The organism is Acidimicrobiia bacterium (assembly GCA_036271555.1).
GTDB lineage: Bacteria > Actinomycetota > Acidimicrobiia > IMCC26256 > PALSA-610 > DATBAK01.
Genome location: DATBAK010000093.1, coordinates 1 through 56,067, shown reverse-complemented (window position 1 = coordinate 56,067; position 56,067 = coordinate 1). Strand labels below are relative to the sequence as shown.

The window sequence follows — 56,067 nt, the reverse complement described above, 5'->3', positions numbered from 1 at the left end:
CGGTCGTGATCTCGGGCGTGATCGGAGCGCGCGTCTATCACCTGTTCACGGGCTACAACTGGGACCAGGGCGGCATCGCGGGCACGTTGAAGATCTGGCAGGGCGGGCTGTCGATCTGGGGCGCGGTCGGCGGCGGTGTGATCGCGCTGCTCGTCGAGGCGCACCGCAAGCATCTGGCGAAGGGCATGCTGCTCGACGCGGTTGCGCCCGGCGTCGTGCTCGCGCAGGCGATCGGACGTTGGGGCAACTATTTCAATCAGGAGCTGTTCGGCCGCCCCACGAAGCTCCCGTGGGGACTCGAGATCGACGTCGCGCATCGTCCCGCGCAATACCTCGCGTACAAGACATTTCAGCCGACGTTCTTGTACGAGTCGCTCTGGTGTCTCGCGGTGTTCGGCGTGCTCATGTGGCTCGAACACCGTTTCCGGACGCGACCCGGTCAGACGTTTGCGTTGTATGTCGCCCTGTACACGTTCGGGCGATTCTTCTTCGAGTTGATGCGCAGTGATCCGGCAACGCGCGTTCTCGGTGTTCGGTTCAACGCGCTGCTGAGCGCCGCGCTCTGCGTGATCGCAACGGTGTGGTTCGTGGCGCTCGCGCGCCGTGCGACATCCGTGGAACCGTCGATTGCGATGAGTGACGAAGATCACACCGTCGACGAGCCCGATCTCGGTGCACCGGCGTCGTAACCTCGTTGCGCGCGCTTCCCCGGGCGCACGAGACTCGTTTCCACTACTTCCCCCACCGCACGAGAGTTGATTCATGTCTGCGACGACTCAACCGGTTCCTGCTCCGCCCCCGCCCGCTTCCGCTGCCGCGCTTGCCGCGCGCGCGGCGGACGCGTCGAAGGTGTATGGCGAAGGCGAGGCCGAGGTGCGCGCGCTCGACCACATCACCGTCGACTTCGCGAGCCACCAATTCACCGCGATCATGGGTCCGTCGGGTTCGGGCAAGAGCACGTTGCTGCACTGCCTCGCGGGTCTCGATCGATTGACGACCGGTCAGGTCTATCTCGGTGAGCTCGACATCACGCATCTCGGTGAGAAGGACCTGACGCGCGTTCGTCGCGATCGGTTGGGCTTCGTCTTCCAGACGTTCAACCTCATCCCGACGCTCACCGCGATCGAGAACATCGTCCTGCCGATGTCGCTCGCGGGAACCGATCCCGACGAAGCGTGGGTCGATCACGTCATCGACATCGTCGGCTTGCGCTCGCGGCTCTCGCACCGGCCGTCGGAGCTGTCGGGTGGTCAGCAGCAGCGCGTCGCCGTCGCACGCGCGCTTGCGAGCCGTCCGCAGATCGTGTTCGCCGACGAGCCGACCGGCAACGTCGACTCGCGCGCGGGAGCGGAGATCCTCGGCTTCATGCGCGATGTCGTACGCGATCACGGTCAGACGATCGTGATGGTGACGCACGATCCCGTCGCCGCGGGCTACGCGGGACGCGTCGTGTTCCTCGCCGACGGCAAAATCGTCGACGAGCTGAGCGCGCCGACATCCGACGGCGTGATCGACATGATGCGCAAGCTCGGCGGCTGATCGATGCTGAAGGTCGCGATCCGCGGAATCCTTGCGAAGAAGCTGCGCGTCGTCCTGACGTCGATCGCGATCGTGCTCGGCGTCGCGTTCATGGCGGGGACGCTCGTGCTCTCCGACACGATCACGCACACCTTCGACACGCTCGCGGTGCAGGTCAACACGGGCTTGTCGGCGACGGTGCGTGCGAAGGCCGCGTTCAAGTCCGAGGGTCAGCAGCAACGCAACTGGATCGACGCGAGCCTGCTCGACACGGTCAAGAACGTGCCCGGAGTGCAGGCCGCGAGCCTCGACGTGCAGGGCCTCGCGTTCGTCGTCGGGCGCGACGGCAAGGCGATCACGAAGACGAGCGGCGCGCCCGGTCTCGGCTTCGCGTGGGATCCGAACTCCACGTTGCGCGCGGTGCACCTCATCTCGGGCAAGCCGCCCGAGCAACCGAACGACATCGTCATCGACAAGCATTCCGCCGACCAGGGCCACTTCAAGATCGGCGACCAGGTCCGCATCGTCGTCAGCTCGGCGAACGGTGGATCGAACCTCTATCGCCTCACCGGCATCGTGAAGTTCGGGTCCGTCGACAGCCCGCTCGGCGCGACGCTCACGTTCTTCACCCAGCCGACCGCGGAGCGGCTGCTCACCGCGCCGGGCAAGGTCACGTCGATCGACGTCGCGGCGTCGTCGGGCACGAGCCAGACGGTGCTCGCGCAGCGACTGCGGCAGGCACTGACCGGTCAGAAGGGGATCGAGGTCATCACCGGCCAGGCCGCGGTGAAGGAGCAGCAGGACAACTTCCAGACCTTCATCAAGTTCATCAAGACGTTCCTGCTCGTCTTCGCGATCATCGCCCTGCTCGTCGGTTCGTTCGTGATCTACAACACGTTCTCGATCACGATCGCGCAACGCACGCGCGAGATGGCGCTGCTCCGATCGATCGGCGCGGGTCGCGGACAGATCCTCGGCAGCGTGTTCCTCGAAGCGCTCGCGACCGGTCTCGTCGCGTCGATCGTCGGCGTCGTCGGGGGAATCGGGTTGGCGGTCGGGCTCAAGGCCTTGCTATCGGGCATCGGGTTCGACATTCCGGCCACGAGCCCGGTCGTCACGGTCGGCACGATCCTCACCGCGGGACTCACCGGCGTGATCGTCACGCTGCTCGCGGCGATGTGGCCGGCGGTGCGCGCCTCGCGCGTCCCGCCGATCGCCGCGCTCCGCGACGTCGCGGTCGAGTCCACCAAGCTCAGCAAGCGCCGGCTCGTGATCGGCCTCATCGTCACGCTGTTGGGTGTGGTGAGCCTGCTGCAGGGGCTCTTCGGCGGCGGCTCGAACGCGTTGCCGAAGGTCGGTGGCGGCGCGCTGCTCGTGTTCATCGGCGTCACGATCCTCGGCCCGGTCTTCGCGCGGCCCGCGGCGCGCATCATCGGCGCGCCGTTGCCGAAGCTGCGCGGCATCACCGGGCGGCTCGCGCGCGAGAACGCGATGCGCAACCCGAAGCGAACGTCGGCGACCGCGGCCGCGCTGATGATCGGCGTCGGTCTCGTCGGTTTCGTCACCGTGTTCGCGGCATCGGCGACCGCGTCCGTCAACCACGCGATCGACCAGTCGATGAAGGCCGACTACATCGTCAACGTCGGCGGCTTCGGTACCACGCTGCCGCCGTCGATCGAGACGCAGCTCGGCGCGGTGCCCGGCATCGAGCGCGCGACCGGTCTGAAGATCGGACCCGCGAAGGTCGACGGTTCGGTGCAGCAGCTCCAGGCGACCGACCTGAAGATCGTGAACTCGTTGTTCGACCTCCAGGTGAAGGACGGCAGCCTCGCGTCGATGGGCGACCACGGTCTCGCGGTCGACAAGAAGGTCGCGAAGGACAAGGGCTGGAAGCTCGGGTCGAAGGTTCCGGTGCAGTTCACGCTCACGGGCCACACGACCTTCACGATCCAGGCGATCTACAGCCAGCCCGCGTTCGGGAGCTACGTGATCTCGCTCCCCGCGTACCAGCAGAACTTCGCCGACCAGTCCGACGTGTCCGTCTTCGTGAAGGCGAAGCCGGGGGTTTCGGCGGCGAGCGTGCGCCCCGCGCTCGAGAAGGTGATGGACAAGTTTCCGCAGGGCAAGCTCGAGAACCGCCAGGAGTTCAAGAACGATCAGAAGAAGCAGATCACGCAGCTGCTGACGCTGATCTACGCGCTGCTCCTGATGGCGATCATCATCGCCCTGTTCGGTATCGGCGTGACCCTCGCGCTCTCGATCTACGAGCGCACGCGTGAGATCGGGCTGCTCCGCGCGGTTGGCATGAGCCGTGCCCAGGTGCGGTCGACCGTGCGGTGGGAGTCGGTGATCATCGCGTTGTTCGGCACGGTGCTCGGCCTCATCATCGGTGTGTTCTTCGGATGGGCACTCGTGCACGCGCTCGCGGATCAAGGCCTCAACCGGCTCGCGCTCCCGCCGGGTCAGCTGATCATCCTGCTCGTCCTCGGCGCGCTCGTCGGATCGCTCGCGGCGTGGTCGCCGGCGCGGCGGGCCGCGAAGCTCGACATCCTCCAGGCGATCGTCACCGAGTAACGGCGCGCGTCGAGCGTCAGCCGGGTTGGATGCCCGCGTCCTTCTCGCGCACGATTTGCACGAGCTCGGCGCGGTAGGAGTCGAGCCGCGCGCGCAACTCGGTGTCGCTCGTCGCGAGGATGCGCAGCGCGAGCAGCCCCGCGTTCCGCGCGTTGCCGACGCCGACGGTCGCGACGGGAATCCCCGCCGGCATCTGCACGATCGACAGCAACGAGTCCATGCCGTCGAGGTGCTTCAGTGGCACCGGCACACCGATGACGGGCAGCGACGTGACCGACGCGGTCATGCCCGGCAGCGCGGCCGCGCCGCCCGCGCCGGCGATGATCACGCGCAGCCCGTGACCCGCGGCGTCGCGCCCGTAGTCGATCATCTCCTGCGGCGTGCGGTGCGCGGAGACCACGTGCACCTCGTAGCGCACACCGAACTCCGTGAGCGCGTCGAGCGCGCCCTGCATCACCGGCAGGTCGGAGTCGCTCCCCATGATCACGCCCACGAGCGGCCCGTCCACGGAGCCGACGCTACCCTGCCCGCCGGCGACCGAGGAGCGTGCACTGATGCGGACGAGGTTGACGGATCTGCTCCAGATCGAGCATCCGGTGATGCTCGCGGGCATGGGCGGTGTGTCGTACCACCGGCTCGTCGCCGCGGTGAGCAACGCGGGCGGCATCGGCACGCTCGGCGCGGCCGCGATGGAGTCACCGCAGATGGTGCGCGAGATCGCGCAGACGCGCGAGCTCACCGACAAACCGTTCGGTGTCGACCTGCTCGCGGCGATGCCGGAGCGGATGATCGCCGACGTCGTGGCCATCGTCGCGGGCGGCGCGTCGTTGTTCGTCGCCGGGCTCGGCGTACCGCGCGATGTCGTCGCACGCTGTCACGACGGCGGAGTGATCGTCGCGAGCATGTGCGGCAAGGTGCGCCACGCGACGGCCGCGGTGGAAGCGGGTTGCGACCTCGTCATCGCGCAGGGGACCGAGGCGGGCGGCCACACCGGCACGGTCGCGACGATGCCGCTCGTCCCGCAGATCGTCGACGCGGTCGGCGCGCGCGTGCCGGTCGTCGCGGCCGGCGGCATCTTCGACGGGCGCGGGCTCGCAGCCGCGCTTGCGCTCGGCGCCGACGGCGTGTGGCTCGGTACTCGTTTCATCGCGACGCCCGAGGCGCGCGCGGTGACGGGCTACAAGGACGCGCTCCTCCGCACCGAGGAAGACGGCACGGTCATCAGCCGCGGGTTCACGGGCAAGACGCTGCGGGCGGTGCGCAACGATTGGACGCAGTACGTCGAGGAGCACCCGGAGGTGCTCAAGAAGTTCCCCGAACAGATGGGCGTCGCCTTCGAGAACAACGCGCTGCACCTCGGCGGCGACGAGGACACGCCCGTCGACCCCGACCGCGAGTGCTACCCGTCGGGCCAGGGCGTCGGGGCGATCCACTCGCTCGAGCCCGCGGCCGACATCGTGCACCGCATCGTGGCCGAGGCCGAAGCGGTCCTGGCGCGGAACGCCACGCTCGTCACAAGCGCGTGAGGCACCGGCGCGATCCGCTCCCATCCCGCGTGCGGAGCGGCGAGCGAGTGCGACGATGAAACCGCGGTTGCTCGTCGTCGGAGCCGATGCGGGAGGGATGAGCGCGGCCGCGCAGGCGCGTCGACGCGCGCAGCCCGACCAGCTCGAGATCGTCGCCTTCGACAGCGGGCCCGACACGTCGTGGTCGGCGTGCGGCATCCCGTACTTCGTCGGCGACCTTATCCACGACGCCGACGACCTCATCGTGCGTACGGTCGCCGAGCACCGCGCCCAAGGGATCGAGGTCGAGCTCGAAACCGAGGTCGTGGCGATCGATACCGACGCGCGTCGCATCCGTGTGCGCAACGCCGGTGGCGAGCGCGACGAGTCGTTCGACCAGCTCGTGATCGCGACGGGCTCGGCGCCCGCGCGACCCGACATCGCTGGTGCGCGCGCGGCCGGCGTCTTCGGCGTGCAGACGCTGCGCGACGGCATCGCCGTGCGTGCCGCGGTCGACGGCGGCGCGCAGCGCGCGGTCGTCGTCGGTGGGGGCTATGTCGGTCTCGAGATGGCGGAGTCGTTGCACCGGCGCGGCCTGGAGGTGTGCGTCGTCGACCGTGCCGAGCAGCCGATGCACTCGTTCGACCCCGACATGGGCGCGCTCGTCGCCGACGCGATCCGCGCGCTCGGCATCGAGGTGCACCTCGGTGTGACGGTCGACGCGTTCGACACCGACGACACCGGTCACGTGCGCGCGGTGCGCACGAGCGCGGGCACGTTTCCGACCGATCTCGTCGTGCTCGGCCTCGGTGTCCGGCCCAATTCCCGGCTCGCGGTCGACGCGGGACTGAAGGTCGGCGAGCGCGACGGCATCCGCACCGACGCCCGCATGGAGACGAGCGTCGAGGGGATCTGGGCCGCGGGCGACTGCGTCGAGGTGCTGCACCGCATCACCGGTAAGCACGTCGCGATCGCGCTCGGCACGCACGCGAACAAACAGGGTCGCGTCGTCGGTGTGAACGCCACCGGCGGCGCGCTCACGTTCCCCGGCGTGATCGGCACCGCGGTGACGAAGATCTGCGAGTACGAGATGGGGCGCACCGGACTCAGCGAGCGCGAGGCGCACGCTGCGGGCTTCACCGCGATCGCGGCGCGGATCGAGGCGACGACGCGCGCGGGCTACTACCCGGGCAGCGGTCCGATCACGGTGAAGCTCGTCGCCGAGTCGCCGACGGGCCGGTTGCTCGGCGCGCAGGTCATCGGACACGAAGGCGCGGCGAAGCGCATCGACGTGCTCGCGACCGCGATCTGGAACGAGATGACCGCCGACGACTTCTCGCAGCTCGACCTCGGCTACGCACCGCCGTTCGCGCCGGTGTGGGACCCCGTCCTCGTCGCCGCCCGCAAAGTCGCTTCCGAGCTCCCAGCCGCCTAGTGGTACTGCGTTACCCGGCTATACGCCGGTAACGCAGTACCACTCACCACGGCGCGCGCGTCAACCGCGCTTGACGGCGGCGCTCTCCTCGGCGAGGTCGGCCTCGTACATCATCTTCACGAGCTGCTCGAAGCTGACCCGCGGCTCCCAGCCCAGCTTCTCCTTCGCCTTGCTCGCGTCGCCGATGAGCAGGTCGACCTCCGACGGGCGCTCGAAGCGCGTGTCGTGGCGCACGTACTCCTCCCACGACTCGTAGCCCGCGAGGTGGAACGCGACGTCGAGGAACTCACGCACGCTGTGCGTCTCGCCCGTCGCGATCACGTAGTCGTCGGGTTCTTCCTGCTGCAGCATCAGCCACATCGCCTCGACGTAGTCGCCGGCGTAGCCCCAGTCGCGTCGCGAGTCGATGTTGCCGAGCGAGATGCTGTCCTGGAGCCCGAGCTTGATGCGCGCGAGAGCGCTCGTGATCTTGCGGGTCACGAACTCCTGGCCGCGCCGCGGCGACTCGTGGTTGAAGAGGATGCCCGAGCTCGCGTGGATGCCGTAGGCCTCGCGGTAGTTCACCGCGATGTGGTGACCGAACACCTTCGCGACGCCGTACGGTGAGCGCGGGTGGAACGCAGTGCGCTCGGTCTGTGGCACCTCGCGCACCTTGCCGAACATCTCCGACGACGACGCCTGGTACAAGCGGATCGGGTTGTTCTGCGGACCGCCGACGATGCGCACCGCTTCGAGCATGCGCAGCACACCGAGCCCCGTGATCTCCGCGGTGAGCTCGGCCTGGCGGAACGACAGCTGCACGAAGCTGATCGCGCCGAGGTTGTAGACCTCGTCGGGCTGGACCTGCTCGACGACACCGATGAGCGACGACAGGTCGCGCAGGTCGCCCTCGATGAGCTCGATGCGCGGGTTCTCACCTTGGACGAGCGCGCTCTTCGGGTTGTTCTGACCGCGGAGCAGGCCGAACACCTGGTAACCCTTGTCGGCGAGGAACTCCGACAGGTAGCGCCCGTCCTGACCGGTGATGCCGGTGATCAGCGCTCGTTTCAACACGTGCCTCCCGCAGAGGGGTCGCCGGGGCCGGAACCCCTCGAAACTACCCGCTCCTCCGGTGAAACTCGGGGTCCAGCTGGCGCAGGAACTCGGCGCAGCGCTGTTCTTCGGCGGTCTCGCCGATCGCCGCCGCGGCCTGCCGCAGCCCCTCCAGCGAGCGCAGGAAACCGCGGTTCGTCTCGTGCGTCCAGCGCACGTAGCCGCTGCCGCGCCAACCCGACTGGCGTAGCCGGTCGAGCCCGCGGTGATAGCCGACGCGGAAGCACGCGTACGCCTCGACGTCGTCGCGCGCGAGCTCACCGAGGTGCGACCACGCGTCGAGCGACGCGGGCCAGCGTTCGACGACGTCGGACACCGCGGCCCGCCGGTGTTCGATGGGTTCCGCGAGGGCCCGCTCGAGCGCGGCGCGCACCTCGTCGGATTCGGGAGGGAGCACGGTCTCGGGCGGTCCGCCCGCGGTCAGCGGCACGTCCGTCATGGCCGCGGATAGTACGACAACGCGTTGGTGTGACGACCACCCACGTGCGACGCGACCCCGTGTGAGCGGCGGAAACGGGCACCGGTACCATTTGCACGATGACCTCCGCCCCCCTCGACGACACGCCCGCGGACGCGAACGACGAGCCGAAGCCGAACCACGCGCCGACGCGCGTCGTGCTCGTGCGTCACGGTGTCACCGCGCAGACGGGACCGCTGCTGTCGGGCCGCAAGCCCGGCATTCCGCTGTCGGACGAGGGCATCGCACAGGCGGAAGCCGCGGCGACGCGACTCTCGAAGCTCGCGATCGCAGCCGTGTACGCGAGTCCGATCGAGCGCACGACGCAGACCGCGCAGCACATCGCGACCGTTCTCGATCTTGCGGTCGTGCCGCTCGAAGGCGCGCTCGAAGCCGACTACGGCGACTGGACCGGCGCCAAGATCGTCGACCTCGCGAAGACCGACGAGTGGAAGGTCGTGCAGGTCGCGCCGTCGCGCGCGCGCTTTCCCGGTGGCGAGTCGATCCGCGAGATGCAGGCGCGCATCGTGAGCGCGATCGACGCGCTCGTCGCGCAGCACTCGCACGAGACCGTCGTCGTCGTCAGCCACGCGGATCCGATCAAGTCCGCGATCGCGCACTACACCGGCATGCACCTCGACATGTTCCAGCGGGTGTTCGTATCGCCCGCGTCGGTGTCGGTGCTCGAGTTCCATGCGTTCGGCGTGATGCTCGTGAAGTGCAACGACACGGGCGGTCTCGACGATCTCGCGCCGGCACCCGCGTCCGCCGACGCCACCACCGACGCCACCACCGACGCCAAAACCGACGACGAGCCCGCGGCGGAGGCGTCGTGATGGCCGAGATCATCGAGTTCGATCCGGTCGATACGTTGAGCGCGGGCTCGTTCGGCATGCCGGGCGATCGCACGTTCCTCATCCAGGCGCGCAAGGGATCCGCGGTGCTCAGCGTGCTCGTCGAGAAGGAGCAGGTCGCGCTGCTCGCGGCCGAAGCCGAGCAGTTCCTCTCGCGTCTCGACGACGAGTACCCGGAGACGGTGCCGCCGGTGTCGCCGCTCGAGGAGCCGGTCGCGGAAGCGGTTCCGTTGTTCCGCGCGCGCTTGATCGGTCTCGGCTTCGATCCCGAGCGCGAGCTCGTACTGCTCGAGCTGCGCGAGACCGCGGTCGAGGAAGAGGGCGAGCAGCCGCCCGCGCTCGAGGAGAGCGAGGGCCACGTCGCGCGGCTCTACGCCTCGCGTTCGCAGCTGCGCGCGATGGCGCGCATCGGCGCCGAGGCCGTCTCGGGCGGCCGTCCCGCGTGCCCGCTCTGCGACCGGCCGATGGATCCGTCCGGGCACGTCTGCCCGCGCTGGAACTAAGTGACGGAGGCCGCGGAGACCTCCGGTTGGCCGCGCCGGCCGGCCGTGCCGGACGCCGTCGCGCGCAGCCTGCTGCGCGACGCGGAGCTCGAGCTGATCGGGCGCATGCCGTGGTCGTCGAACGGCACGTTCCTCGCGAGCCTCGCCGACGAGCGCGGTGAGCTGCTCGCGATCTACAAGCCGCGGCAGGGCGAGCGGCCGTTGTGGGACTTCCGCACCGGCACGCTGTGCCAACGCGAGGTCGCGGCGTTCGCGGTGTCGCAGGCGATCGGGTGGAAGATCGTCCCCGACACGGTGCTGCGCGACGGCCCGCTCGGTGTCGGGTCGGTGCAGCGCTTCGTCGACCACGATCCCGAAGAGCACTACTTCACCTTGTTGCCCGACCACGAGCCCGAGCTGCGGCGGTTCTGCGCGTTCGACATCGTCGCGAACAACACCGACCGCAAGGGCGGTCACTGCCTGCTCGGCGAGGACGGCCACGTCTGGGGGATCGATCACGGCGTCACGTTCCACGAGCACTGGAAGCTGCGCACCGTCATCTGGGACTTCGCGGGGAGCAAGCTCGATGCGTCCGAGCGCGCCGGCATCGAGTGCCTGCTGCATTCGCTCGACGGCGCGCTCGGCGACGAGCTCGCGGAGCTGCTGTCACCGGCGGAGGTCGTGGCGACGCAGGCGCGGGCCGAGCACCTCCTCGAACGCGGCCGCTTCCCCGTCGCCGACGACGACTATCGAAATTTCCCCTGGCCGCTGGTCTGATGGTCGTGCTCGCCGCGGGCCGGATACCGGCCGGCGGGCGCTCGCCGCTCCGTGGCGCGGGATGGGAGTGAGCGAGGTCGCCTGCTCGCTTCGCGCGCGGCTCTGCCGCTAGCGTCGCCCGACACACGGGCGAAGGGTGGGCACGTGAAACGACGGTGGGCGATCACGATTGTCGCGGGCGCGCTCGCGTTCGCGGCGATGCCGCATGCAAGCGCCGCGCCGCGCGCGCCGCGCTGGGTCCGCGAGGTGGGGACCCACTACTGGCAGAACGGTTACGACGTCGCGCTCGACGACGCGGGCAACTCATGGGTCGTCGGCTCGTCGATCGGCAAGTTTCCGAAGTCGGGCGCGTCCGTCTCGCACCGTGCGACGACCGGGTTCCTCGCGGAGTTCAATCACCGCGGCGCGCTCGTGTCGGCGACGCAGTTCGGCACCGCGCGCACCGGCGCGACCGGTATCGCGCGCGACCCCGGCGGCAACCTCGACGTCGTCGGCTGGACGTACGGACCCGGTGAGTTCCCCGGCACGATCGACGCCAACGCCGGCAAGTCGGACGCGTTCGTCCGTCAGTACGACGCCGACGGCAACCACGTGTGGACGCACCTGTTGGGATCGTCCGAAGCCGACGAGGCCCTCGGAGTCGCGACCGACGCCGACGGCAACCTCTACGTCGTCGGCAACACGGCGGGCTCGATGCCCGGCGCGCCCGAAGCCGCGGGCTTCGACGGCGACGGTTGGATCGCGAAGTACGCGTCCGACGGCACGCTCGCGTGGGTGCACCAGCTCGTGACGAATCGCGAGGACGACATCACGGGCGTGACCGCCGCGCCGGGCGGCGGCGTCGACGTCGTGGGCACGACGGAAGGCGCGCTCAAGGGCGACGCATCGAATCCGTTCTACGCCGACGTCGTCGTTGCGCACTACGGCGCCGACGGCACGCGCACCTGGCTGAAGCAGATCGGGTCCGACGAGCCTGATCTCGGGCAGGGCATCGCGACCGACGCGACCGGGCACGTGTTCGTCGTCGGCACGACCCCGGGTCAGCTGCCGGGATGGACGAAGAAGGTCGAGTTCTACGGCGACACGTTCCTGCTGGAGCTCGACGCGTCGGGCAATCAGCTCGCGGTCACACAGTTCGGCGGTGAGGGCTACGACTTCGGATACGACGTCGGCACCGACGCACTCGGCGACGTGTTCGTGACCGGCACCACGGAGCACCATCTGGCCCGCGCGCCGGAGACGAACCCGTACGGCACCGACGCGTTCGTCGCGCGCTTCACGACGGCCGCGCACCACGACGGCTTCCGCATGGCGTGGGTCCACCAGATCGGCGCCGGCACCATCGCGAATGGCCGTGGTATCGCGGTGACACCCGACGGCACCGTGACGATGGCGGGCTGGGCCGCCGGGCCGATCGCGGACGCCGGGAACTACGGCGGCAACACCGACGCGCTCGTCGCGCGCTTCGGCCGCGTCAGCTGACCGTTCCCGCGGTGTCCAACTCGGCGTCGAGGTAGCGGGTGCGGCAGAGCGCGCGTTGCAACTTGCCGGACGACGTCTTGGGCAAGGAGCCCGGGCGCACGAGCACGACGTCCTCGGGTGGAATGCCGACCGCGTCGTAGACCGCGCTCTTCACTGCGGCGCGGATGCGGTCGAGCTCGTAGCTCTTGCTCTCGGCGACGACGACGAGCGACTCGCGGCCGCGCCGGCCTTCGGTACCGAACGCGATGACGTTGCCCGCGCGCACGCCTTCGATGTGGTTCACCGCGCGCTCGACGTCCTGCGGGTAGACGTTGCGCCCGCCGAGGATGATCACGTCCTTGATGCGACCGCACACCACGAGCTCGCCGGCGGTCATGTAGCCCAGGTCGCCGGTGCGCAACCAACCGTCGTGGAGTGCGTTCGCGGTCGCCTCGGGATGCCGGTAGTAGCCGGGCGTGACCGACCCGCCCCGGATCTCGATCTCGCCGACCTCGCGATCGCGCATCGCCGTGCCGCGCGTGCGATCGCAGACGCGAACGTGCAAGCCGGGCACCGGCCGGCCCAGCATCGCGAGCCGGCGCGCTTCGGGGTGATCGGGCGCGCACGGCGAGGCGTACTGGTCGGACTCGAGCACGCGCCGGTCGACGGCGTCGACGACGAGGCCGCGGCCCTTCGGCGGGAACGTCACCGCGAGCGTGGCCTCGGCCATGCCGAACGCGGGGAACACCGCGCCGGGTGCGAGGCCGTGCGGCGCGCCGGCCGCCGTGAATGCCTCGACCGAGGCGGGGTCGACCGGCTCCGCACCATTGAGGGCCAGTGACCACCGCCTCAGGTCGAGTCCCTGGAGCCGCCGCAACGCGCGGCCCGCGAGCACGTAGGAGAAGTTCGGTCCCGCCGTCGCGGTCCCGCCGAACGCATCCATCCATTCCATCCAGCGCGCCGGCGCCGCGAGGAAGTCCTGCGGCGCGGCGAGCGCGAGGTTCATGCCGACCGTCATCGGCGTCGCGAGCAGACCGATGAGGCCCATGTCGTGATAGAGCGGCAGCCACGACACGCCGACGTCGTCCGCGTCGAGCGCGCCGGCGGCGACGATGCCGTCGAGGTTCGCGGTGACGCAGCGGTGCGGCAGCATCACGCCCTTCGGATCGGACGTCGAGCCGCTCGTGTACTGCAGGATCGCGAGCGCGTCAGGATCGTCGGCCGGTCGCACGTACGCGTCGGCGCGCAGACGACCGGGACCCGCGGTCAGCTCGTCGAGACCGATCACGGAGGGATCGCCGGGCTCGGGCGCGATGAACGGCGCGAGCTGCGGATCGATGACGAGCAGCACCGCGTCCGACGCGCGCAGTCGTGCGCGCGTCTGGTGCACGAAGTCGTCGATCGACGCGAGCCGCATCGGCAGCGGCAACATCACCGCGGCTGCGCCCGCGATCCACGTCGCCTCGATCGCGGTCACGAGCGCGCGCGTCGTCGGGCCGAGGATCGCGACGTGCGAGCCGGGCGCGACACCCCGTGCCTGCAGGCTCGCGGCCATCGCGCGGGCGTCGTCGTAGAGCTCGGCCCAGGAGACCCGTTCGCCGCCTGGGTCCCCCGAACCCGCCGATTCGAGGAAGGTGATCCACCCCGAGGAGTCGGCGGCCCGTTCGATGCGGGGAAGCAGTGAGCTCATTGTCGATTTCGACCCCGTGCCGCCCATGCGGGTTACTCCGTCGGCCGCCCCGGCGCCGGGCTTACGGTTCTCGCCAGAATGAGCGGGGCGGGGCGCGGCCCTCCCGAGGCCGCAGGCTGCGGCGTCAGGAGCGGCGGGCGCAGCGAGCGCGACCAGAAATTACGGGCCACCCAGCGCAGCCGTGGGGTCTCTGAAGAACCGGGATCGGGGCCACACGAGGTCGGCGCCGGCCGCTCGCGCCGCGGCGGCTGCGTTCTCGTCGACATGAGGTCCGAACGCCACGATGCGCGCACCCGGCACCGCCGCGCGGAGGTTGCCCACCGCGCCTGCGAACTTCGCGAGGTCGACGACGACGACGTCGGCGCCGCGGCACTCGTCCGCATCACGCGCGAACGCGATCTTTGGGAACGCCGCGCTCAACTTCGAGCGATCCATGAGATCGCTCGACAGCGCGACGATGCACACACGGTCGCCTGCTCCCTCGTCGCGGCACGGAGCTTCGACGTCGTTCGTCGGTGACCGCTCGCCGGCTCCGGTCACGGAGTCGGGTCCGGCTTCGGCGCGGGCGGCGGCAGGACGCGCGGTTCCGCGATCGCGAACTCGGGCCAACGCTTGCGGCTGCGCGCGGAGAGCTTGTGCATCAACGCGATCGCGCCGGGATCGTCGTCGCCCGGTCGGACCTCGATCACACCGTCGCGCTGCATCGCGTCCATGAGCTCGCGGCCGGCGTCGGTGCGCACGATGGTGAGCGTCCAGTCGTTGAACGCGCCGATCCCGCCGGTGGAGATGTCGGCGTGCTCGGCTGCGAAGTCGGGACACATCTTGCAGCCTTCACGCGTCCACTGGTGACACTCCTTGAGCGGCACCTCGTGGTACGAGCCGTCCTTCATCCAGATCTGGAAGACGCCCTTGATGTTCATCTTCCGCATGTCGGCCTTCTTGAGGCCGTACTTTGCTTCGAAGAGCTCTTCGAAGATCGCGTCGTCGAACGTCTTCGAGCACAGCAAGCCGATGTTGAGGCTGAACCGGCGCGCGACCTTGCCCGCCTTGCGCTGCTTCATCGCGGGTGGCGACGACGACTGGCACGACATGCCGACGAGCGCGATGCGCTCCTCTTCCTTGGCGAGATCCTTGTACGCCATCGTGTTCGCGGAGTACGTGTAGCGGCTGCCGGCCGACGCGACGACTTCCTCGCGCGTGCGCGCCACGCCGGGGATCGCCTTCCACGTGGTGCCGTCGCCTTCGAGGTAGGAGACGAGCGCGGCGTCGATGATGTCGTGCTCGAGCGCGTACACGAGGATCGCCGACACGAGTCCGCCGTCCTGCCCGACCTCGTGCAGCTCGGGATCCGTCGCCCGTGCAAGCACGATGTCCTTGCTGACTCCCGAAACCTCCTCGACCGTGCGGGCGCGACCGAAGAGGAACTCGTCGATCTCGGGTTCCCACGCGCGGAAACGTGGGCACGCGCGCGTGCACGACGTGCAGGCCTTGTCGCCATGGCTGCAGTCGCCCGGACCGCCGTAGTCGAGCTCGTTCTGCACCGGCTTGTAGACGCCGAGGAGGTCGTCGTAGTCGAGGACGTCGTGGGGGCACGCGATCACGCATCCCGCGCAACCCGTGCAGAGACCGGTGGTGACGACCTCGTCGTACAGGTGCTTCCAGGAGAAGCTCCACCGCTCTTTCTTGGCGACCGGCTCGGTCGTCGTCATCCGACCCTCCACGTGGCCCACCGCATGACGGGGCAGTCTGCCATGCGTTGCCGGAGTGGCATCCGGTCGAGGTCTAGGACTCTGCGGGCAGGTCGGCCGGGCCGCGCCGGCGAGGCGCGCCGATGAACGCGGTGCCCATCAGCACCATTCCGATGCCGATGAACGTGAGGCCGAGCACGTCGCCGCCCGTGAACGGCAGCCCGTTCGAATGGTGTGCCGAGGTCGTCGGGTCGCCCGACGCGGGTCCGACGGACGCGGGCGGCGAGGTGGGCGTCGTGTGCCCGTTGCCGTACGCGCTGCTCGCGTCGCGCGCGACCGCGACGGCCCGTGTCTTCGCGCTCGCGTCGACGACGCGGCCGTGAAGCGGGACGGTCGTGGAGGCCGCCGCCGCGCCGATCGCGGCGGTCCATACGATCGGAACGGCCATCACGGCCGCGATCGCGCCGAGCATCCACCGCCTCGAGCCTCGCACTCGCACCCCCGCCTTCCCGTGGCGTCGTGGAGGCTACCGGCCACTCCTCGTGGCGACAAAGCGGCGGCCGGTACGATCTCGCCGGTGAAGATCCGAGAGATCCTCGGCACGGGGCCGAGCTACTCGTTCGAGTTCGGGCCGCCGCGCACGCCCGAGGCCGAGGCGCAGCTCGAGCGTGCGCTGATCGAGCTCGAGCCGTTGCACCCGTCGTTCGTGTCGGTGACCTACGGCGCCGGCGGGAGCACACGAGAGCGCACGTACGAGATCGTCACGCGCATCAACCGCGAGACGTCGATGACGTCGATGGCGCATCTCACGTGTGCCGCGCACACACGCGCGCAGATCCGCGACATCGTGGCCGGATACGGCGCGGCCGGTATCGAGAACATCCTCGCGTTGCGCGGCGATCCGCCCGCCGACCTCGATCTCCCGGTGAGCGAGTTCGACTACGCAGTCGACCTCGTCGAGCTCGTCCGCACGCTCGGCGACTTCTCGATCGGCGTCGCCGCGCACCCGGAACCGCACCCGCGCTCGCCGAGCCTCGAAGCCGACCGTCTCCACACCGCCGCGAAGCTGCGCGCGGCCGACTTCGCGATCACGCAGTTCTTCTTCGATGCGCGCCATTACTTCGACCTCGTCGAGTCGATGCAGCGACTCGACGTCGACAAGCCCGTGATCCCGGGGATCATGCCGGTGCTGAGCCTCGCGGGTATCACGCGCATGTCACAGCTCCAGGGATCGGAGTTTCCCGCGTGGCTCGCGGAGAAGCTGCACGCGGTCGCCGACGATCCGCAGGCCGTGCGCGCGATCGGTATCGAGGAAGCGACGAAGCTGTGCGCCGTGCTGCTCGAAGGCGGCGCGCCGGGCCTGCACTTCTACACGCTCAACTTCTCGCGCGCGACGCGCGAGATCTGGGCGAACTTGGGGCTCTCGAGCCCCGCATAACCAGGCGCGACTGGGAGACGTGGGGACATGGGTTGCAGAACGCGAGTGCTCGCCGGCGTCGTGGCCGTGCTGACGGTCGGATCGGTCGTCGGCGTCGCGAGCGGGGTTGCGAGCGCCGGCTCACCGGGGTGGTCGCTCGCGCCGACCGTTACGGTCGGAACCGCGCAGAACACGCTCACGAGCGTCACGTGCCCGAGCCCCACCGACTGCGTCGCGGTCGGAAACTACGAGCACGACGAGGACGGCACCGTCAGCTATCGAACGCTCATCGAGTCGTGGGACGGTGAGAACTGGTCGGTGGCCGACAGCCCGAACCCGAGTACCTCGGGGAACTACTTGAACTCGGTGAGCTGCGCGAGTGAGTCGAGCTGCGTGGCCGTAGGCCGTTACGAGCGCGGGCGCACGTACGGCACGTTGATCGAGACCTGGGACGGATCGAGCTGGACCGCGACCGCCGGCCCGAACGACGGCGACACCTTCAGGACTCTCCTCGGTGTGTCGTGCGCGAGCGCGACCAGCTGTGTCGCGGTCGGGGAGTACGACGTCGACAACACCCAGGTGACGCTGCTCGACACCTGGGACGGCGAGAGCTGGACCGTCACGCCGACTCCGAACCTCGGCACGACGCTCAACACGCTGACGAGTGTGTCGTGCACGGGCGCGACGAGCTGTGTCGCCGTCGGCTTCTACGCGGACGAGCAGTCTCCCAACCACACGTTGGTCCTGACGTGGGACGGCCTTAGTTGGTCGACGACCCCGAGCCCGAATGCCGACAACGGCAGCGCGCTGCTCGGCGTGTCGTGCGTCGACTCGTCGACCTGCACCGCAGTCGGCTTCTCCGACAGCGATACGGGTGAGCAGGCTCTGGTGGAGACGTTCGACGGCGTGGGTTGGTCGGTGACCCCGAGCCCGCAGGTCGGCACCGGCGTCGCGCAGTTGTCGAGCGTGGCGTGCATCGACGCCACCGGCTGCGTCGCCGTCGGAATGTCGGCGGTCGACTCGACGCTCGTCGAGACCTGGGACGGCGCGAGCTGGTCGGTCGCTCCGAGCGCGAACCCGGGTACCCGGTACAACTGGCTGCTGGGTGTCGGCTGCGCCGATGCCGACTCGTGCGCGGCGGTCGGGTACTTCCAGAACTTCGACACTGCGGCGGCGAACGGATCGCAGGCGACCGCGACCGCGACCGCGGCCGCTCAGGCGAAGCGGACGCTGGGCGAGGTCGGCTCCGCGGTGCCGCGTCTGCGCAGCCCGGGCGCGCCCGCGCACGTGGTCGCGTCGGCGGCGAACCGATCCGCGACGGTCACGTGGTCGCCGGCGATCGCGCACGGGAGCAAGATCACGAGCTACACGGTGCGTGCGTCGCATGGCTCCGCGTCCGTGACCGTTCGGGGGCACCGGACGCGTGCGACGCTGCGCGGCTTGAAGAACGGTGCGAAGTACCGATTCACCGTGACCGCGACGAACGCCATCGGTCCGAGCGCCCCGTCGAATCCATCGGGGGCGATCACGCCGTCGTGACCGCCGACTGAGCTCGCTCAGTCCCGACTGACGCGATCGCGCGCGCTGCCGAGCACGCGCAGGCTCTCGCGCACGGTGTTACGCACGCGCGGATGCTCGAGAACGTAGGAACGCAGCGCGGTGCGCGGCGTCTTCGCGGCGCGGTGCAACGCGGCGAGCGCGGAGCGGCGGTGTACTGAGCCGTTGCCGACGAACGCGTCGCCGGTCTTCATCGCGTCCTTGAAGCTCTCGTCGCCGCGCGCCATGTCGATGTAGTCGGTGCCGATCGCGCTCGCATGCTCGATCGACCGGTACAGCCGAATCGCACCGGGGGAGTACGCGCCGAACTCGTGGTCGTACGCGGCGAACCATCCCGCGATGACGTGGTCGTACATCAGGCTGAGGTCGACCGCGAGCAGCCGGTCACCCGAGCGCAACGTCGTGACGATCGGATGGAGGTCACCGCCGGGCTCGACGGTGAGGATGTCGAGGAGGTCGCGCACCCATCGGCGCGCGAACACGTCCCGCCATCCGCTGCGCCGGTACTGGCGCGACTTCCACATCATCATCGTGTTGACCGCGGGCGCGTCCTTGTCGGTCCAGGTGAACTCGACGTCGGGAAGGTCGCGGCAGAGCTTGCGATCCTTGTAGCGGATCGTCTTGATGTGCTTGTGGCCCTTCGTGCGGCGCACGTAGTCGTCCCAGCCACGCGCGGTGTCGATCACCGGCGACGCGAGCAGGTCGAGTCGCGGATCACCGACGGCCTGCGGGAGCACGAGGTCGGTGAACTCGATCGAGTGGAGTCCGCAGCGCTGCATGAGCTCGGCCCACGACCAGTCGAGTCCGCGCTGGTGCACGAATCCCTGCCGGTAGGCGAGGATCCCCGCAGGTGGCTTGCCGACGCCGAGCACCGAGCCGTCGTACGGGAAGAAGCCGACGATCGTCGGGCCGTCGGACACGACCGCGACGCGCGTGCGCTCCGACACGGTTCCGAGCGCGAGCGTGAACTCCGCCGACAGGAACGGATGACGAAACGATTCAACGTCGGACTGCAGCTCGGTCCAGCGTCGCGTCTCCGCAACGCCGAGCTCGCGCGGCCGAACGACCTCCACCTTCATGCGGCTGCTCGCATCTTCCTTGATGGTCGCACACGGGGAGGGTGCCCCCGTGTGCACCCCGCCAACCGCTTCCCGGTCGAGCGACCCGTCAGGTGACGCGGCCGCTCACGACGACGTGACGGTCGCTGACCGCATCGACCGCGAAGTGCCCGAAACCAATGCTTTCCAGTTGCTCGCGGATCTCGTCGAGGGTGAAGGCGGCGAGCAGCGAGTGGAAGTAGTCGCGCTGGAGCACGTCGGGCTCGGTGCCCGCGTAGTGGGTCACGAGCGCGTGCGCGGCGTCGACCGACGCGGGTCGGGTGAGGTCTTGCACGAGCACGCACGTACCGGGCGCGCTCACGTCTCGCATCGCGTTCCAGAGCACCATCGGATCGTGGAAATGGTGCAGCGCACCGGTGCAGACCGCGGCGTCGAACGGTCCGAGCCCGCGCAGCGAGGCATCGGGCAGGAACCGCCGCTCGAGCGTCACCCGGTCGTCGAGCCCATCGCGCGCGAGGCGCTCGCGACCGAGCGCGATCATCGCGTCCGCGCCGTCGACACCGACGAACGTCGCGCTCGGCAACGCGCGCGCGAGGCGACCCGTGACGTCGGCGGGGCCACACGCGAGGTCGATCACGCGACCCGCGTCGAGCTCAGGGAAGCGCGCGACGAACTGCTTGACCACTTCCTGGTGCGGGTTCGCGAAGTCGGCCTCCGAGTAGGCGCGCGCCTGCTCGGCGTCGTCCATCAACTCGGGCTCGGTGACGCGCTCCATCACCGCATCACGGCCACATGACCTCGTACTGGGTCGAGTCGACGATCCGGCCGCTAAAGCCGGACGCGTCCTGCTCCGCGAGGTAGAGGAGCGCGGGTACCACGGCCTCGGGCGTCTTCCAACCCGTCCAGTCGTAGTCCTCACCCAGCTCGTGCACGGTCATCTCGGTCTTCACCGCGCCGGGCCGGAGCGCGTTCACCGCGATCCCGAGGTGCGCGACCTCGGTCGCGAGCGAGGTGCTGAACTTCTCGAGCGCGGCCTTGGCGACGGAGTACGTGAGGTAACCGGGCGGCATACCGGTGATGCTCGGGTCGGCCGCGCCCGACGAGATGTTGATGATGCTGCCCGACGAGTGCTCGCTCATCGGGCCCGTGACCGCCTTCGCGGTGAGGAAGAGGCTGCGCACGTTGACGCGCATCGACTCGTCCCACATCTCGTTCGTGGTCTCCCCGAAGAGACCGCGCGTCGGCGCCATCGCGTTGTTCACGAGCACGTCGACGCGTCCGTACTGCTTCATCGTCGCAGCGATGAGGCCGGTGATGTCGGACTCGACACCGATGTCGCAGCGCACCGCGATCGCGTCGCCGCCGCGGTCGCGAATGTCGGCCGCGACCTCGTCGATCGTGCCCGGCAGGATGCCGGGGTGGTCAGCCGTCGTGCGCGCCGAGCACACGACCTTCGCGCCGGCCCCTGCGAGACCGACCGCGAGCCCGCGCCCGATGCCGCGCGACGCGCCGCTCACGATCGCCACCTTGCCTTCGAGTGTCACGTTGCTTCCCCGTTCGTCGTGTTTCCGCGAGGCGGACGCTACGGCTCCGGGGTCGCGGGCGGCACGTCGACCGCGGCGCGGGGGCCGAGCTCGATGAGGCTGCGGGCCGAGTCCACGACCGTCTCCGTTGCCGGCCTCGACTGCCAGCCCAAGACGCTTCGCGCCTTCGACGCGTCGTGTCGGAGCGCGCGCCCGAGCAGCGGCAGCAGCGTCGCCCGCGCGGGCGCGACCGCCGCGACCGCGCGGAAGTCGTCGTCGCTCAACCGCTCCGTCGGGATGCGGCTGCCGGCATCACCGAGCGCGGCGCGCAGCGTCTCTGCGATCTCGTCGAACCACATCAGCTCGCCGGCCGTGATGAACCGTTGCCCGGCGGCCTCGGCAACCGTCAGCGCGAGGCGATGTGCGATCGCGATGTCGCGAACGTCGACGATCTCGAAACCGAGTCTCGGGATCGCGATCGCAGAGCCATCGAGCAGCGCGGCGATCAACTGCAGCGAACCGAGCGACGCGGCCGTCAGCGCCGGTCCGAAGACCGCGGCCGGCAAGATCGTCGCGAGCTCGACGGCGCGGTTGGCGTCGGCCCATTCCCACGCCGCGCGCTCGGCGACGACCTTCGAACGCCGGTATGCCGCCAGCCCCTCTTCGTCGGCGTCGGTCCACTGCGTCTCGTCGACGGTCCCGCTCAGTTGCGAATGATGCGGGGTCGCCGCCGCGCACGACGACGTGACGACCACTCGACGAACGCCCGCCTGCGCGGCCGCGTCCAGCACTCGCCGGGTCCCCTCGACCGCCGCCGCGATCAATGCGGTGTCCCCGAGTCCCGCGTCGGACAGTGGCGACGCGGTGTGCAGCGCGAGCTCGCAGCCGTCCATCGCCGCGACCCAGCTGTCTTCGGTGGTGAGGTCCGCGAGCGCGAACGACAGCCGCGACTGGTCGCCGGATTCGCGTTCGACGCCGGCGCGGACCTCGGCCTCGCGCCCCGGGTTCCGGATGGTCGCGACCACCTCGAACCCCGCGGCGAGCAGATCGACGATGCACCATCCGGCGACGAATCCGGTCCCGCCGGTCACCGCGACTCGCGTCATGCGAACCTCCCCTCTCGCCAACGAGAAGCCCAGGCCTCGGGCGCACGCAACGTGGCCTCTGACCTGGGCTGAGCGGAGGGAGTGGGATTTGAACCCACGGTGACTTGCGCCACAATGGTTTTCGAGACCATCCGATTCGGCCGCTCTCGCATCCCTCCGGGGCGAGATGTTAGGGCAAGGCCTTTTTGCGGTCGCGACCCGGCGGTTTCAGCGCCGCTTCGCGAAGAAGGTCTCGACGAGAGCCGCGCACTCGTCGGCGCGCACGCCGGGCACCACGCCGATCTCGTGGTTCAGGCGGGGATCGGCGGCGAAGTTGTACAGCGAGCCGGCGGCACCCGCGCGGGGGTCGGCCGCGCCGAACACGACCAGGTCGACGCGTGCGGCCCACGCCGCGCCCGCACACATCGGGCAGGGCTCGATCGTCGACACGAGCACGTGGTCGTGCAGGCGCCACCCGTCGACGACCGCCGCGGCGGCGCGCAGCGCGAGGACCTCGGCGTGAGCCGTCGGATCGCCTCGGAGCTCGCGCTCGTTGTGCGCGGTCGCGACGATCTCGCCGTCGCCGAGTCGCGCGACGACGGCGCCGATCGGCACGTCGTGGTGCGCGAGCGCGGCGCGCGCCTCGACGAGCGCTCGGGTCATGAGCACATCGGCGACCGCGGGATCGAGGCGGGCCGTCATCGGGCCCGACACTACGGCGCCGCCTACCGTGGCCCCCTCATGACTTGGGAACCGGGCGCCGCGATCGTCCGCCGCGAGGTCGCCTGGGGGCGGCCGTGGTTCGCAATCGCCGAGCGCGTCGTCGAGGACACCGACACGCAGTTCGTGACCTTCGTGCCGACCGGCGCGCCGTTCGGATACGGCGCGGGTCCGTGGCCGACCGAGAACGGGTTGCAGCCGTGGTACCCGAAGCGCGCGTGGACGGGGCACGGCACGCTGATCGTGCAGCGCCCCGGCGACGCCTACACGATCCAGCACTTCTGGACCGGCGCCGACCGTCGCTTCGAGCGCTGGTACGTCAACCTGCAGGACCCGATGCGGCGCACCGCCATCGGCTACGACACCGGCGACCACGAGCTCGACCTCGTCGTCTGGGCCGACGGCCGCTGCGAGCTCAAGGACGACGAAAAGATGGCGCAGCGCGTCCGCGAGGGTCGCTACACCGCGGCCCAGGTCGTCGAGTTCCGCGCGCTCGCGGCCGAGATCAGGGCGATGGTCGACGCGGGTCGCGCGTGGTGGGACCCGCGTTGGGCCGAGTGGCAGCCCGATCGCGCGTGGGGAGCGATCGCGCTTCGCGACGGCTGGGAACGGCAACCGTTGTCATGAGCGACGACGTGCGCGCTCGCGAACCGGCGCGGCGAGACCGCGTGTTCCTCACCTGCCTCGCGCTCGTGCTGCTCCCGTTCGTCGTCGGTCTCGTGAAGGTTGCGTTCGTCCACTGGACGCCGGTCGGGGACTGGGCGCTGCTGGAGCTCCGCGCCCGCAGCGTCGGTGGCGCGCACACGCCGCTCGTCGGTCCTTACTCGCGTTTCGGCTGGAGTCATCCCGGACCCGCGCTGTTCTACGCGCTCGCCGGCCCCTACCGGATCTTCGGCGGCCGCGCGAACGGCATCCTCGCCGCGGTCCTGCTGATCAACGGCGCGTCGGTCGCGGGCCTGCTGATCGTCGCGTGGCGGCGCGGCCGTCGACCGCTCACGATCGCGACCGCGATCGCGGTGGCGCTGCTCTGTCATGCGCTCGGCGCGACGTTCCTGCGCGATCCGTGGAACCCGTACGTCACCGTGCTGCCCTTCGCGCTGCTCGTCTTCCTCGCGTGGTCGATCGCGTGCGGCGACGCGTGGGCGGTGCCGGTCGCCGCGTTCGTCGCATCGTTCGTCGGGCAGACGCACGTCGGTTATGCCGCGCTCGTCGTCACGGTCCTCGTCGTCGCGACGGCCTGGCGAGTCGTGGTGATGGTGCGCGCACGTCGTCAGGAGCACCCGCGCGCGCGGCCGCGCTCTGCGGCGATCACGCTCGTGACGATCGGTGTCGTCGTCCTCGCCTGGCTGCCGCCACTGCTCGACCAGATTGCGAACCCCGGCAACCTCGACGCGATCTGGAAGTTCTTCCAGAAGCGCCATAAGACGCCGACGCTCGACACCGGGTTCCGGCTCGTCGGGCGCGCGCTCGCCGTACCCGCGACCTGGGTGACGGGGCACGAGCAGGTGAGCACCGCGCACCTCTTCGTGCCCGCGGTCGCGGGGTTCTTCGTGCCCGTCGCGCTCTTCACCCTCGTCGTCGCCTTCGTTGTGAGCGCGCGCGGCGGCGATCGCGACGCGCTGGCACTGACGGTGTTGGTGCTCGCGACGTTGGGCGCGGGTGTGTACTCGATCGCGCACGTCGCCGGTGTGCTCGCGGCGTACTTGCTGCGGTGGTTGCTCGCGCTGGGCATGCTCGCGTGGCTCGCATCGGTGTGGGCGTGGTGGCCGGCGATCGCACGCCTGCATCCCGGACGGGCCACGCGTCGCGTGCTCGCGCTCGCCGCCGCAGCGTTGCTGGTCGTGCCGGTCGCGCTCGCGACGACCGCCGCGGCCCGAGCGCGCGCGCCGTGGTACTCGGTCGGCGTCGTCGAACAGCACCTCGCGCGCGACACGCTCGCCCATCTCCAGACCGACGGGCATCCGATCCTCATTCTGAGCAATCACGAGCAATGGTTCACGTGGGGACTCGCCGCCCGCCTCGACGCGGCCGGCATCCCGCTCGCCGCCCGTCCCGTCGACGTCCTGTACTACGGACGGCATCGCGTCTCGCTCCGGCACCAGGCGCACCTGGGCGTCGTCGTCGTGGTCGGACCCAACGCGCTCACGACGGGACGGCCGATCGGCGGCCGCCTCCTCGCGTCCTATACCGGCGGGTACTACGGCTCCCACCGGTTCGGGCCGACCGCCGACTACGGAGCGATCGTCCACCTCTCCGAGCTCAACCTGCGGTCCGACACCGTCGCCGTCTACGAGGTGCAGGTGTAGCAGCGTCGGCTACGCCGACTGGCCCTGCGCGATCCGCTGCAGGATGGCGATGCGCTCCTCGAGCGGCGGGTGCGTGTCGAAGAGTCGGTGCGACCAGCCCTCGTGGTGCTGCAGCGGGTCGTCGATGCACATCGCCGCGGTCGCGTGGTTGAACTTCGCGAACGGCTTGTCGTTCTGCTCCAGCTTCTGCAGTGCGTGCATGAGGCCGAGCGGATTGCGAGTGAGCTCGACTCCGCTCACGTCGGCGAGCTCCTCGCGCGAACGCGAGAGCGCGAACTTGATCAGTGGACCGACGATGAACGCGACGACCGAGAAGAGCGCGCCGACCGCGACCGCGACGAGCACGACGCCGCCCGAGTCGCGCCCGCGCGGGCGCATGAAGAACACCGACCGCCACGCGAGGCTCGCGAGCAACGCGGCGAAGCCGATGAGCGTCGTGACGATGAGGATGAGCCGCACGTCGTAGTTGCGGATGTGGCTCATCTCGTGGCTGACGACGCCTTCGAGCTCTTCGCGACTCATCATCGCGAGGAGGCCGGTCGTCGCGGTGATCGCAGCCTTGTTCGGGCTCACGCCGGTTGCGAACGCGTTCGGCGACGGGTCGTCGATCACGTAGACCGCGGGGGTCGGGATTCCGGCGGCGAGCGCCATCTCCTCGACGACGTTGTGCAGCTGCGCGTACTGCTGCCCGTCGGCCGGGCGCGCGCCCGCGACCGCGAGGACGAGCGCCGTGCCCGACATCAACGCGAACAGGGTGCCGATCACCGCGAGCGCACCGAGGATCACCGCGCCCGTGACCATCGCCGACCCGCGATTGGTCCCGCCGAACAGCGCCCCGGCTCCGACGCCGATCGCGAGCCACACGAGGATGAACAGGGCGATGACGACGGCACCCCGACGTTTGTTGTGGGCGATCTCTTCGAGCACGACCGCAACGATAGAGGCGCCGTGCCCCCGTTTCGCGCCGGGCGGGCCTTTCGTCCAGGGATAATCACCGTTATCATCGACGGCATGGTCCAAGCCCCGCCGGTTGCCGCCCCGACCGGCACGCGGGAGCGGCTCATCGCCGCCGCGATCGAGGTCTTCGCCGAGCAGGGCTACGAGGGCGCCCGGCTCCAGGACATCGCTCGCGCCGCGGGCCTCACCACCGGCGCGGTCTACGCCAACTTCCGCGGCAAGGCCGAGCTCCTCTTCGCCGCGATCGGCAAGCGCGCCGGAGCGGAGGTCGACGGGCTGCTCGCGGGTTCCGGCGGCAGCGACACGCGTGCGTTGCTCGCCGAGCTCGGCGACCGTCTGCCCGCGTCGGGAGCCGAGCCCTCGCTGCTCGTCGACGCGCTCGCGGCCGCGCGCCGCGACGACGACCTCGCCGCGTTGCTGCGCGACCGGCTCGGACAGCGCGCGCAGCTGCTCGCAACCGTCGTCGCCCGCGCCCAAACCGACGGCACGATCACGGACGCGGTCTCGGCCGACGCGTTCGCGCATTTCTGCACGATGCTCACGACCGGCGCGCTGGTGCTGCGCGGCCTCGGCATCGAGCAACCGAATCCCGCCGACTGGCACGCGCTGATCGCGCGCCTGCTCGACGCGCTCGCACCACCGGAGGACGGACATGAGTGACGTGCACGACACCATCCACGCGGTCCAGTCGGAGTTCGACTCGATCTTCACGTGGGATTACGGCCGCAGCCGCCCCGCGCTCGTGAAGCTCTACGAGAAGGCGAAGACGTCGCAGTGGAACGCGTCGACCGATCTCGACTGGTCGATCGACGTCGACCCCGAGAAGATCGGCAACGAGCTCGGCGGTGGCGGACCGCAGCGCTTCCAGGCGCTGCGCGAAGCCGAGGGCTCGCCGGTGAAGCACTTCGGCGAGAAGGAGTGGCGGCAGGTCTCGATCGAGCTGCAGAACTCGCTGCTCTCGCAGTTCATGCACGGCGAGCAGGGCGCGTTGCTGTGCACCGCGCGCATCGTCGAGACCGTGCCGTGGATCGACGCGAAGTACTACGCGGCGACGCAGGTGATGGACGAGGCCCGCCATGTCGAGGTGTTCGCGCGTTATCTCGACGAGAAGCTCGGGCATCAGCACCGCGTCAACGAGAACCTCAAGGCGATCCTCGACGACATCCTCGCCGACTCGCGTTGGGACATCGTCTACCTCGGCATGCAGATCATGGTCGAGGGCCTCGCGCTCGCGGCGTTCGGCCTCATGCACCAGCTCACGACCGAGCCGCTGTTGAAGAAGCTGCTGCGCTACGTGATGAGCGACGAGGCGCGTCACGTCGCGTTCGGCGTGCTCTCGCTGAAGGAGCTGTACGCGAACCTGAGTGACGCGGAGATGCGTGAGCGTCAGGAGTTCGCGTTCGACGTCGCCAAGCGGTTGCAGCGCCGGTTCGCGCACACCGAGATGTGGGAGCGCATGGGCGTCGATCCGGACGCGGTGTACGCGGCGATGGACGCGGTCAATCCGCCCGCGCAGCAGATGTTCCAGCAGCTGCTGTTCTCGAAGATCGTGCCGAACTGCAAGAAGCTCGGCCTGCTCGACGCGTCGGGCGGCTGGCTGCGCGAGCGCTTCACCGAGGTCGGCGTGATCCAGTTCGAGGACTGGACCGACACGGGTGAGGAGTACGCGCTGCTCGACGAGGTCGCCAAGGACCGCGAGGTCGCGTAGTCCGGAGCTCGACGATCAGCCGGAGCTCGACGATCAGCCGGTGATCGTGACGCGGCGGCCGGCGAGCGCGCTCGGGCCGGGCGGCACGGTACCGGGCAGTGACGGGCTGCACACCCGCTGATCAGCGAAAAGGCTCGGCGCCCGTCGGCTGTGTGACAATGAGCGGCCGGTTCTACGGGATCCAGGGAGGGCACTCGGTGCGACGGGCGAACTGGAAGTTCCGCGCCGCGGCGATGAGCGCGGCGTTGATGGCCGCCCTCGCCGGCGGCGTCGTGGTGCAGAGCGGTGCCGCGCAGGCGGCCGCGACCAAGGTGAAGGCGTCGTGCGCGCCGACGCAACCCGGTGTCGCGCACTGCCTCGCGCTGCGGGTCGTCTCGGGCGGCGCGCTCGCGTCGGGCACCGCCAAGAGCGGCCCCGCGGGCTGGCACCCCGCCGACCTGCAGGCCGCGTACAACCTCGACCCCTCGAAGGGGAAGGGGCAGACCGTCGCGATCGTCGACGCGTACGACGACCCGAACGCGGAGTCCGACCTCGCCGTCTACCGCAAGACCTTCGGACTGCCGCCGTGCACGAGCGCGAGCGGCTGCTTCCGCAAGGTCGACCAGCGCGGCGGTCAGCACTTGCCCGCGGCGAACGGCGGTTGGGCGGAGGAGATCTCGCTCGACCTCGACATGGTCTCGGGCGTCTGTCCGCAGTGCAACATCCTCCTCGTCGAGGGCGACACCGGGAAGGCGCTCGACCTCGGCTACGCGGTGAACTCCGCGGTGCGCCTCGGCGCGACCGAGGTGTCGAACAGCTACGGCTACCGCGGCACGCCGAAGGGCCGCCAGGCACTGTCGGTGTTCTACGACCACCCCGGTGTGCCGATCACGGTGAGCTCCGGTGACGACGGCTACGACAACCCGCCGAACGAGATCCCCGCTGCCTACGAGACCGTCACTGCGGTCGGCGGCACGAGCCTCTTCCGGTCGAGCGACGCGCGCGGGTTCCGCGAGACCGCGTGGCGCTTCGCGGGGAGCGGTTGCGCGTACTACGGGCAGAAGCCCCGCTGGCAGACCGACACCGGCTGCGCGAAGCGCGCGGTCTCCGACGTCGCCGCGGTCGCGGACCCGTCGACGGGCGTGACCGTGTACGACACCTTCAAGGCCGACACCGGCTTCGAGGTGTTCGGCGGCACGAGCGTGTCGTCGCCGATCATCGCTTCGGTGTACGCGCTCGCCGGCAACGGCGCGACGATCAAGGACGCGCGGCGCGCGTACGCGCACTCGTCTGCCCTCTTCGACGTGACCGAGGGTCTCAACGGCAAGTGTTCGGTGTCGTACCTGTGCAACGCGGGCCCGGGCTACGACGGTCCCACCGGTCTCGGCACGCCGAACGGCACGAACGCGTTTTAGCCGACCTCAACCGAAGCCGATCTTCGTCTCGTCGAAGCGCATCCGGCGCAGCGCGACGATCGCGAACGCCGCGCCCATTGCCGCGAGCATGAGCGTGGGGCGAAGCGTGCCGCCGAAGCTCCGGCCGTCGAGGATCACCGACGTCAGACCGCGCATCGCCCAGTAGGTCGGCGTGACGGGCGCGATCGTGCGCGCCCAGCTCGGCAGGTAGCTCAACGGCACGAAGGCGCCGCCGATCGCGCCGAACAGCACCATGCCGAGGTAGCCGATCGAGTTCGCTTCCTGCGCCGTGCGGCACACGGCCGTCACCGCGACACCGAGCAGCACGAGGCACAACGTGAACGCGACGACGAGCGGCGCGAGCGCGAGCGCGTTCCCGCGGATGTGCAGTCCGAAGAGCACGACGCCCGCGGTGGTGATGACGGCGAACTGCGCGATGCCCGCGACGATGCGCGGGAGCGACTTTCCCAGCATGATCTCGAACGACGTCGCCGCGCTCGCGCGCAGACGATCCCACGTGACCCACGCGTGCTCACCGAAGAACGAGAAGGTGATGAGCGACACGAGGAAGAACGCGCTCATCGCGGTCTGACCGGGCACGACCTGCTCCGCGCCGTTGGCGTGGGGGTGACCGATCGCGATCAGCGCCGGTTTCATTGCGGGTTCGAGGAACGCGATCGTGATGACGGGGAACACGACGAGCACCATGAGCGGGAGCGGGTCGCGCCGCTGCAAGCGGAGCTCGTGACCGACGATCACGCCGACCCGACGAAGGGAGATCATGCGGCCGGCTCCTCGGGCAGACCCGTCTCCGACGCATACCGGCGGCCGGTGACGGTGAGGAACACCGACTCGAGGCTCGGTCGCACGACCTCGATCGCGAGCAGCGGGGCGCCGTTGACGCGTTGGAGGATGTCGGCCGCGGCGCGCGCGGGATCGCGCGTCGGGATGCGGACCGACGAACCGTCGCACGTCGCGCCGTCGACGAGCGCCGCCGCCGGAACCGGACCGTCGAACGTGAGCTCGAGCGCGCTCGTGCCGAAGCGATCGATGAGGTCGTGCAACGCGCCGCGGGCGACGACGCGTCCGCGGTCGATGAACGCGACCGCGCCGCCGAGCTCCTCCATCTCGTGCAGATAGTGCGTCGAGTAGACGATCGCGGAGCCTTCGTCGGCGAGCCGGCGCACGAGCGTGAGGATCTCCGCGCGCGTGCGCACGTCGGCGCCGGTGGTGGGCTCGTCGAGGAGCACGAGCTTCGGATGGTGCAGCAACGCGATCGCGGTGTGCAGGCGCCGGCGTTCGCCGCCCGAGATCGCCGACGCCCGGCGGTCGAGCAGCGGTGTCAGTCCGAGCGCGGACGCGACCTCGTCGCACCGTCCGCGCCGCTCGCGCCCGCGCAGACCGGCGAGCCCCGCGAAGTAGAAGAGGTTCTCGCGGACGCGCAACGTCGGGTAGACGCCCGTGTCCTGCGGCGCGATGCCGATGTGTGCACGCGCGGCCTGCGGATGGCGGACCGCGTCGATGTCGCACACCGAGATCGAGCCCGCGTCGGGACGCTTGAGTCCCGCGACGAGCGACACCAGCGTCGTCTTTCCCGCGCCGTTCGGGCCGAGCAGGCCGAGCACCGTGCCCGCATCGACCGTGAGGTCGACGCCGTCGAGTGCGACGGTGGTTCCGTAGGACTTCCGCAGTCCCGTCGCCACGAGCACGGTCGCGCTCACCCGGCCCGCCCGGCTACCCTTGAGACGGTCAGATGCCAAGCCGTCTGCGACATACCAACGAGTATCTACTCTGGACCGGCGCGTGTAAAGGGGCTTCTCCTCATGCCGCTCGAACCGCTGACACCCGAGCGCCGCCGGGAGATGACCCGCAGCCATCTGCTCGAGGCCGCGGCCGAGGTGTTCCAAGAGCACGGGTTCCACGGCGCCACGCTCGACGAGGTCGCGCGGCGCGCCGGGTTCACGAAGGGCGCGGTCTACTCGAACTTCAAGAACAAGGACGATCTCTTCCTCGCCGTCATGGACGACCGCATCGAACGGCAGTTCGCGGTCGCAGCCGAGGTGCTCGAGAGTGGCTCGCACGACGAAGCGGAGCAGCGATCGCGCGTCGAAGAGCTCCTGCACTCACGCACGTTCTTCTGGGACGAAGCGCGCAGCGCGCTGTATCTCGAGTTCATCCTGTACGCGCGCCGCAATCCCGACGCGGCCGAAAAGCTCCGCGCGAGCATTCGCCGCGCGCGCCAGATGACGGTCGACCTCATCGACGCCGAGACCGCGGCGGGTGGCGCGCCGGCACGCCGTCCGCACGAGCAGGTCGCGTTGCTCTCGCAGGCGATCTTCGACGGCATCGGCCTGTTGCGGCTCATCGATCCGTCGGCGGTGACCGACGAGACCATGGATACCGTGCTCGGATTCCTCTACGACTCCATGTGATGCGCCAGCGGAATCGCGAGCTGGCGCTGGCCACCGTCCCAAGCCCACGACGACTGGACCGGGAGTGAGCCGACGAACGTCGCGATCGCGCGGTTGTCGGCGGCGACCGTCGCGGTGAACTGCTCGATGCCCCGGCGCGACGCGGTCTTCGAGAGCTCGAACCCGAGCCGGGTCGCGATGCCGTTCCGGTGCCACGCGTCCTCGACGACCACGGCGACCTCGGCGTTGCGTGGATCGCTGCGGTCCCGGTCGTAGCGGGCGACGCCCACGATCTCGTCGTCGATGACGGCGACGATCGCATCGCGTGCCTCGTGGTCGACCTCGGCGAGGTGATGGAGGAAGCGCTCCTGCGGCCTGCGCACCGGTGCGAGGAAGCGGTAGTAGCGCGACTCGGGCGAGAGCCGCCAGAACAACGCGCGCAGGCCTTCGAGGTCGTCCACTTCGATCGGACGGATCTGGAACGGCACCCGGCGCGCGACGCGCCGAGCTCCCTCGTCGTTCAGCACGCGCTCGAGGCGATCGGCGCCTGCGTGCGCGAGCGCGAAATAGCGGCGGGCGCGCCGTGCGCTCCACCGGTGCGTGTTCGCGTCGACGGGCCGCAACTGCACGAGCATCGAACCGGGCGTCCACATCACGACCTCGATGTCGACGCGCGCCACGACCTGTCCGCGCCCGTTCAGCAACCGCGCGCCCGCGCGCCACGACTCCTGTCCGCGCACGAGCGGATGCGTCGACGGTCGCAGCGGATCCTCGACGACGAGTGTTCCTCCGTCGCGGAGCGCGAACCCGGACGCGGGTGCGATCTTCGATCGGTCCCGCAGCGTCCGGGCGACCACGTGCGATGGTCGGTTCACTCGCCGTTCGAGCACGTAGCTCAGCGGTGGTGTTGCCCGTCGTGTGTGCTCAATGCTTCGCGTCATCGGGTGACCCCTTGTCCCGTGCGCCGCCCCGCGGCGTGTTGCCCCGTGCAGCACGTCGACGAGAGGTACGCATTCCACGATCGGACGTTCGATTCCGTGACAAGCGTCACGGCGGTGAACCGTTCGAGTGGCGGCCCCGGCTCGAGGTCGTGATCGCGGCGGTGTCGCCGAGTCGATCGCGACCGAGTGTCAGCCGGGCGAGGTGCGTCCGAGCTGCGCGAGCAGACGTCGGAACGGAACCAGCCCGAGGTAGCGACCGGCGTTGTCGACGACGACCACCGGTGCGCCGGGGTCGACCTCGGCGGTGCTGAGTCGTTGCGCGAGCTCGACGGGCGTCGTGTGCACGTTCGCGACGAAGGCCTCGACGAGATTCCCCGAGAGCGCGGAGTCGACGGTGAGCAGACCGACGGGCCGGCGATGCTCGTCGACGACCGGCGTCCACGGCGCGTTCGCGCACGCCGCGGGCGACGCCATCGCCGTGAGCTCGTCGATCGCGCCGACGGCATCGATGAGCCGGTGCAGACCGTGCGCGGGCTCATCGCTCGCGCGCTGGAGCTCGCGTACCGCGGCGGGATCGATCGACGCCCACGGCGCCGCGGCGCGTCCGAAGTACCAGCCCTGCGCGAGCGGCACCCCGAGATCGACGAGCCGGCGCGCCTCGCCGACCGACTCGATTCCTTCGGCGAGGAGCCACGCGTCGATGCGACCCGCGAACTGCCCGAGCATCTCCGCCAGCGCGGCCTTCGCTTCGTCACGGTCGATGCCGGTGACGAGCTCCTTGTCGAGCTTCACGATCGCCGGCCGCAACGCGAGGATCTGTTGCAGTCCCGAGTATCCCGCGCCGGCGTCGTCGACGGCGATGAGCGCGCCCGCACCGCGTAGTTGCGCGAGCGGTCGCTCGAGGGCATCGAGATCGAGCGGCCGGTGTTCGGTGATCTCCACCACGACACCACCGAGCGGACCCTGCTCCGCGAACGCGTCACGCACGGCGGGTGCCGTCAACGACTCCGGTTCGAGGTTCACCGCGAGGAAGCAGTTGCGCGGCAGGTCGGCGCGCCACGCCAACGCCGCGCGCAACACGCGCGCTTCGAGCTCGGCCGCGCGACCGACGCGATGCGCCGCCGCGAACCATTCGTCCGGACCGAACGCACCCTCGCTCGTCTCTGCGAAGCGCGCGAGCGCCTCGTAACCGACGACCGTGCGCCGGTGCAGATCGACGATCGGTTGGAAGCGCGCCTCGATCGCCACGCGCCCGGTCAGCGCGTGGTCGACGCGCGCTTCCCACGTCGCCGCGGTGCGCGGCCCGGCCGTCGGGCCGGTCACGCCACCGCGAGGATGTGACTCCGTACCTGGTCGACGAGCTCGGCCGGTACCTCCGAGATGCCGTGCGCGGTCGCGGCGTGCTCGGCGACCCGGGCGAGGATCTCCTCGTCGCTCGAGCAGACGAACTTCGCGTCACAGCCGGGCACCACGTCACCACAGGCAAATTGCTTCATCGTCGGATCCTCCTCGGGTCGTCCACCCAAACCGGAGTGTCGGCGCTTCGGGCCCACCGGTTGAGCCGTGTGACGCCGCCGTCGCTTCAGACGATCAGGAGACGGATCCGAGCACGAGGGCGCACAGCCTGCGGGCGAGGGCGTCGGGGTCGTCCGGCGTGTCGCCGACGAGGGTGCGATAGATGAGCAGCGCGGGCGCGAGATCGGTGCGGACGTCGAGATCGGGGTCGTCGTCGCCGACGATGCGCGCGATCGGCCGCCGCAGCTGCGCGCGCATGTCGTCGAGCAGCGACTCGCGGAACACGCGGCCGAGATCCGGGTCGTCGCGCAATGCCGTGACGAAGCCGACGACGAAGCACGACTTCGGACCGAACATCTGAGACGCCATCTCGCGCAGGTAGCTCTCGAGATCGGCGCGCGGGTCGTCGGTCTCCGGTCGCACGACGTCGGCCTTGGCGTGTCGCATCGCGGCGATCACGAGGTCCTGCTTCGTGGCCCAGCGGCGGTAGATCGTCGCCAGGCCGACGTGCGCCCGTTCGGCGACGTCCTGGACGCGCAGGTGGTCGTAGCCGACCTCGTCGAGCAGCTCGCTCGCGGCGTCGAGGATCAGCGGCTCCCGGTCGGCGGAGCGGCGACGACCCCGCGGTCGGCCCGTGATGGCCGGCGCTGCCTCGGCTCCTGTCGTCGCCATTCCCGTCATCGTAACTGCTCACCGAATATTCCGAGAGGATTCATTACCGGAACTCTTGACTTCCGGATTGTACTCCGGCATTGTGAAATGGTCAATTCCGGAAACAGCAAGTTCCGGGTTCATCCCACCGGAGGTCTCCATGCCGAACTCCCTGGTCAGCGCATCCGAGACGGCCGCCCCGAGCGGCCTCTCGTCGCGCCGGCGCACCGCCGTGCTGGCGACGATGTGCCTGGCACTCGTGCTCGTCGTCGCCGGCGTCTCGATGATGGCGGTCGCGGTCCCGACGCTCACCGCGGCGCTCGGAGCCTCGCCGAGCCAGACGCAGTGGATCGTCGACGGCTACACGGTCGCCCTCGCCGCGCTGCTCCTGCCCGCCGGCGCGATCGGTGACCGGTTCGGGCGCCGCCGCTCGCTCATCGCCGGTATCGCCATCTTCGGGATCGCGAGCGCCGCCTCGACGTTCAGTGGCACCGCGGGACAGCTGATCCTGTGGCGCGTGATCACGGGCGTCGGCGCCGCGTTGATCATGCCGGGCACGTTGTCGACGATCACGAGCGTGTTCCCGCCCGAGGAGCGGGCGCGTGCGGTCGGCGTGTGGGCGGGCTTCGCCGGCGCGGGCGGCATCCTCGGCATGCTCGTCGGCGGCGCGCTGCTCGAGCAGTGGTGGTGGGGTTCGATCTTCGTCATCGGCGCAATCCTCGCGGCCGCGACGTTGATCGCGACGGTGCTCGCGGTGCCCGAGACGCGTGAAGGCGACCACGTCGGGCTCGACCCGATCGGAACCGTTCTCTCCGCCCTCGCGATCGGCGGTCTGGTGCTCGGCATCATCGACGGACCCAGCCGCGGCTGGAGCGACCCCGTCACGCTCGCCGGGATCGTCGGCGGCGCGATCGTCGGCCTCGCGTTCGTGCGCTGGGAGCTGCACACGTCGACGCCGTTGCTCGATCCGCGCCTGTTCCGCATCCGCGGCTTCGCCACCGGTTCGGCGTCGCTCTTCCTGCAGTTCTTCGCGATGTTCGGGTTCTTCTTCATCTCGTTGCAGTACCTGCAGTTGGTGCTCGGCTACGGCACGCTGCAGTCGGCCGTCGCGCTGCTGCCGATCGCGGCGGTGATGATGCCGCTGTCGACGGTCGCGGCGACACTCGCCGAGCGCTACGGACAGCGCCTCATCGGTGCGGGCGGTCTCGCGATCAGTGCTGCGGGCTTCGTGATCATCGCGACGATGAACGCGAGCTCGAGCTACTGGGAGCTCGTGATCGCGCTGCTCGTCATCGGCGGTGGCACCGCGCTCGCGATGACGCCGGCGACCAACGCGATCGTCGGTTCGCTCCCACGTGCGAAGCAGGGGGTCGCGTCGGCGGTCAACGACACCGCGCGCGAGCTCGGCTCGGCGTTCGGCATCGCGATCCTCGGCTCCGCGTTCAACTCCGGCTACCGCGGCCAGATCGACCACAGCTTGGGCGGGCTTCCGGCCTCTGCGCGCGCCGCCGCGCACGATGCCCCGGCGTCGGCGATCGCGGTCGCGCACAAGCTCGGCGCTTCCGGCAACCCGCTGGCCTCTGCTGCGCGCGACGCGTTCATGGTCGGCAGCCGGTACGCGATGTACATCGGTGCCGTTCTGCTCGCGGTCGGCGCGGTGTACGTGTTCCTGCGGGGCGAGCGGCAGGTCGTGCCCGCCGACTCCGACTCGCTCGACGAGGAGTTCCTGGCCCTCGAGGGCGAGGGGCTGGGACTGGAGCCCGCCCTCGGGTGACGAACGTGCGACCGAGCGGAACTTGTGGGACGTCTTGCGAACCCTTGGGACGTTCTCCAAGCCGTCTTCGCCGATATCCGGGGCACGCGCGACTGACCCCTGTCCTGCCCTCAACCTGGCGATCCAGAGCAGTTCAGCTCGGAGCGACACGGTCCGGTTCTCGCCTCGGAACTCCAGTCACCCGGGCGCGGCCGCCGGATTACGACAAGAGTTCGGACCGGCGCGACCACCAGGCCTCGGCGGCCGTCATCGCGCTCTCGGCCTCGCGGATGCCGTCGCCCACGAGCCCTGCGGTGGCAGCCCAGTGCAGGGGCACGAGGGCGAGAGCCCCGGGGAGCCATCGGTACTCGTCGCGAGTCAACCGTTCCGGAGCCGTGCTTTCGTAGGCGTCGAGCAGTCGTCGCGGCTCGAGCAATTCCAGCGTCGACAGCTCCGAGTCGGTAGCCGTCTCCCGGCCGAGGCCGCCCTGTGCGACGTGGTGCAGGGTGGCCGCGATGTCGTACAGCCGCTCCCTGACCCTCGCGAAATCCAGGTCGAAGGTGACCCATGAGCCGTCTGACAGTTCTCCCGCGTTTTCCAATTTGTAGTCCCCATGAATCGGAGCGCATGGCAGTTCGACCTCGTTCCGGAGCTTGGAGAGCTCGCCAGTCAGTCGGCGCATCCGGTGCACGACCGGCTCGCTGCGGGGTCCGAGCCTGCGGCGTGTGAAGCCGACCGAGTAACGCAGTTGACCGAAGGTTCTGTGGTCGTCGAGGGGTTCCGGCGGACTGGGCTCCCAGACTGCTTTGAGCGCAGTGTGAAACCGTCCGAGCTCCTCGAAGAGGCGAACGTAGGAGTCCTCGTCCACCCTCGGCTGCACGTGCTCGATGAACTCCTCGAGCTCAGCCCAACGATCAGCGACCCTCAGGAGGTCGCAACCGGAAATCGGAATCGGCCGAGCGACGCGGACTTGCGTCCGCGGGAGCCGTTCGCGCAAGCGCCGCAGTCCCGCGACCCGTCCGCGGCGGACCCAGGGCCTGTGAACCCGCAGGACAACCGGCGGCTCCGCGTCTATCCGCAGGTTGAGGTTGAGCCCACCGCCGATGTCTGCCCACCCGGCCCCGCGCGCGACGCGCTCGATCAGGGCCGAGACGGCCGGATCATCTGAGCTGGCTCTCGGTCCAAACCAGCGCGGCGAGGCAGGGGGAGAGGTTGAAGCTTCGATTCCGGTCATGGCAATGGCCACCAGGACACGCGACGTGCGCCACGATCAGCGCCGAGGCTGCCGTTGTGGCATCGACAACGGCCGAGCGGAGGGAGTGGGATTCGAACCCACGGAGGGTTGCCCCTCACACGCTTTCCAAGCGTGCCGATTCGGCCGCTCTCGCATCCCTCCCGAAGGAACGGCGATCGTACCTGTACGCTCCCGAACGGCTCGCCCGCCGCGTGACGGGTCCGGCGCGACGGGATCCCGTGAACCGAGTCAGGTCCGGAAGGAAGCAGCTCTCAGCGGGTTCTCCCGGGTGCCGCCGGGTCGCCTGTCGTGCGCGGGCGGGCCACTTCTTCTGGTCGGCCTCGCACGCGTCGGTCTCCAAGACGCGGGATGGGAGCGAGCGAGGTCGCGGTGCTCGCTCCGCTCGCCCGCGTGCCGAGAACGGCTGCGATTCCGCCCGGTAGGAGCGTCCGAGGCGGGCGGTAGTGTCGAGCCGTGGCCTCGCAGTCGCTGTACCGCAAGTACCGCCCGCAGCGGTTCGGCGAGATGGTCGGCCAGCAGCACGTCATCACCGCGCTGCGCAACGCGATCACCGACGGTCGCGTCGGTCACGCCTACCTCTTCAGCGGCCCGCGCGGCACCGGTAAGACGTCGACCGCGCGCCTGCTCGCGAAGGCGCTGAACTGCCTCGACCTGCAGCCCGACGCCGAGCCCTGCGGCAGGTGCGAGAACTGCGTCGCGATCGCGGCGGGCGCCTTCTTCGACCTCGCGGAGCTCGACGCGGCTTCGAACAACGGCGTCGACAACGTACGCGACCTCGTGCAGAGCGTGAACCTCGGCCTCGCGGGCGCGGCACTGCGCAAGGTGTACATCGTCGACGAGGTCCACATGCTCAGCGCGGCGGCGGCGAATGCGCTGCTGAAGACGCTCGAGGAGCCGCCCGCGCACGTCGTCTTCATCCTCGCGACGACCGAGCCACAGCGGGTGCTGCCGACCATCCGCTCGCGCACCCAGCACTTCGACTTCACGCTCCTGTCGATCGAGGAGATCCAGGGCCACCTCGCCTCGATCCTGGAACAGGAAGGCGTGGTCGCCGAGGCCGAGGCCGTCGCGCTCATCGCCCGGCGCGCCGCGGGCTCCGACCGCGACGCCCTGTCGCTGCTCGACCAGGCCCTTGCCCTCGGCGCGGGCCGGCTCGACACCGAGCAGGTGCTCGCGACCTTCGGCGACACGCCGTTCGACCGCCGCGTCGAGGTGCTCGAGGCGGTCGCGGCCGACGACCCGGCCGCCGCGCTCGGCGCCGTCGATGCCGCGATGACCGCCGGGGTCGACGCCCGCCGCCTCGCCGACGACCTCCTGAAGACCCTGCGCGACGCGTTCGTGCTCGCGGCGGGCGCGGGCCGCGTGCCCTACGACGGCCCGGCCGACGAGATCGAACGCCTGCGCGCGCTCGCCGACGCGTTCGGCGCCGCGGGCATGACCCGCGCGATCGAGACGCTCGGGCAGACGATCGTCGACGTGCGTGGTCCGTCGGCGCCCGATCCGCGCCTGCTCGTCGAGGTCGCGATGGTGCGGCTCGCGCGGCGTGAGTCGCGCACGCAGATCGAGGCGTTGCTCGAGCGGGTCGAGCGGTTGGAGAAGCAGCTCGTCGACGGGGGCGGGCCCGCGGCCACTCCCGCGGCCGCGGCCGCGCCGACCGTGCCCCGTCCCGCCCGACCGCGCGCGGCGACGCCCGCGCCGGAACCCGCGGTCGACCTGACCGACGACGCGCCGAAGCCGTCCGGCACCGGGCCCCACCTCGGCACGCGTACCCGCCGCCCCGCCCCGCCGCCTCCCGAGGCCGAGCCCGAGGCATCGGCGGAACCGACCCTGCCCGCCGCGGCGACCGCCGTGGTCGAACGACCGCTCGATCTCGACGCGGTGATCCTCGCGTGGAGCACGACGCTCACCGCGCTCTCGCCGCCGGTGCGCGCCGCGATCCAGGACGCGCAGCCGATCGGTGTCGACGGCAACACGATCATCTTCGGTGTGCGTGCGGTGCGACGCGAGACGATCGCGAAGAAGTTCACGGCGGAGGCGGACGCGATCCGCGCCTCGCTCGCGGCCGAGCTCGGGCAGGAGCCACGCTTCTCGCTCAAGAACCACGACTTCGACGCGCCCGACGCGCTCGCGCCCATCGGCAGCAGTGGCGCGGCGACGCCGGCGCGCGAGATCCCGAACGAACCGGACCTGCCCGACGAGAACGACATCGATCTGCGCGACCTGCAGGACGCGCCCGCGGGTGATGCACCGGTAGATTCCCAGACCCGCCTCATCGAGGCCTTCGGCGCGCAGATCGTCGAAGAGCGTCCCCGAGCCTGAGGGAGCGAGCCGTGGCGCAACCCGACCAGATGAAGATGATGCGCAAGATCGCGCAGATGCAGACCGACATGGCCGCGGCGCAGGCGGCGCTCGCGAACGAGACCGTCGAGGGCAGCGCGGGCGGCGGCATGGTGAAGGCCACGGTCACCGGTTCGGGTGAGGTGCAGCGCGTCTCGATCGATCCGTCGGTCGTCGATCCCGCCGACGTCGAGACGCTCGAGGACCTCGTCGTCGCCGCCCTCGCCGACGGATTGCGGCGCGCGTCGGAGCTGCAGTCGCAGCGCATCGGCGCGGTGACGGGCGGGATGAACCTCGACGCGCTCGGCCTCGGCGGCCTCGGACTCGGGTAGCGCGCCCCACGCATGTCGCTCTACGAGGGCCCGGTCCAGGCGCTCATCGACGAGCTCGGCCGGTTGCCGGGCATCGGTCCGAAGTCGGCGCAGCGCATCGCGTTCTACCTGCTGAAGACACCGCAGGAGGACGCGAAGCGGCTCGCGCGCGTGATCGTCGAGGCGAAGGAACGCGTCTCGTGGTGCCGCACCTGCTTCAACATCGCCGAGGGCGAGCTCTGCGCGTTCTGCCGCGACGACCGGCGGGACCCGACGTTGATCTGTGTCGTCGAGGAGCCGCGCGACATCGTGTCGGTCGAGCGCACCGGTGAGTTCCGCGGCCGCTACCACGTGCTGCAGGGCGCGATCTCGCCGATCGAGGGAGTGCTGCCCGACCAGCTCCGCATCAAGGAGCTGCTCGGGCGCATCGACGGCGACGCGGTGAAGGAAGTGATCCTCGCGACGAACCCGAACGTCGAGGGCGAGGCCACGGCGATGTACCTCGCGCAGCTGCTGCGGCCGCTCGACCTACGGGTGACGCGCATCGCGAGCGGCCTGCCGGTGGGTGGTGACCTCGAGTACGCCGACGAGGTGACGCTCGGGCGCGCGCTCGAAGGCCGGCGCGAGATCGATCGCTGATCGCGCGTGCGCGGACCGACATCTCCTGTGGTCCCGCCGCTGCTGCGGTGCAGCGCGAGCGACGAGTACGAACCGCTGCCGTGGACGGCACGCGATCGCCGCGCGCTCGCGCGCCTCGACGATGCGCTGCCGGAGCTCGCGCGCGCGGTCGCAATGGATGTCGACGAGTTTCGCTTCGACCGGCGCGGCACCGCGGCCACCTTGCTCGCGATCGACGAAGCGCACGGCGGCGGGTTCTACGCGGTGCCGGAGGAAGCCGCGCGTGACGAAGCCGCGGCCGAGGCCGCGTTCGCCGGGCGCGCGCCCGTCGTCGACGTGCAGACGCACCTCGTCGATCCCGCGCGCTGGACGGGTTCGCATGCGGCCGCGCTCGCGGGCTTCCTCACGATGGTCGATCCGCAGCGGTGGCCTGCCGGCGTCGATCCGGAGGTGATCGACGCGGGTGCGTGGGCGAGTCTCGTGTTCGGCGCGAGCGAGACCGCGGTCGCGCTGCTCACGTCGACGCCCGGTCCCGCGGCGACCAACGTGCTCACGAACCCGCAGATCGCGTCGGCGCGGACGGTCGTCGATCGCTACGCGAGCAGCGGCCGCGTGCTCACGCACACGATCGTGCACCCGAACATCGACGGCGAGCTCGATGCGATGGACGAGTGGCGCGCGGCGTGCGATCCGTCGGGATGGAAGGTGTACACGTTGTTCGGTCCACCGACGGCCGCGTCACCGACGGGCGGCTGGTTCCTCGACGACGAGGAGATCGGCTTCCCGTTCCTCGAGCGCGTGCGAGCGCTCGGTCCGCGTGTCGTCGCGACGCACAAGGGGCTCGGTGGACCGATTCCGGACGCGTCGGTCGCGGCCGCGTCGCCGCGTGACATCGGACCCGCCGCGACCGCCTTCCCCGACATCGACTTCGTCGTGTATCACTCCGGCTACGAGCGCGATCCGAACGGTGCGGAGGGACCGTTCGTGGCCGAGGCGCGCGACGGCACGCGCCGCGGCGTCGATCGATTGATCGCGTCGCTCGCCGCACACGGCATCGGTCCGCGGGCGAACGTCTACGCGGAGCTCGGCACGACGTGGTACCTGATGCTGCGGCGGCCGGTCGAGGCCGCGCACGTGCTCGGCAAGCTGCTCGTCGCGCTCGGGCCCGAGCGCATCCTGTGGGGCACCGACTCGGTCTGGTACGGATCGCCGCAGCCGCTCATCGACGCGTTCCGGGCCTTCGAGATACCCGCCGCGATGCAAGCCGAGTTCGGGTACCCGGCGCTCGACCGCGACACGAAGGAGCGCATCCTGAGCCACAACGCGCGCCGCGTGTACGGGATCGACGACGCGGTGCTCGCGCGCGTCGACGGCGAACGCGATCGATCGTGGGTCGCGAACGCGCTGCCCGCGCTGCGCCGCGCGCTGGCTAGTGAAACGTCGGGTTGAAGCCGACGTTCCACGCCCAGAGCAGCGCGCCGAAGAGCGCGATCGTCCACGGTGGGATGCGCACGCGGTCGACACGAAGCCCGGCGAGCAACGCGATCGCGAGCACGACCACGAGGATCCCCGCGGGGTTGAAGCGCAGCGACTCGAGCAGGTGCCCGTGCGTCGCGGCGACGACCGCGCGCGTCATCCCGCAGAGCGGGCAGGGGATGCCGGTGAGCGTGCGGAACGGGCACGCGAGCGGCGGGTGTACGGGCAGCCGCGGCCACACGACCGCGGCGCCGAGCATCGCGCCCGCGACGATGCGCGTGGCGCGCCGGTCGACGGCCACCTCGCTCATCGCCGCTGCTCCTTCGCCACGACGATGCCTTCGAGCACGTACTCCGGGTGCGCCGAGGGCGGGATACCGGTGACGGTCGCGCTGACGCGCGCGGCGAGCTGCCACGCGAGCTGCGCGCGTGTGTCGGGAGGCAGCGAGAGCCGGCGATCGAGGAACTGACGGATCGCGGCGATCTCGATGGGCGTCACCGCGCTGACGTCCCAACCCGCGACCGCGTCCGGCGGCACCGTAGGTCGCGACCAGTTCGCCCAACCCGGTGTCTCGCGCTTGGTGCCGTGCTCGCGCACGACGATCGTGCCCGCCGCGAGATCACCGAGCCGCTGGTTGTCGCGCGTCGCGAGGATCAGGATCGTGCCGAGCAGGTACATCGTCGGGAGGAAATCGATGAGCCGCAACACGTTGCGGACGACGCTGCGCGTGAAGCCGACCGGCTGCCCGCCGAGGCGCACGACGCGCAACCCCGCAGCGCGCTTGCCGAGCGTGCGACCGGACCCGATCACCTCGAACCCGACGTCATAGCCGAAGATCACGACGAAATAGAGGATGAGCGCGGCCCCAACCGCCCAACCGCTGTGAACGTTCGCGACGACGATCACGAGCGCGATGATGATGCCGAGCTGCACGAGACTGTCGAGGAGACGGGCGACGAACCGTGAACCGAGACCGGCGAGCACGAGGTCGACTTCGAGACCCTCGGGTGTCGCGATCGTGACCTGTTCGTCGATCGGCACGCCATGAACGTAGACGCGTTCGTCGCCGACCGATCACCAACGTGGGAGCGCCTGGAAACGCTCGTCCGGGACGCCGGAAAGCGTCCGGAACGGCTCGGTCCCGACGGCGTGCGCGAGCTCGGCGTGCGCTACCGCGAGACGGTGGCCGACCTCGCACTCGCGCGCCATCGCTACCCGGCCGATCCCGCAGTGCGCCGACTCGAGCGGCTCGTCACGAACGCCCGCCACCTCGTGTACGACTCGGAGCCGCGGCGCGGCGCGGTGCGCGACTTCGTGTCGCACGGATACTGGCGCCGGATCCGCGAGCGGCCGGTCCCGCTCCTCGTCGCCGTGCTGTTCCTCTTCGCACCCGCGCTGCTCGCGGGCATGTGGGCGTGGCGCGATCCCGGCGCCGCGTCGGGACTCGTGCCCTCGCAGTATCAGCGCGTCACCGAACCACGCCCGTCGAACACCGACCTCGGCGTGAGCGTCAGCGATCAGGCCGCGCTCGCGAGCCAGATCTTCACGAACAACATCACGGTCACGATGCTCGCGTTCGGCGGCGGACTGCTCCTCGGACTCGGCACAGTGCTCGTGCTCGTGCAGAACGGCGTGTTGCTCGGCGTCGTCGCGGGACTCTCGATCGGCGCGGGCAACGGTCGTCCGTTCTTCGCGCTCATCACCGCGCACGGTGTGCTCGAGCTGAGCTGCATCTGCGTCGCGGCCGCGGCCGGGTTGCGCATTGGTTGGGCGATCGTCGATCCCGGTTACCGAAGACGCGGTGAGGCGCTGCGCGAGGAAGCGCGCGCCGCGATCGAGATGATCCTCGGCACCGCACCGTGGCTCGTCGTCGCGGGGCTCGTCGAAGGCTTCATCACCCCCGCGGGGCTCGGGCTCCCGACGGTGCTGACGATCGGGATCGCGCTCGGCGCCGTGTTCTGGGGCCTCGTGCTGTGGCGCGGGAAGCCCGCGACCGTAACTACGACGACCGTCGACGCCGGTATCTGATCGTCGCGAGCGCGGCCACGATCGCCGCGCCCGTCAACCCACCGATGATGGCACCGTTGCGCAGCCGAACGCGCGACCGCGTCGGCTCGGTGTCGGCCTCGACCGCTTCGACGTCCTCGAGGAACACGGTCTCGGACTCGAGCTGGATGTGCGCCCCGTGCTCGGGATCCTGACCGGCGGCCCGCCGCAACTGCTCGCGGAACACCTCGGGACCGACGCCATCCGGGACCTCGCCGGGCACCCATTCCTGATCGCTCATGTGGGACGGATGGTAGCTACAGCCGCGCGCGCGACTTGAGTCGGAGGTAGGCGCGTACGCATGCGGCCGCGAGGTGCTCGGGCGCCGACTCGACGACCTCGGCGCCGGCGCGGCTCAGCTGGGCGACCACCCGGGCGCGGCCGTCGAGGAGCTCGAGCGCGACCGCGGCGCGGTACACGTCGTCGCGATCGCGCGGCTCGACGCGGACCGCGTGGTCGACATCTGGGTCGCGTACCGATGCAATGACCACCGCATGACGGCGCGCGAGCACCGGTATCGCGGCGACGAGTGAACGCGCCGCCGCTTCGTCGAGGAGATCGGTGAACACGACGACGAGCGCGCGCTTCGCGGACCCGACCGCGTGGAACGCGAGGTCGTAGTCGCTCTCGACGGCGCGCGGCTCGAGGTCGAACACCGCGCCGATCACCGCGTCGCTGTTGCGACGACCGGTCGCGACGCGCCGGCGGATCTCTGCGTCGAACGCGATCACACCGCTGCGATCGCCGAGTTCGTCGGCGACGAGCACCACCGCCGCGAGCGCGTCGAGGGCGGCGTCGAGTCGTGTGCGCTCGCCGATGGGCGCCGACATCAGCCGTCCGCAGTCGAGCACGCACACGACGTCGCGGTCCTGCTCCATCCGGTACTGATTGCTCATCGGCCGGCCCGTCCGCGCGGTCGCGGCCCAGTTGACCTGCCGGATGTCGTCGTCGGGCTGGTAGTCGCGCACGGTCTCGAAGTCGGTGCCGAGCCCGAGCGCACCCTTGGCGATCAGGCCCGGATCGCGGAAGCGGCCGCGGCGCAGCGCGACGACGAGCCGGCGCGCCGCGGGGACGTCGGGGTACACGAGCACCTGCGCGTCCTCCCCGCCCGAGAACTGCCAGCTGCCGAGGCCGAGTGGCCCCACCGTGCGGGCCGCGACCGGGGGGAGCAGGTGGCGGCCGCGCCGGCGCGCGGTGACGTGCGCGTCGAGGTGCCCGTCGGCTTCGGGCGGGTCGACGACGAGGTCGGGCACGGCGGGTTGACGCAGCCGGACGCGCGATGCACTCGGACCGATGGCGCGCACGGTGAGCGGCGCGCGGACGCCACGGACGACGACGGGAGGGACCGAGCGGCTGAGCCGAGGCGCGCGGTGCGCGAGCACCGCGTCGACCACGGTCGCGATCGCGACGGCGATCGCGAGCACGACGACGATCGCGATCGGAATCGCGAGTGCGAGCAATGCGACGACGCCGAGCGCGTACGCGGCGCGCACTGTGGGGCTCACGTCGAGCTCACCGCGGGACGGGCACCGCAGCGAGTGTGCTCGTGATCGCGTCGTCGGCGCTGTAGTGCTCGAGCTCGGCTTCGGGGCGGATCAGCAGCCGGTGGCGCAGCACCGCGCGCGCGACCGCCTGCACGTCGTCGGGGATCACGTAGGTGCGGTCGGTCATGCTCGCGGCCGCCTTCGCCGCCGCGAGCAGGTGCACGGCGGCGCGCGGGCTCGCACCGAGCGCGACGCTCGGCACCTCGCGTGTGCGGCGCACGATCGCGGCGACGTACGCGAGCACGTCGTCCGACACCGTGACCGTATCGACGCGCGCGGACTCGGCGCGCAGCTCGTCGGCGGTCACGACCGGCTGCACGTCGGCGAGCGTCGCGGGCGCGACACCGCGGTGCGCGAGCCGGAGCAGCGCGACCTCGTCGCCGGCGGTCGGGTACCCGACGTCGACCTTGGCGAGGAAGCGGTCGAGCTGCGCCTCGGGCAGCGGGTAGGTGCCTTCGTACTCGATCGGGTTCTGCGTCGCGACGACGAGGAACGGTGTGGGCAAGGGGTGCGCGACACCGTCGACGCTCACCTGTTGTTCCTGCATCGCTTCGAGCAGCGCCGACTGCGTCTTCGGTGGAGTGCGGTTGATCTCGTCGGCGAGCACGAGGTTCGTGAACACGGGGCCGGGCCGGAACGCAAGCTCGCTGCCGGCCGCGGTCGTGCGCAGCGTCATCGTGCCGGTGAGGTCGCTCGGCAGCATGTCGGGCGTGAACTGCACGCGCCGGAAGTCGACGCCGAGGGCACGCGCGAACGCGTTGGCGAGCAACGTCTTGGCGACTCCGGGAACGCCTTCGAGCAGCACGTGGCCGCCGACGGTCGTCGCCGCGAGCAGCACGTCGACGACGTGATCCTGACCCACCACCACCTTCGACACCTCGGACACGACCCGGTTGCGGAGCTCTCTCACTGACCTTCCCTTCGGGTTGCCTGCATGGCGTGGTGCAGCGCGCGCCCGAGCGCGAGCACCGTCTCGTCGGTGACCGGCGCGCGCAGCGCGTCGATCTCGTCGTCGGACAGTCCGAGCGCGTGCGCGCGGCGCGCGAACTCGGTGGGTTCGAGGTCGGCCGTCGCGCCCGCGGGACCGTCGACACCGAAGGTCGCGCGCGCGTCGATCGTTGCGTGCACGCGCCGGGCCACGGGCGCGAGCGCGTCGTGGGGCTGATGCGTGCGCCGCAACGTCGAACCCACGGCGTCGACGTACGCCGCGCGCGGCGGGGGGAGCGGACGGCTCGCGTCCTCCGGCGGACCGAGGCGCCGGCCCCGTGCCCACATCAGCACGAGGCCTGCGATCGCGAGCCCGAGCAGCGCGAGCTTCCAGTCGGTCGGGATGGCCCCCAGCCCGCGCGACGGCCCGTAGCCGTGCACGCTCTCCGGGAACACGACGGGGCGGCTCGCCGGCCCCGCGAGCGTCAGGCCGAGCGCGGCGTTGTCGGCGGTGTCGAGCAGACGGTTCTGGAACGGTGACGCGTCGGCGACGAACTCGATCGTGCCCCGCCCGACCCTCGCCTCGGTCACGAGCGCGGCGTCGGTGGTGCCGACGAGCGGCGTCGACGCACCCGGTGCGATGAACGTGCCGTCGCCGTCGGTCACGACCCTGCGGATCGGCGCGAGCGAAGACGCGACGTCGCTCCACGTGCTCGGGCCGCCGCTGGTCCACTCGGGCGGGTTGTCGCGCAGTGCGGTGAAGTAGTCGGGGAACGTGCCGCCGACGACGAGCCGGCCGCCGTTCACGACGAACGCCAGCAGCACGCCCGCGTCGTTGCCGCTGATCGTGTCGGGATCGAGGACCACGACGGTCGTCGAAGGATCGAGCGTCGACGACTCCAAGGCGCCGCGCGTGCGCTCGACGGAATGACCTTCGGCGCGCAGCAGGTCGGCGTACGCCGCGAGCCCGTCCGTCTGGGTGCCGTACGACGACGACGTGCGGCCGCTCGGCGTGTGGTCGCCGCCCGTCGACGCGCTCACGAACCGGGCAAAGAGATTGAGCAGCAGCGCGCCCACTACCACGACGATCGCGACGCGCCAGCCAATCGGGATGCGCTGCCATCGGTTCGCGCGCGTCGCGACCGCGAGGTCGGGCTCGGTGCTCACGGCTTGCGCGCCGACGAGACGACGTCCGGCCACTCTCGACGCGCACCGTCGGTGTCGGTCGGTTCGGCGTCGGCGCCGCCGTACGTGATCCTCTCGAAGCGATCGGCGAGCGCGTCGAACGCCGGCGAATGCAGCTCGGCGCGCACCTCGGCGGTCGGGATCGACGGGCGGTACGCGATCGCGTGCGCGTCGCGGTCGAGCCGCAACAAGCCCGCGCGGAACCGCAGTCGCACCGCGAGCGCGTGGTCGCCGCGCGCCTCGGCCTCCGCCGCGGCGGCCTCGAGCTCCGCTGGGCTCTCACCGCGCACGCGCGCGGTCGGTTGCGCGTCGCTCGCGAGCCGGCTCGCGTGCGTGCGCGCGCGCACGCCGGTGGCGACGAGGTAGACGACGACCGCGACGACCGCCGCGATCGCGATCCCTTCGACCCACGGCTGCGACCAGTTGGGCAGCCAGGAGAAGCGGTCACCGATCCAGTGGGTGATCGGTGAGACGCGATCGCCGATCCAGCTCAGGATCCCGTGCAGCGGTCGCGGCACCGGCGAGCCCTTGTAGCGGCGGCCGTCGAGGATGTGGCGTGCGGTCGCGCGCGCCCGCGCGGGATCGATCGCGGTCGCGCTCACCGCGGTTGGTCCGGCGGGGGCGAGGACGGTGGGGGCGGCGGAGGAGGTGGCGGTGGAGGCGGCGCGCCCCATTGCGGCGGGGGCGCGGGCGGTGCGTCGGGCGCGTGCGGCGCGCCCCACGGTGTCGTCGCGCCGGGCGCGGGAGTCGGGCCGTATGCGGGTGTCGCCGGGCTGCCGAGGTTCGAGAGCACCATCTGGATGTCGAGGCCCTCGTGCCGCACGCGCAGGTCGTAGTAGAGGATCACGTACGTCGCCGCGACGAACGGTGTCGTCACCAACGACGAGATCATGCTCACCGCGCCGGACGTGACGATGTACGCGGTGCTCGTCGTGCTGTGCGATGCGAACAGCACACCGACGAGCGCGACGACGAGCGCCGAGCTGATTGCGGTCGTGAGGATCGTCGCGAGGATGCCGAGTCCGAGGGTCGGCCAGAAGCGCGGGGCCACGAGTCGCTTCGAGCGTCCGAGCGCGTGCGTGCCCCGAATGTCCTCGATGAGCAACGCGGGTGTCGCCACGAGCCACGACGTCCACAGCCACACACCGGGGACGGCGCAGAGGGAGAAGCCGATGAGGATCGCGGGTGCGGCGAGGAGCTCGAGCCACAGCAGCGACGGCAGTCGACGCAGCGCGAGGGTCAGCGACGCGCGCGCGTCGGCCGGCACGTTGCCGAGGTACGCGTCCGACACGCCGCGCGTGCACGCGCCGACCGCGAGGCGTCCCGCGATGAAGCCGAGCAGCGTGACGATCAGCCCACCCGCGATCGCGACGCGCAGGTCGTGCGTGTCGAAGGTGCCCGACGTGATCGAGATGCCGCCGAGCTGTGTCGTGGACCCGCCGTGCGAGGGGCGTGCCGACAGGTTCACGAGCGTCGTGATGATCCCGACCGGCACGACCGCGACCGCGGTCATCGCGACCAGCGCGCGGAAGTTCTTTCGGTAGATCTGGATCGCACGGTCGAGGATCTCGCCGACGTCGAGCGGACGGAGCCCGCCGTACCCGGGACCCGAGCCGTACGGCGGCGGTTGCATCCCGCCGACGATACGCGTGGCGCCGCTACGAGTCGCGTTCCCGCCAGAGCGCGCGAGCGGAGCGAGCGGCGCGACCTTGGCCGGCGGCTGAGGCGTCGGTGAGGGCGAGCTTGCGAGCCCGACCGGTGATTACAACGTGCGGATGATGGCGGCGTCGCCCTGGCCGCCGCCGCCACAGAGCGCCGCGGCACCGGTGCCGCCACCGCGGCGGCGCAGCTCGTTGATGAGCGTGAGCACGACGCGCGTACCCGACATCCCGACCGGGTGACCGAGCGCGATCGCGCCGCCGTTCACGTTGACGACGTCGTCGTTGATGCCGAGGTCCTTCATCGACGCGAGCCCGACTGCGGCGAACGCCTCGTTGATCTCGAAGAGATCGATGTCGGTCAGTGCGAGCCCGGTGCGCTCGAGCGCGTTCTTGATCGCGCCCGACGGCTGGTGCAGCAGCGACGGGTCGGGACCGGCGACCATGCCGAACCCGACGAGCTCCGCCATGGGCTTCAGGCCGAGCTGCTCCGCGGCCTCGCGGCTCGCGACCACGACCGCGGCCGCGCCGTCGGAGATCTGCGACGCGTTGCCGGCGGTGATCGTGCCGTCCTTGCTGAACGCGGGACGCAGGCCGCCGAGCGACTCCGTGGTGGTACCGGGACGCACGCCTTCGTCGGTGTCGATGACGACCGGGTCACCCTTGCGCTGCGGAATCTCGACCGCCGCGATCTCTTCGGCGAGCCGGCCTTCCTTCTGCGCCGCGGCGGCGCGCTCGTGGCTCTTCGCGGCGACCTCGTCCTGGGCCTCACGGCTGATGCCGCCGACCTGACCGACGTAGCTCTCGGTGCCCGCGCCCATGTGCACGGCGTCGAACGCGCACCAGAGGCCGTCGTGGATCATCGAGTCGACGAGCTCGCCGTTGCCCATGCGGTAGCCGCTGCGCGCGCCGGGCAGCAGGTACGGCGCGTTCGTCATCGACTCCATGCCCCCGGCCACGACCACGTCGGCGTCGCCGGCCTGGATCATCTGGTCGGCGAGGTAGATCGAGTTGACGCCCGACAGGCACACCTTGTTGACGGTGAGCGCGGGGATCGTCATCGGCAGGCCGCCGGCGACCGCGGCCTGGCGGGCGGTGATCTGGCCGGTGCCGGCCTGGAGCACCTGGCCCATGATCACGTAGTCGATCTCGTCGGGCGCGATACCCGCGCGCTCGAGCGCGGCGGCGATGGCGCGGCCTCCGAGCGCGGTCGCCGACAGCGACGCAAAGGCTCCGGAGAGCTTGCCGATCGGCGTGCGGGCCGACGAGACGATCACCGAACCGGGCATGACGTCCTCCACCTCTCGGACCAGACCGGTGAGTGTATTTCGGCGGGCGAGCGCCGAGCTACTCGCCGGTAACAAGCGTTCCGGGCGGTCGACGGCGGTGCGAGGCTGGGGCCCATGACGACCTTCCTCGCGCACGATCCGCGCTCGGCCGCGGCGATCGGCGAGTACACCGACAGCAGCCCCGACGACGTGCGTGCCGCGACCGCGGCCGGGGCGGAGGCCTTCGCCGCGATCCGGCACGGCACGCGTGCCGAACGGGCGGGTTGGCTGCACGCGATCGCCGACGCGTTCGACGCCGCACCCGCGGAGCTGCTCGAGATCGCCGACCGCGAGACCGCCCTCGGTGCCGCGCGGCTGACGGGCGAGTGGGGGCGCACGCGCGCGCAGGTCCGTGCCTTCGCCGCACTCCTCGCCGACGACGCGTTCCTGGAACCGATCCACGACGCGGCCGATGCCGACGCGGTGCCGCCCCGCGGCGACCTGCACAAGATCCTCGTGCCGATCGGGCCGGTCGCGAACTTCGCGGCGAGCAACTTCCCCTTCGCCTTCTCGGTGCCCGGTGGCGACACCGTCGCCGCGCTCGCCGCGGGCTGTCCCGTCGTGGTGAAGGCGCATCCCGCGCATCCCGGGACGTCGCGCCGCTGCGCGGCGCTGATCGCCGACGCGCTCGTGCGTGCCGGCGCGCCCGCGGGCACGTTCGCGATGCTCGAAGGCGCGGGTGTCGACGTCGGGCGCGCGCTCGTGCTCGCGCCCGAGATCGCGGCCGTCGCGTTCACCGGTTCGCGCCGCGGCGGCCGCGCGCTCTACGACCTCGCGGCGACGCGCGAGGTTCCGATTCCCGTCTACGCGGAGATGGGTTCGGTGAACCCGGTGTTCGTGACCGACGCCGCGCTCGCGGCGCGCGGTGACGCGATCGCCGACGGCTTCGTCGCGTCGATGCTGAACGGCACGGGTCAGTTCTGCACGAGTCCCGGCGTCGTCGTCGTGCCCGCGGGCGCGCCGGGCGACGCGTTCGTCGCGCGCGTGGTGGCCGCAGTCGATGCCGCGCCGCCGGGCGTGATGCTGAACGGGCAGATCCGCGACGGGCTCGCCGCGCAACGCGCGTCGACCGAGAAGCTGAACGGCGTCGACGTGCTCGCGCAGGGCGCGCTCGCCGACAGCGGCTTTGCGATCGCGGCGACCGTGCTCGCGACCGACACGGCGACGTTCATCGCGACCGACGCACTGCGCGACGAGCACTTCGGCCCGGTCGCGATCGTCGTGCGCGGCGCGGTCGACGAGATGCCCGCGATCGCGCGCGCGATCGACGGCAGCCTCACCGGCACGATCCACGCCGAGGACGCGGAAGCCAGCCGCGCGCCGGTGCTGCGACTGCGCGACGCGCTCGTGGAACGCGTCGGCCGGCTCGTGTGGAACGGCTTCCCGACCGGTGTCGCGATCGCGCCTGCGATGCACCACGGCGGCCCGTATCCCGCGGCGACGCACTCGGGCTTCACGTCGGTCGGGCAGCACGCGGTGCGCCGCTTCCTGCGCCCCGTCACCTTCCAGGACGTGCCCGCCGCCGCATTACCGGTGAGCTGACCAAGCTGGGTACCGTTCCCGGCCATGTCCGAGATCGACGCGATCCGTACCGCCATCCTCGAGGACGCGCCCGCCGCGGAGATCGGCGCGCTGCCGATCCCCGAGACCGTGCGCGGCGCGCTGGTGAAGGCCGAAGAGCAGGAGATGTTCGCCGGCATGGCGTCCGACGACAAGGACCCGCACCGGTCGTTGCACGTCGAGGAGTTCCCGCTGCCGGAGCTCGCGCCCGACGAGGCCTACGTCGCGGTCATGGCGTCGGCGATCAACTTCAACACCGTCTGGACGTCGATCTTCGAGCCGCTGCCGACGTTCGGGTTCCTCAAGCGCCTCGGCAAGGAAAGCGTGTGGGGCGCGCGCCACGACCAGCCGTACCACGTCGTCGGGAGCGACGGTGCGGGCGTCGTGCTGCGCGTCGGATCCGCGGTGCGCAACTGGAAGCCGGGTGACCGCGTCGCGATCCAGTGCAACCACGTCGATGATCAAGATCCGTCGGCGCACGACGACTCGATGATGGCCACGAACCAGCGCATCTGGGGCTTCGAGACGAACTTCGGCGGGCTCGCGGAGATCGCGGTCGTGAAGGCGAACCAGCTCATGCCGAAGGCCGCACACCTGTCGTGGGAAGAGGCGGCGTGCAACGGCCTCTGCAACTCGACCAGCTACCGCATGATCGTGAGCCGCAACGGCTCCGGTATGGCGCAGGGTCAGTCGGTGCTCGTGTGGGGCGCGAGCGGCGGCATCGGCGCCTACGCGTGCCAGTACGTGTTGAACGGCGGCGGCACTCCGGTGGGTGTGGTGTCGTCGCCGAAGCGGGCCGCGATGCTGCACGAGATGGGCGTCGAGCACGTGATCGACCGCAAGGAAGAGGGCTACCGCTTCTGGTCCGACGAGACGACGCAGGACCCGAAGGAATGGTTGCGGCTCGGCAAGAAGATCCGCGGCTTCATCGGGCGCGACGTCGACATCGTGTTCGAGCACCCCGGTCGCTCGACGATGGGCGCGTCGGTGTTCGTCGCGAAGCGCGGCGGGCTGATCATCACGTGCGCGGCGACGTCGGGATTCATGATCGAGTACGACAACCGCTACCTCTGGATGAACCTCAAGACGCTGAAGGGCTGTCACTTCGCCAACTACCGCGAGGCGTGGGAGGCGAACCGGCTCGTGTGCGACGCGCGCATCCACCCGACGCTGTCGAAGGTGTACACGCTCGACCAGACTGCCGACGCCGCACAGGCCGTGCAGCAGAACCTGAGCGAGGGCAAGCTCGGCGTGCTCTGCCTCGCGCCCGAAGAGGGCCTTGGTGTCACCGATCCTGCGCTTCGCGAGAAGCATCTCGACCAGATCACGCTCTTCCGTCGCTTCGAGGACGCATCATGACCACGACGCTGTTCACCGAGATCGATCACGTCGCGATCGCGGTGCGCGATCTCGAGGCGGCGATCGCGTACTACCACGACACCTTCGGTTGCGAGGTCGAGCACCGCGAGATCGTCGAGAACGACGGTGTCGAGGAAGCGCTGCTCAAGGTCGCGGACTCGTACATCCAGCTGCTCACGCCGTCGCGCGACGACTCGACGGTCGCGAAGTATCTGGACGCGAAGGGCGAAGGGCTGCACCACATCGGCTACCGCGTCGCCGACTGCGCGGCCGCGCTCGCCGCCGTGAAGCGCGAAGGTCACCGCGTGATCGACGACGCGCCGCGCCCGGGCAGCCGCGGCACGACGGTCGCGTTCGTGCACCCGAAGACCGCGTTCGGCACGCTCATCGAGCTCGTCCAGGAATAGTTCGCTGCCGGCGATCGCGCGAGACGACGGGCGGTCGCTCGCGTACGAGACCTACGGCGACGACGGCGCGCGGCCCGTCGTGCTGTTGCACGGCTCGCCGGGCTCGCGGTTGTTCCGACCGCCGCCCGAGCTCGTCGACGAGCTCGGCGTGCGCGTCGTCACCTACGACCGGCCCGGCTACGGACGTTCGGACCCGCAGCCCGATCGTCGCGTCGCCGACGCGGCCGGCGACGTGCGCGCGCTGCTCGACCATCTCGACGTCGAACGCGCCGCGCTGATCGGTTGGTCGGGCGGCGGCCCGTTCGCGGTCGCGACCGCGCGCCACCTGTCCGAGCGGGTCGCGCACCTCGCGATCGTGAGCGCGCCGGGGCCGCTCGACGAGGTGCCGACCGCGTGGGAGGCGCTCGGCGACTATCAGCGCCCGACCGCGGAGATGGCGCGGCAGGACCCGACGCGGTCGAAGCGGGCGATCGGTCGGCACATGGAGCCGTACCTCGAGAACCCGGTGTTGTTCCTCGGCGGCCGCGGCAAGGGACCCGACGGCGAGACGGTGCGCGGCCCCGCGAACGCGATGCTCGTCGAGCAGGTGAACGAAGCGCTCGTGCAGGGGGCCGAGGGCATCGCGGCGGATCTCGTCGCGATGTGGCTCGATTGGGGCTTCCGTCTCGCGGAGGTCGCGGTGCCGACGACGGTGTTCCAGGGCGCGCACGACCGGCACAACCACGACGACGCGCGCTGCTACGCGTCGAACATTCCCGACGCGACTCTCGTCGTGTGGCCCGACGCGGGGCACCTGGGCGTCGTCTCGGAGTGGCGGACGGTGTTGGCCTAGCCTGATCGCATGGCCGACGCAGTCTCGGGCTCCGACCCCGCGCCCCACCCGCATCCGATCGAGGAGCGCATCGATCAGCTCGAGAAGCTGCGGGAAGAGGCGAAGCACGCGGGCAGCGCGGCGGCCGTCGAGCGTCAGCACCGGCGGGGGAAGCTCACTGCTCGCGAGCGCATCGAGAAGCTGCTCGACCCGGGCTCGTTCGTCGAGCTCGACATGCTGGCGCGCCACCGCGCGCACGGCTTCGGGATCGAGAACAGCCGGCCCCTGACCGACGGGGTCGTCACCGGCTGGGGCACGATCGACGGGCGCAAGGTCTTCCTGTTCTCGCAGGACTTCACCGTCTTCGGCGGCGCGCTCGGCGAGGTGTTCGCCGAGAAGATCCACAAGGTGATGGACCTCGCGGAATCGGTCGGTGCGCCCATGATCGGCCTCAACGACGGCGCCGGCGCGCGCATCCAGGAAGGCGTTGTCTCGCTCGACTCGTACGGCGGCATCTTCTACCGGAACGTGAAGGCGTCGGGCGTCGTCCCGCAGATCAGCGTGATCCTCGGTCCGTGCGCGGGTGGCGCGGTGTACTCGCCCGCGATGACCGACTTCATCTTCATGGTGAAGGGCACGTCGCACATGTTCATCACCGGCCCCGACGTCGTGAAGACGGTCACCGGCGAGGACGTCACGCAGGAAGAGCTCGGCGG

General features: G+C 70.6%; 57 protein-coding genes, 2 tRNA genes and 1 other RNA gene (1 of these 60 only partly in view). 29 read left to right on the top strand and 31 right to left on the bottom strand.

The features are described from left to right. The 3 genes from lgt to VH914_21350 all read left to right on the top strand — a co-directional run. Positions 1–689, top strand: the 3' portion of a protein-coding gene (gene lgt, locus VH914_21360) for a prolipoprotein diacylglyceryl transferase (GenBank protein ID HEX4493764.1). 175 nt of this gene lie to the left of the window's left edge; only the last 689 of its 864 coding nucleotides appear in the window; the start codon falls outside the window, past its left edge; it ends in the stop codon at positions 687–689. Between the two features lie 73 nt (positions 690–762). Then, positions 763–1,539: an ABC transporter ATP-binding protein gene (locus VH914_21355; GenBank protein ID HEX4493763.1), complete on the top strand. Its 777-nt coding sequence runs from the start codon at positions 763–765 to the stop codon at positions 1,537–1,539. Between the two features lie 3 nt (positions 1,540–1,542). Further along, on the top strand, positions 1,543–4,092 hold the full coding sequence (locus tag VH914_21350) for an FtsX-like permease family protein (protein HEX4493762.1): 2,550 nt from the start codon (positions 1,543–1,545) through the stop codon (positions 4,090–4,092). Positions 4,093–4,108: 16 nt separating this feature from the next. Here the strand turns inward: VH914_21350 and purE are convergent, their stop codons facing one another. Next, positions 4,109–4,573, bottom strand: a complete 465-nt coding sequence (purE, locus tag VH914_21345; GenBank protein HEX4493761.1) for a 5-(carboxyamino)imidazole ribonucleotide mutase — start codon at positions 4,571–4,573, stop codon at positions 4,109–4,111. 73 nt (positions 4,574–4,646) lie between these two features. On the opposite strand from purE, the gene VH914_21340 reads away from it, so the two are divergent. Further along, on the top strand, positions 4,647–5,618 hold the full coding sequence (locus tag VH914_21340) for a nitronate monooxygenase (GenBank protein HEX4493760.1): 972 nt from the start codon (positions 4,647–4,649) through the stop codon (positions 5,616–5,618). Between the two features lie 55 nt (positions 5,619–5,673). Next, entirely contained in the window at positions 5,674–7,032 is a 1,359-nt protein-coding gene (locus tag VH914_21335) for an FAD-dependent oxidoreductase (protein ID HEX4493759.1), read from the top strand. 60 nt (positions 7,033–7,092) lie between these two features. On the opposite strand, the gene gmd is transcribed toward VH914_21335, so the two are convergent. Next, positions 7,093–8,082 carry a GDP-mannose 4,6-dehydratase gene (gene gmd / locus VH914_21330; protein HEX4493758.1) on the bottom strand — a complete coding sequence of 330 codons (990 nt, stop codon included), beginning with the start codon at positions 8,080–8,082 and terminating at the stop codon, positions 7,093–7,095. Positions 8,083–8,128: 46 nt separating this feature from the next. Then, positions 8,129–8,563 (bottom strand): DUF3151 domain-containing protein, encoded by a 435-nt coding sequence (locus VH914_21325; GenBank protein HEX4493757.1) that lies wholly within the window; start codon positions 8,561–8,563, stop codon positions 8,129–8,131. A 98-nt stretch (positions 8,564–8,661) separates the two neighbouring features. On the opposite strand from VH914_21325, the gene VH914_21320 reads away from it, so the two are divergent. The 4 genes from VH914_21320 (at position 8,662) to VH914_21305 (ending at position 12,176) form a co-directional block, all read left to right on the top strand. Continuing rightward, complete coding sequence (locus VH914_21320) at positions 8,662–9,417, top strand: MSMEG_4193 family putative phosphomutase (protein ID HEX4493756.1); 756 nt, start codon at positions 8,662–8,664, stop codon at positions 9,415–9,417. Beyond that, positions 9,417–9,938, top strand: coding sequence for a DUF3090 family protein (locus VH914_21315; protein ID HEX4493755.1), 522 nt, complete (start codon positions 9,417–9,419; stop codon positions 9,936–9,938). The genes VH914_21320 and VH914_21315 overlap by 1 nt, the downstream gene beginning before the upstream one ends. Further along, the gene (locus tag VH914_21310; protein ID HEX4493754.1) at positions 9,939–10,694 is read left to right on the top strand and encodes an SCO1664 family protein; all 756 of its coding nucleotides are present in this window, start codon (positions 9,939–9,941) and stop codon (positions 10,692–10,694) included. 144 nt (positions 10,695–10,838) lie between these two features. After that, positions 10,839–12,176: an SBBP repeat-containing protein gene (locus VH914_21305; protein HEX4493753.1), complete on the top strand. Its 1,338-nt coding sequence runs from the start codon at positions 10,839–10,841 to the stop codon at positions 12,174–12,176. On the opposite strand, the gene VH914_21300 is transcribed toward VH914_21305, so the two are convergent. The 4 genes from VH914_21300 to VH914_21285 all read right to left on the bottom strand — a co-directional run bounded on the left by VH914_21300 (position 12,169) and on the right by VH914_21285 (position 16,005). Beyond that, on the bottom strand, positions 12,169–13,845 hold the full coding sequence (locus tag VH914_21300; GenBank protein HEX4493752.1) for a fatty acyl-AMP ligase: 1,677 nt from the start codon (positions 13,843–13,845) through the stop codon (positions 12,169–12,171). The two genes, VH914_21305 and VH914_21300, sit on opposite strands and share 8 nt — an antisense overlap. Before the next feature lie 159 nt (positions 13,846–14,004). Continuing rightward, the gene (locus VH914_21295) at positions 14,005–14,310 is read right to left on the bottom strand and encodes a DNA-binding response regulator (protein ID HEX4493751.1); all 306 of its coding nucleotides are present in this window, start codon (positions 14,308–14,310) and stop codon (positions 14,005–14,007) included. Between the two features lie 71 nt (positions 14,311–14,381). After that, complete coding sequence (locus VH914_21290) at positions 14,382–15,554, bottom strand: Coenzyme F420 hydrogenase/dehydrogenase, beta subunit C-terminal domain (GenBank protein ID HEX4493750.1); 1,173 nt, start codon at positions 15,552–15,554, stop codon at positions 14,382–14,384. Between the two features lie 73 nt (positions 15,555–15,627). After that, positions 15,628–16,005, bottom strand: coding sequence for a hypothetical protein (locus VH914_21285; protein HEX4493749.1), 378 nt, complete (start codon positions 16,003–16,005; stop codon positions 15,628–15,630). Between the two features lie 105 nt (positions 16,006–16,110). Here VH914_21285 and metF point away from each other — a divergent pair, with 105 nt between their 5' ends. After that, complete coding sequence (gene metF, locus VH914_21280; protein ID HEX4493748.1) at positions 16,111–16,971, top strand: methylenetetrahydrofolate reductase [NAD(P)H]; 861 nt, start codon at positions 16,111–16,113, stop codon at positions 16,969–16,971. Between the two features lie 27 nt (positions 16,972–16,998). Further along, entirely contained in the window at positions 16,999–18,489 is a 1,491-nt protein-coding gene (locus VH914_21275) for a fibronectin type III domain-containing protein (protein HEX4493747.1), read from the top strand. A gap of 17 nt (positions 18,490–18,506) precedes the next feature. Here the strand turns inward: VH914_21275 and VH914_21270 are convergent, their stop codons facing one another. From VH914_21270 to VH914_21245, 6 genes are all read right to left on the bottom strand, one after another. Further along, positions 18,507–19,586, bottom strand: a complete 1,080-nt coding sequence (locus tag VH914_21270; protein ID HEX4493746.1) for a GNAT family N-acetyltransferase — start codon at positions 19,584–19,586, stop codon at positions 18,507–18,509. Positions 19,587–19,674: 88 nt separating this feature from the next. After that, on the bottom strand, positions 19,675–20,340 hold the full coding sequence (locus VH914_21265) for a class I SAM-dependent methyltransferase (protein HEX4493745.1): 666 nt from the start codon (positions 20,338–20,340) through the stop codon (positions 19,675–19,677). A 7-nt stretch (positions 20,341–20,347) separates the two neighbouring features. Beyond that, positions 20,348–21,109 carry an SDR family NAD(P)-dependent oxidoreductase gene (locus tag VH914_21260; GenBank protein HEX4493744.1) on the bottom strand — a complete coding sequence of 254 codons (762 nt, stop codon included), beginning with the start codon at positions 21,107–21,109 and terminating at the stop codon, positions 20,348–20,350. A 38-nt stretch (positions 21,110–21,147) separates the two neighbouring features. Next, positions 21,148–22,194, bottom strand: coding sequence for an NAD-dependent epimerase/dehydratase family protein (locus VH914_21255; GenBank protein ID HEX4493743.1), 1,047 nt, complete (start codon positions 22,192–22,194; stop codon positions 21,148–21,150). Positions 22,195–22,267: 73 nt separating this feature from the next. Further along, positions 22,268–22,352: transfer RNA gene (locus tag VH914_21250), tRNA-Ser, on the bottom strand. A 49-nt stretch (positions 22,353–22,401) separates the two neighbouring features. Then, a complete protein-coding gene (locus VH914_21245) occupies positions 22,402–22,875 on the bottom strand; it encodes a nucleoside deaminase (protein HEX4493742.1) in 474 nt (157 codons plus the stop codon). A 39-nt stretch (positions 22,876–22,914) separates the two neighbouring features. Here VH914_21245 and VH914_21240 point away from each other — a divergent pair, with 39 nt between their 5' ends. Next, positions 22,915–23,520, top strand: coding sequence for a DUF402 domain-containing protein (locus VH914_21240; protein ID HEX4493741.1), 606 nt, complete (start codon positions 22,915–22,917; stop codon positions 23,518–23,520). Beyond that, positions 23,517–25,199, top strand: coding sequence for a hypothetical protein (locus tag VH914_21235; GenBank protein ID HEX4493740.1), 1,683 nt, complete (start codon positions 23,517–23,519; stop codon positions 25,197–25,199). Before VH914_21240 ends, VH914_21235 begins: the two co-directional genes overlap by 4 nt. Before the next feature lie 9 nt (positions 25,200–25,208). Here VH914_21235 and VH914_21230 read toward each other — a convergent pair whose 3' ends face one another. Further along, positions 25,209–26,126: a M48 family metalloprotease gene (locus VH914_21230; GenBank protein HEX4493739.1), complete on the bottom strand. Its 918-nt coding sequence runs from the start codon at positions 26,124–26,126 to the stop codon at positions 25,209–25,211. Between the two features lie 84 nt (positions 26,127–26,210). Between VH914_21230 and VH914_21225 the strand changes: the two genes are divergently transcribed. From VH914_21225 to VH914_21215, 3 genes are all read left to right on the top strand, one after another. After that, entirely contained in the window at positions 26,211–26,816 is a 606-nt protein-coding gene (locus VH914_21225) for a TetR/AcrR family transcriptional regulator (GenBank protein HEX4493738.1), read from the top strand. Beyond that, entirely contained in the window at positions 26,809–27,864 is a 1,056-nt protein-coding gene (locus tag VH914_21220) for a ferritin-like domain-containing protein (protein ID HEX4493737.1), read from the top strand. Before VH914_21225 ends, VH914_21220 begins: the two co-directional genes overlap by 8 nt. Before the next feature lie 158 nt (positions 27,865–28,022). After that, positions 28,023–29,258, top strand: a complete 1,236-nt coding sequence (locus VH914_21215; protein ID HEX4493736.1) for a S8 family serine peptidase — start codon at positions 28,023–28,025, stop codon at positions 29,256–29,258. A 6-nt stretch (positions 29,259–29,264) separates the two neighbouring features. Here VH914_21215 and VH914_21210 read toward each other — a convergent pair whose 3' ends face one another. Together VH914_21210 and VH914_21205 are read right to left on the bottom strand one after the other, a co-directional pair. Beyond that, complete coding sequence (locus VH914_21210; GenBank protein ID HEX4493735.1) at positions 29,265–30,041, bottom strand: ABC transporter permease; 777 nt, start codon at positions 30,039–30,041, stop codon at positions 29,265–29,267. Further along, positions 30,038–30,979, bottom strand: coding sequence for an ABC transporter ATP-binding protein (locus tag VH914_21205; GenBank protein HEX4493734.1), 942 nt, complete (start codon positions 30,977–30,979; stop codon positions 30,038–30,040). Before VH914_21205 ends, VH914_21210 begins: the two co-directional genes overlap by 4 nt. Positions 30,980–31,081: 102 nt before the next feature. Here VH914_21205 and VH914_21200 point away from each other — a divergent pair, with 102 nt between their 5' ends. Next, complete coding sequence (locus VH914_21200) at positions 31,082–31,690, top strand: TetR/AcrR family transcriptional regulator (GenBank protein HEX4493733.1); 609 nt, start codon at positions 31,082–31,084, stop codon at positions 31,688–31,690. On the opposite strand, the gene VH914_21195 is transcribed toward VH914_21200, so the two are convergent. The 4 genes from VH914_21195 to VH914_21180 all read right to left on the bottom strand — a co-directional run bounded on the left by VH914_21195 (position 31,675) and on the right by VH914_21180 (position 34,797). After that, complete coding sequence (locus VH914_21195) at positions 31,675–32,610, bottom strand: GNAT family N-acetyltransferase (GenBank protein HEX4493732.1); 936 nt, start codon at positions 32,608–32,610, stop codon at positions 31,675–31,677. The two genes, VH914_21200 and VH914_21195, sit on opposite strands and share 16 nt — an antisense overlap. Positions 32,611–32,799: 189 nt before the next feature. Next, a complete protein-coding gene (locus VH914_21190) occupies positions 32,800–33,933 on the bottom strand; it encodes an EAL domain-containing protein (protein ID HEX4493731.1) in 1,134 nt (377 codons plus the stop codon). Then, positions 33,930–34,106 carry a DUF1059 domain-containing protein gene (locus VH914_21185; protein HEX4493730.1) on the bottom strand — a complete coding sequence of 59 codons (177 nt, stop codon included), beginning with the start codon at positions 34,104–34,106 and terminating at the stop codon, positions 33,930–33,932. The genes VH914_21190 and VH914_21185 overlap by 4 nt, the downstream gene beginning before the upstream one ends. Positions 34,107–34,200: 94 nt before the next feature. Next, positions 34,201–34,797, bottom strand: coding sequence for a TetR/AcrR family transcriptional regulator (locus VH914_21180; protein HEX4493729.1), 597 nt, complete (start codon positions 34,795–34,797; stop codon positions 34,201–34,203). A gap of 139 nt (positions 34,798–34,936) precedes the next feature. Between VH914_21180 and VH914_21175 the strand changes: the two genes are divergently transcribed. Continuing rightward, positions 34,937–36,550, top strand: coding sequence for an MFS transporter (locus VH914_21175; protein ID HEX4493728.1), 1,614 nt, complete (start codon positions 34,937–34,939; stop codon positions 36,548–36,550). A 199-nt stretch (positions 36,551–36,749) separates the two neighbouring features. Here the strand turns inward: VH914_21175 and VH914_21170 are convergent, their stop codons facing one another. Together VH914_21170 and VH914_21165 are read right to left on the bottom strand one after the other, a co-directional pair. Beyond that, positions 36,750–37,775: a phosphotransferase gene (locus tag VH914_21170; GenBank protein ID HEX4493727.1), complete on the bottom strand. Its 1,026-nt coding sequence runs from the start codon at positions 37,773–37,775 to the stop codon at positions 36,750–36,752. Positions 37,776–37,840: 65 nt separating this feature from the next. After that, positions 37,841–37,925: transfer RNA gene (locus tag VH914_21165), tRNA-Ser, on the bottom strand. 51 nt (positions 37,926–37,976) lie between these two features. On the opposite strand from VH914_21165, the gene ffs reads away from it, so the two are divergent. From ffs to VH914_21140, 5 genes are all read left to right on the top strand, one after another. Continuing rightward, positions 37,977–38,076: signal recognition particle sRNA small type (ffs, locus tag VH914_21160), an RNA gene on the top strand. A 161-nt stretch (positions 38,077–38,237) separates the two neighbouring features. Continuing rightward, entirely contained in the window at positions 38,238–40,103 is a 1,866-nt protein-coding gene (gene dnaX / locus VH914_21155; GenBank protein ID HEX4493726.1) for a DNA polymerase III subunit gamma/tau, read from the top strand. Between the two features lie 11 nt (positions 40,104–40,114). Next, on the top strand, positions 40,115–40,453 hold the full coding sequence (locus VH914_21150) for a YbaB/EbfC family nucleoid-associated protein (protein HEX4493725.1): 339 nt from the start codon (positions 40,115–40,117) through the stop codon (positions 40,451–40,453). 12 nt (positions 40,454–40,465) lie between these two features. Next, positions 40,466–41,071 (top strand): recombination mediator RecR, encoded by a 606-nt coding sequence (gene recR / locus VH914_21145; protein HEX4493724.1) that lies wholly within the window; start codon positions 40,466–40,468, stop codon positions 41,069–41,071. 27 nt (positions 41,072–41,098) lie between these two features. Then, positions 41,099–42,499: an amidohydrolase family protein gene (locus VH914_21140; GenBank protein HEX4493723.1), complete on the top strand. Its 1,401-nt coding sequence runs from the start codon at positions 41,099–41,101 to the stop codon at positions 42,497–42,499. Here the strand turns inward: VH914_21140 and VH914_21135 are convergent. Together VH914_21135 and VH914_21130 are read right to left on the bottom strand one after the other, a co-directional pair. Further along, positions 42,480–42,836, bottom strand: coding sequence for a DUF2752 domain-containing protein (locus VH914_21135; protein HEX4493722.1), 357 nt, complete (start codon positions 42,834–42,836; stop codon positions 42,480–42,482). The genes VH914_21140 and VH914_21135 overlap by 20 nt on opposite strands. Continuing rightward, positions 42,833–43,567 carry an RDD family protein gene (locus VH914_21130; protein HEX4493721.1) on the bottom strand — a complete coding sequence of 245 codons (735 nt, stop codon included), beginning with the start codon at positions 43,565–43,567 and terminating at the stop codon, positions 42,833–42,835. Before VH914_21130 ends, VH914_21135 begins: the two co-directional genes overlap by 4 nt. 3 nt (positions 43,568–43,570) lie before the next feature. On the opposite strand from VH914_21130, the gene VH914_21125 reads away from it, so the two are divergent. Next, positions 43,571–44,554: a stage II sporulation protein M gene (locus VH914_21125; GenBank protein ID HEX4493720.1), complete on the top strand. Its 984-nt coding sequence runs from the start codon at positions 43,571–43,573 to the stop codon at positions 44,552–44,554. Here VH914_21125 and VH914_21120 read toward each other — a convergent pair. From VH914_21120 to VH914_21090, 7 genes are all read right to left on the bottom strand, one after another. Then, complete coding sequence (locus VH914_21120; GenBank protein ID HEX4493719.1) at positions 44,526–44,813, bottom strand: hypothetical protein; 288 nt, start codon at positions 44,811–44,813, stop codon at positions 44,526–44,528. The two genes, VH914_21125 and VH914_21120, sit on opposite strands and share 29 nt — an antisense overlap. 16 nt (positions 44,814–44,829) lie before the next feature. Next, on the bottom strand, positions 44,830–46,077 hold the full coding sequence (locus VH914_21115) for a DUF58 domain-containing protein (GenBank protein ID HEX4493718.1): 1,248 nt from the start codon (positions 46,075–46,077) through the stop codon (positions 44,830–44,832). A 7-nt stretch (positions 46,078–46,084) separates the two neighbouring features. After that, positions 46,085–47,026, bottom strand: coding sequence for a MoxR family ATPase (locus VH914_21110; protein ID HEX4493717.1), 942 nt, complete (start codon positions 47,024–47,026; stop codon positions 46,085–46,087). Next, positions 47,023–48,210, bottom strand: coding sequence for a DUF4350 domain-containing protein (locus VH914_21105; protein HEX4493716.1), 1,188 nt, complete (start codon positions 48,208–48,210; stop codon positions 47,023–47,025). The genes VH914_21110 and VH914_21105 overlap by 4 nt, the downstream gene beginning before the upstream one ends. Then, positions 48,207–48,830 (bottom strand): hypothetical protein, encoded by a 624-nt coding sequence (locus VH914_21100; GenBank protein ID HEX4493715.1) that lies wholly within the window; start codon positions 48,828–48,830, stop codon positions 48,207–48,209. The genes VH914_21105 and VH914_21100 overlap by 4 nt, the downstream gene beginning before the upstream one ends. Continuing rightward, positions 48,827–49,861, bottom strand: a complete 1,035-nt coding sequence (locus VH914_21095; protein HEX4493714.1) for a hypothetical protein — start codon at positions 49,859–49,861, stop codon at positions 48,827–48,829. Before VH914_21095 ends, VH914_21100 begins: the two co-directional genes overlap by 4 nt. A 129-nt stretch (positions 49,862–49,990) precedes the next feature. Next, positions 49,991–51,175 carry an acetyl-CoA C-acetyltransferase gene (locus tag VH914_21090; GenBank protein HEX4493713.1) on the bottom strand — a complete coding sequence of 395 codons (1,185 nt, stop codon included), beginning with the start codon at positions 51,173–51,175 and terminating at the stop codon, positions 49,991–49,993. Positions 51,176–51,289: 114 nt separating this feature from the next. Here VH914_21090 and VH914_21085 point away from each other — a divergent pair, with 114 nt between their 5' ends. The 5 genes from VH914_21085 to VH914_21065 all read left to right on the top strand — a co-directional run. Then, complete coding sequence (locus VH914_21085; protein ID HEX4493712.1) at positions 51,290–52,756, top strand: aldehyde dehydrogenase (NADP(+)); 1,467 nt, start codon at positions 51,290–51,292, stop codon at positions 52,754–52,756. Positions 52,757–52,780: 24 nt separating this feature from the next. Next, positions 52,781–54,133: a crotonyl-CoA carboxylase/reductase gene (ccrA, locus tag VH914_21080; GenBank protein ID HEX4493711.1), complete on the top strand. Its 1,353-nt coding sequence runs from the start codon at positions 52,781–52,783 to the stop codon at positions 54,131–54,133. Next, positions 54,130–54,540: a methylmalonyl-CoA epimerase gene (gene mce / locus VH914_21075; GenBank protein HEX4493710.1), complete on the top strand. Its 411-nt coding sequence runs from the start codon at positions 54,130–54,132 to the stop codon at positions 54,538–54,540. The genes ccrA and mce overlap by 4 nt, the downstream gene beginning before the upstream one ends. A 79-nt stretch (positions 54,541–54,619) precedes the next feature. After that, on the top strand, positions 54,620–55,372 hold the full coding sequence (locus tag VH914_21070; GenBank protein HEX4493709.1) for an alpha/beta hydrolase: 753 nt from the start codon (positions 54,620–54,622) through the stop codon (positions 55,370–55,372). A 9-nt stretch (positions 55,373–55,381) separates the two neighbouring features. Continuing rightward, positions 55,382–56,067 (top strand): carboxyl transferase domain-containing protein (locus tag VH914_21065; GenBank protein HEX4493708.1); only part of this gene is annotated, 686 nt, incomplete at its 3' end.

What these genes read in the sequence shown, in the direction of transcription:
- VH914_21090 (HEX4493713.1), bottom strand. Translation starts at nt 51,175, where the DNA reads ATGCCCGGTTCGGTGATCGTCTCGTCGGCCCGCACGCCGATCGGCAAG.
- VH914_21135 (HEX4493722.1), bottom strand. Translation starts at nt 42,836, where the DNA reads ATGAGCGAGGTGGCCGTCGACCGGCGCGCCACGCGCATCGTCGCGGGC.
- VH914_21355 (HEX4493763.1), top strand. Translation starts at nt 763, where the DNA reads ATGTCTGCGACGACTCAACCGGTTCCTGCTCCGCCCCCGCCCGCTTCC.
- VH914_21210 (HEX4493735.1), bottom strand. Translation starts at nt 30,041, where the DNA reads ATGATCTCCCTTCGTCGGGTCGGCGTGATCGTCGGTCACGAGCTCCGC.
- VH914_21300 (HEX4493752.1), bottom strand. Translation starts at nt 13,845, where the DNA reads ATGAGCTCACTGCTTCCCCGCATCGAACGGGCCGCCGACTCCTCGGGG.
- VH914_21325 (HEX4493757.1), bottom strand. Translation starts at nt 8,563, where the DNA reads ATGACGGACGTGCCGCTGACCGCGGGCGGACCGCCCGAGACCGTGCTC.
- VH914_21085 (HEX4493712.1), top strand. Translation starts at nt 51,290, where the DNA reads ATGACGACCTTCCTCGCGCACGATCCGCGCTCGGCCGCGGCGATCGGC.
- VH914_21240 (HEX4493741.1), top strand. Translation starts at nt 22,915, where the DNA reads ATGACTTGGGAACCGGGCGCCGCGATCGTCCGCCGCGAGGTCGCCTGG.
- VH914_21200 (HEX4493733.1), top strand. Translation starts at nt 31,082, where the DNA reads ATGCCGCTCGAACCGCTGACACCCGAGCGCCGCCGGGAGATGACCCGC.
- VH914_21265 (HEX4493745.1), bottom strand. Translation starts at nt 20,340, where the DNA reads ATGGAGCGCGTCACCGAGCCCGAGTTGATGGACGACGCCGAGCAGGCG.
- VH914_21235 (HEX4493740.1), top strand. Translation starts at nt 23,517, where the DNA reads ATGAGCGACGACGTGCGCGCTCGCGAACCGGCGCGGCGAGACCGCGTG.
- VH914_21315 (HEX4493755.1), top strand. Translation starts at nt 9,417, where the DNA reads ATGGCCGAGATCATCGAGTTCGATCCGGTCGATACGTTGAGCGCGGGC.
- VH914_21275 (HEX4493747.1), top strand. Translation starts at nt 16,999, where the DNA reads ATGGGTTGCAGAACGCGAGTGCTCGCCGGCGTCGTGGCCGTGCTGACG.
- VH914_21180 (HEX4493729.1), bottom strand. Translation starts at nt 34,797, where the DNA reads ATGGCGACGACAGGAGCCGAGGCAGCGCCGGCCATCACGGGCCGACCG.
- VH914_21120 (HEX4493719.1), bottom strand. Translation starts at nt 44,813, where the DNA reads ATGAGCGATCAGGAATGGGTGCCCGGCGAGGTCCCGGATGGCGTCGGT.
- mce (HEX4493710.1), top strand. Translation starts at nt 54,130, where the DNA reads ATGACCACGACGCTGTTCACCGAGATCGATCACGTCGCGATCGCGGTG.
- VH914_21095 (HEX4493714.1), bottom strand. Translation starts at nt 49,861, where the DNA reads ATGCAACCGCCGCCGTACGGCTCGGGTCCCGGGTACGGCGGGCTCCGT.
- VH914_21255 (HEX4493743.1), bottom strand. Translation starts at nt 22,194, where the DNA reads ATGACGCGAGTCGCGGTGACCGGCGGGACCGGATTCGTCGCCGGATGG.
- VH914_21350 (HEX4493762.1), top strand. Translation starts at nt 1,543, where the DNA reads ATGCTGAAGGTCGCGATCCGCGGAATCCTTGCGAAGAAGCTGCGCGTC.
- VH914_21335 (HEX4493759.1), top strand. Translation starts at nt 5,674, where the DNA reads ATGAAACCGCGGTTGCTCGTCGTCGGAGCCGATGCGGGAGGGATGAGC.
- VH914_21225 (HEX4493738.1), top strand. Translation starts at nt 26,211, where the DNA reads ATGGTCCAAGCCCCGCCGGTTGCCGCCCCGACCGGCACGCGGGAGCGG.
- VH914_21290 (HEX4493750.1), bottom strand. Translation starts at nt 15,554, where the DNA reads ATGACGACGACCGAGCCGGTCGCCAAGAAAGAGCGGTGGAGCTTCTCC.
- VH914_21215 (HEX4493736.1), top strand. Translation starts at nt 28,023, where the DNA reads ATGAGCGGCCGGTTCTACGGGATCCAGGGAGGGCACTCGGTGCGACGG.
- VH914_21285 (HEX4493749.1), bottom strand. Translation starts at nt 16,005, where the DNA reads ATGCTCGGCGCGATCGCGGCCGTGATGGCCGTTCCGATCGTATGGACC.
- VH914_21125 (HEX4493720.1), top strand. Translation starts at nt 43,571, where the DNA reads ATGAACGTAGACGCGTTCGTCGCCGACCGATCACCAACGTGGGAGCGC.
- recR (HEX4493724.1), top strand. Translation starts at nt 40,466, where the DNA reads ATGTCGCTCTACGAGGGCCCGGTCCAGGCGCTCATCGACGAGCTCGGC.
- ccrA (HEX4493711.1), top strand. Translation starts at nt 52,781, where the DNA reads ATGTCCGAGATCGACGCGATCCGTACCGCCATCCTCGAGGACGCGCCC.
- VH914_21245 (HEX4493742.1), bottom strand. Translation starts at nt 22,875, where the DNA reads ATGACGGCCCGCCTCGATCCCGCGGTCGCCGATGTGCTCATGACCCGA.
- VH914_21320 (HEX4493756.1), top strand. Translation starts at nt 8,662, where the DNA reads ATGACCTCCGCCCCCCTCGACGACACGCCCGCGGACGCGAACGACGAG.
- VH914_21195 (HEX4493732.1), bottom strand. Translation starts at nt 32,610, where the DNA reads ATGACGCGAAGCATTGAGCACACACGACGGGCAACACCACCGCTGAGC.
- VH914_21185 (HEX4493730.1), bottom strand. Translation starts at nt 34,106, where the DNA reads ATGAAGCAATTTGCCTGTGGTGACGTGGTGCCCGGCTGTGACGCGAAG.
- purE (HEX4493761.1), bottom strand. Translation starts at nt 4,573, where the DNA reads ATGGGGAGCGACTCCGACCTGCCGGTGATGCAGGGCGCGCTCGACGCG.
- VH914_21340 (HEX4493760.1), top strand. Translation starts at nt 4,647, where the DNA reads ATGCGGACGAGGTTGACGGATCTGCTCCAGATCGAGCATCCGGTGATG.
- VH914_21220 (HEX4493737.1), top strand. Translation starts at nt 26,809, where the DNA reads ATGAGTGACGTGCACGACACCATCCACGCGGTCCAGTCGGAGTTCGAC.
- VH914_21270 (HEX4493746.1), bottom strand. Translation starts at nt 19,586, where the DNA reads ATGAAGGTGGAGGTCGTTCGGCCGCGCGAGCTCGGCGTTGCGGAGACG.
- VH914_21175 (HEX4493728.1), top strand. Translation starts at nt 34,937, where the DNA reads ATGCCGAACTCCCTGGTCAGCGCATCCGAGACGGCCGCCCCGAGCGGC.